This is a genomic window from Calditerrivibrio sp. (assembly GCF_049968475.1).
In the GTDB taxonomy this organism is placed as follows: domain Bacteria; phylum Chrysiogenota; class Deferribacteres; order Deferribacterales; family Calditerrivibrionaceae; genus Calditerrivibrio; species Calditerrivibrio nitroreducens_A.
Genome location: NZ_JBMFQS010000001.1, coordinates 253,502 through 305,504, shown reverse-complemented (window position 1 = coordinate 305,504; position 52,003 = coordinate 253,502). Strand labels below are relative to the sequence as shown.

The following is a 52,003-nucleotide window of genomic DNA, read 5'->3' as shown; positions in this document are numbered from 1 at the left end:
AAACCAGGACCACTTGTTGCTGTCAATGCCTTAACACCACCAATTGAAGCACCAATAACAGAAGCCATTGCAGCAATTTCATCTTCCATCTGTATAAACCTTCCACCCACCTGAGGAAGCCTTTCTGCCATCCTTTCAGCAACTTCAGAAGATGGTGTAATCGGATAACCGCCAAAAAAACGGCATCCAGCATAAAGGGCACCTTCTGCTAATGCATGGTTACCCATCATAAATTCTACTTTTTTAGCCACTTATTGCCTCCTGAATTATTCTTTTTCTTTCTTGTAAACTATGATTGCAAAATCTGGACATCTAAGTTCACATTGCATACATGCAGTACACTTTTCAAGGTCTTTTATAGCCACCTTGAAATCTCTCATTTCAATAGCACCGGTGGGGCAAAACTCCACACAAATCTCGCAGCCCTTACACCATTTCTCAATAATTTCTATCTTTTCAGCTTTAGCCATTAAAAAACTCCTTTTTCGAATTTATTGGAAACTCAACATATACTAATTTTTCGAAAATTTCAATATAATTTTAAAAAATTTAGGAGGGTTAAACCCTCCTTATAGTATTATTGATTCTATTTAGCTCAAAAAGCCAAGTCTTTTCATATCATCCACAAGGCCTTTTACTGCATTTACAGAAACATCCATCATCTTCTGCTCTTCTTCATTTAGCTTAAGTTCAATGATCTTCTCTACACCGTTGGCACCCAAAACTACAGGTACGCCAACGTAAAGATTTTTAACGCCATATTCACCGTTTAGAAGTGCGCATACTGGAAGCACTCTCTTTTCATCTTTGATGATCGCCTCAGCCATCTGGATAGCTGCTGATGCTGGAGAATAGAAAGCAGAACCGGTTTTAAGAAGAGCCACAACTTCCCCACCAGCATTTCTAGTTCTTTTAACCATTTCTTCCATAACCTCTTTTGCTTTTTCAGTACCGTATTTCTGCTCAAGAAGCTCCATAACAGGGCAACCATTAACGTTGGCATATCTTACAAGCGGTACCATAGTATCACCATGTCCGCCAAGAACAAGCGCATTAACATCTTTTACAGATACCCCAAGCTCCCATGCTATAAATGTAGCAAATCTTGATGAATCAAGTATACCTGCCTGACCAAAAACTCTATTTGCAGGAAAACCTGTAACCTCTTTCATCAATGTAACCATAGCATCAAGCGGATTTGAAATTACGATAACAAAAGAATCTGGTGCATATTTTTTAATACCTTCTGCAACTTGTTTTATAATATTAGCATTAGTTGTAAGCAGATCATCCCTACTCATACCAGGTTTTCTAGGAAGACCAGCTGTTACAATACAGATATCAGCCCCTGCTATACCTTCATAAGTATTTGTACCACTGAGCTTCACATCAAAGCCATCGATTCTTGCAGCTTCAGCAATATCAAGAGTTTTACCTTGTGGCATATCCTGAACTATATCAAACATTACAACATCACCGAGTTCTCTTAATGCACAAAGCTGAGCAAGAACTCCACCGATTTGTCCACCACCTATCAACGCAATTTTTGGTCTTTTAAAAGCCATATAATCCTCCTTATTATATTGTCAACCATCTAAATGGTATATACTTATGTATACAGTATACAATACCACATTTCCATGTCAATTGTCAAGAACAATTGACATCTAAAATAACAAAAAATTTTATAATACCGTTTATAAATTCCAACATCATCACATAAAATATTCAAACAAAAAAATAAACCTAACAAAAACAATATTCATCGACAGATAGTTACAACATAATTCAATACTGCTATTAAAATAATAAAATTATTTCATTTCAACACATACCTTTGAAGATAATTTGAAAACTCCATATACAAAATTAATCTGTACATATTTTTCAAGAATTTATATATAAATCTATAATTATAATCTATAACTAATATTGACTATAACTATCATATTTACCATTAGGTTACATAAAATCCTGTGATATCTTAGATCTAAAATCCATAAATAAAAAAGAATTATATTATATAAACATAGTTTTATTATGGTAAAAAGATTTTTATTCAAGGCTACAATTATCTTGACAAATGAACCAAACCAATCTATACATTGTATACTGTATACAAAGATTTCAATAATAATATATAAGGAGAAACAGCTATGTCAGCAAAAAAAATTATCTGGACAAAAATTGATGAAGCACCAGCATTAGCTACCTATTCTTTTCTACCTATAGTCAAAGCATTCTTTAAAGGAACAGGAATCGAGGTGGAAGAGAAGGATATCTCCCTTTCCGGAAGAATATTAGCTAACTTCCCAGATTTTCTTAAGCCTGAGCAAAAAATCCCCGATTATCTGGCAGAATTGGGTGAACTTGTATGGAAACCAGAGGCAAACATCATCAAACTTCCAAACATAAGCGCATCAATTCCTCAATTGAAAGCTGCCATCAAAGAGCTACAGGAAAAAGGTTTTGCTGTACCTGATTACCCTGAAGATCCTCAGACACCTGAAGAAAAAGCAATCCATGCAAGATATGCAAAAGTCTTGGGTAGTGCAGTAAACCCTGTTTTAAGACAGGGTAACTCCGATAGAAGAGCTCCTATCTCAGTAAAAAATTACTCTAAAAAGAATCCTCACAAAATGGCTGCATGGGATCCAAATACCAAGGCTCATGTTGCACACATGACTCAAGGCGATTTTTACGGTTCAGAAAAATCTGTCACCATCGAAAAAGCGACCTCAGTAAGATATGAATTTGTAGATAAAAATGGAAATATCAAAGTATTGAAAGAAAATCTCCCATTGACAGATGGTGAAGTACTTGACTCCTCCGTTATGAATGTTGCTGAATTAAGGAAATTCTATAAGGAACATATTGAAGATGCCAAAAAATCTGGCCTTTTGCTTTCCCTACACCTCAAAGCTACAATGATGAAGGTTTCTGACCCTGTAATGTTTGGTCATGCAGTATCAGTATTTTTTGAAGATGTTTTCAACAAACATGCAGAAACATTTAAACAACTGAAAGTCAACCCAAATAACGGACTTGGGGATCTTTATAAAAAGATAGAAACTCTGCCAGAAGAAAAAAGAAAAGAGATAGAAGCAGATATAATGGCTGTATATGAAAAAAGACCTGATCTTGCTATGGTGGACTCTGATAAAGGGATTACAAACCTGCATCAACCAAATGATATTATAGTAGATGCATCTATGCCTGTTGTAGTTAGAGATGGTGGTAAGATGTGGAACAGGCAGGGCAAACTTCAGGATACAAAAGCGATGATACCTGATAGAAGTTATGCCACAATGTACAAAGAGATAATTGAAGATTGCAAGAAGAATGGGGCATTTGACCCAGCCACAATCGGCTCTGTACCAAACGTTGGTTTAATGGCTATGCAGGCTGAAGAGTATGGTTCACACGATAAAACCTTCATAGCTGAAGATGATGGTGTGATTAGAATAGTTGACAACAACACAAACCAGGTGATAATGGAACAAAAAGTTCAAAAAGGTGATATATTTAGAAGCTGTCAAACCAAAGATATTGCCATCAAAGATTGGGTCAAACTTGCAGTGACAAGAGCACGTTTATCCAATACACCTGCAGTTTTCTGGCTTGACAAAAATAGAGCGCATGATGCACAAATCATTGCTAAGGTGGAAAAATATTTAAAAGAACATAACACCACAGGTCTTGAGTTTCACATATTAGCTCCACAGGAGGCAATGAGATTTACCCTTAAAAGATTCAGGGCTGGACTTGATACAATCTCTGTCACCGGAAATGTTTTAAGAGATTACCTGACAGACCTCTTCCCGATTATTGAGCTTGGTACAAGTGCCAAAATGCTTTCAATAGTGCCATTGATAAATGGTGGTGGCTTATTCGAAACTGGTGCCGGTGGCTCTGCTCCAAAGCACGTACAGCAGTTTTTAGCAGAAGGTTACCTCAGATGGGACTCTCTTGGTGAATTCACAGCCCTTTGTGCATCCCTTGAACATATTGCTAATGTATACAACGACAATAAAGCAAGAGTTCTTTCTGAAACACTTGATAAAGCAGTAGAAAAATTCCTCGACAATAAAAAGTCTCCAGCAAGAAAAGTAGGGGAAATAGACAACAGAGGAAGCCATTTCTACCTTGCGCTATATTGGGCAGAAGCTCTTGCCAATCAAACAAAAGATGCTGAACTTAAAGCAAAATTTGAAAAGATCTATAAACAGTTAAGCGAAAATGAGCAGAAGATAAATGATGAACTTATTGGCGCCCAGGGTAAACCTCAGGATATTGGAGGATATTATAGACCAGATGACGAAAAAGCTTCCATAGCAATGAGGCCAAGTGCCACCCTCAATGCAATAATCGATTCAATATAAAAAAGCGGGGGTATACCCCCGCTTTTTTATTCAAAATTAAAACAAACTTTATTTACCCATCTTAACTGAGACTATTTTAGAAACCCCTGGCTCCTGCATTGTTACACCATAGAGATAATCTGCCACCTCCATTGTTTTCTGATTATGAGTGATAATTACAAATTGTGCTTTACTGGACAGTTCCTGCACAATTTTAGTAAATCTTCCTATATTTGCATCATCAAGAGGTGCATCAATTTCATCAAGAAAACAGAAGGGAGATGGTTTATAAAGGAACATTGCAAATAATAAAACGCAAGCCGTCATGGCCTTCTCACCACCAGAAAGTAACGTCATATTTTGAAGTCTTTTCCCTGGTGGTTGAACAAAAATCTCCACCCCGGTATTCAGTATGTCAGACTCATTAGCAAGTGATATCTCAGCCTTGCCATCACCAAAAAGTATTTTAAATATCTCTTTAAAATACTTTCTCACATCCAGAAAAGTTTCTCTAAATGATTCAATAGTTTTTGCATCAATCTCGTCTATAATCCCATTGATCCCTTCTATAGCATTTTCTATATCCTCCTTCTGCCCCGATAAAAACCTAAATCTCTCTTCGATTTCCAGATACTCCTGTTCAGCTGCCATATTTAATGGACCAATCTCTTCTATACGATTTTCAATGGCTAATAGCTCATTTTTCAGTTCATTGAGATTTATTGTCTCCTTAAAAAATTCTGTGTATTCATCCCTTATGGGAAGGTTAAATTTTTCTAAATATCTATTTTCAAGGTTTTCAATACCTGTTTTTATCTGCGCAATTCTTATCTTGATGTTCTGGAACTCCTGCTCGATTTTTTTGACATGCTTCATTTTATCTTCGAGCTCTGAACTTATTGATTTTAACTGTTCATTTTTATCCAAAATATTCTGTTCCAACAATCTCTTTTCATCTATCATCATCAATCTATTTTTCTCCAACTCATTTAACTTTTCCCGATTTATCTTCAGCAGATTCATCCAATTATTTATGTCAACAGTCATCAATTTGGTCAACCTATCTTTTAGATGATGCATCTTAGTCGTTGCGGAAGTGATCTCTTTGTCTATATGTACCTGTTCCTTCCTTGATGAATTGAGCTTTTCAAGTTGAGTCGAGTATTCCACTTTCAGGTCGGAAAGTTGTTCTTTTGATTCCTCTATTTTATCATCATAGTAATCAATTCTACTTTTTATACCATCATACTCCTCTTCTAACTCTTTCTGTAATTTAGAAAGTTCTTCCAGTTGCTGAGCATCCCTGAATCTACCCTCTTCGATCTTTTTAAGCTCTTCTGTGCAGAAATTTATCTCTTTTTTGATGGTAATCTCTCTTTTGATTAGATTATCTCTTATACCATTGTTGTTTTTTATATGAATATCGATATTAGACATCGATTTATCCAGTTCTTTCAGCTGATTTTCAATATTTTTAATATACTCAATCTTTTCATTTTTAATTTTCTTTATTTCATTCAATTCGCTATCAAATTTTGCAATGTTATTAGAAATCTCTTTAATATCATCCTTAATACCCACAATCTCTTTTTTCATACCGATTATATACTCCGCCTTGTCCAGTGAACCTGATTTATAATAGATTCCATTAATCCTAAGTATATTCTCGTCTATTCGTTCAAACTCAAAGGTAGATACTCTACCATTTAAATAATCCAGCTCCTCTTCGAAAACAAACTTCAAATCTGTTTTTATACCTTTCAGTTTATCCAGGACATCCTTTCTGTTTGAAGTTTTAAAAACCACCACATCACCAAAAAATTTTTTTATATTGTCATCTATTTCATAATCCAGTAGAAGTGAAAGTTCATTTTCATCAAAATATCTGGACAATTCGTCACCATAAGACTGCTTCTTCACCTCTGCCTCAATTAATTTCAACTGCTGCTCCCTGGTAGATTTTGTGACTTTTAGAGCAGAAAGCTTATCCGATAAACTCTTCAGATCCTCATCTATCTTATTGATAATCTCTTTCTCCCTTGTGTAACTATCCTGAATAATCATTTGCTCATTAAAAAAGATATCTTTTTTTATTTTCAAATCAGCAATGAGAGACTCTATTTTGCTAATCTCCCCTAAAATATTGCTCTTTTCATTCTCCAGTCTTGAAATATCTTTATTAAGCCTATTCATCTCAGACTCATGCTTTATTATATTGCTACGAATTTTAGATATCTTTTCCGTAATATCCAGAAATCTACTACGATTGACATCTATCTCCTCTTTATATTCGTTCCTCTGATTTACAAGCTCCTCTATCGTATTTTCAAGCTCTGCTATCTCTGCTCTCTTTGTTTCTACTACCGATTTTATCTCATCCTGAAATTTTACTATGGATTCCCTCATCAAAGAAAGATCTCTTAATCTATTTGTTATGGAATTGATCTCTTCATTCATATGTTGCTTTGCATTTTCTGCGGTGGTTATATTATTCTGCAAAACAGAAACCTCCGAAGTAATCCCCCCAATCTCCTCTGTAATAGAAAGAACTCCATTGTTTTTATCCCTCAATTCAGTTTCAAGTTTTGAAATCTCATCTTTTAGATTCTGTTCCTGCTTTTTCAAATTTTCATATTCATAAATCGATGAAGATAGTTTGATCTGTATCTCATCATTCTTCTTTAAAAGTTCTTGATATTGAATAATAGATGAATGATAATTGTAAGCATATATCGTCTTATCCAGCAGATCTTTTCGGATCTTTAATTCTCTGTAATTTTTTAATTTCTCCACCTGGAGGTACAACGCATCATACTTTTCTTTTACCTCAGATATGATATCTTTAACCCTGTTTAGATTCTCTTTCGCCTGCTCCAACCGTTTTTCAGCATCCTTCTTTTTTTCTTTAAACCTTGTTATACCTGCTGCTTCGTCAAAAAAGACCCTTATCTCTTCTGGGGATGCAGATATGATTTTCTCCACTTTCCCCTGTTCGATAATAGATATACTTCTTGCCCCAAGACCTGTATCAAAAAAAATCTCCCTGATATCCTTGAGTTTACACCTTTTGTTATTGATGAAATACTCCCTTTCACCATCTCTGTAATACTTTCTGGTAATTTCAATTTCGCTGAAAGACCCCCATTTCCCGGCCAATTCTTCACTTATATCGGAAATAACAAGTGTGACAGATGCCACATTGGATTGACTTCTTTTCTCTGAGCCTGCAAATATGATGTCATCCATATCTGATCCCCGCAGCTCTTTTGGATTCTGTTCACCCAGTATCCATCTGATGGCATCCAGTATATTGCTTTTGCCACTGCCGTTTGGACCGACGATACATGTAATACCATCAGGAAAATCTATGACTGTTTTATCTACAAAAGACTTAAACCCCTGGATAATCAACTTTTTAAATTTCATAATAGATTTAAGCTAAAAGGAGCTTATCATCCACAAGTTCTTCCCCTCTCACCCGTGCAAACATCTCAAGCAGATCCTTAACCTGTAAAGTATCCCTTTCTGGAGACCTTACATCAAGGATTATCTCCCCCTCGTGCATCATAATAGTTCGGTTTCCCAGACTCAAAGCCTGCCTCATATTGTGTGTAACCATAAGAACGGTAAGCTTGTATTCATCCACAAAATACTCTGTAAGCTCTATTATTTTAGCCGCTGTTTTTGGATCGAGGGCTGCGGTATGTTCATCCAGTAGTAATATTTCAGGTTTTACCAATGTAGCCATAAGAAGTGTCACCGCCTGTCTCTGCCCACCGGAAAGAAGCCCCACCCGATCCTTAAGTCTGTTCTCGAGACCCAAACCCAATTTCGAAAGTTGCTCTTTAAAAAACTCCCTATCAGTTCGTTTTACACCAAGCCCTAATCCCCTTTTCTTACCTCTTTTCAATGCTATTGCAAGGTTTTCTTCAATGGTAAGGGATGCTGCGGTACCACTTAATGGATCCTGAAATACCTGCCCTATAAAACTTGCCCTGACGTAGACTGGTAGATTTGTGACATTCTTATCATTTATAAATATCTCTCCATACTCTGGTGTAAGGTTTCCGGATATAAGGTTTAGTAAAGTTGACTTACCTGCCCCGTTACTTCCTATTACTGTTATAAAGTCATATTGATCTATCTTCAGAGATAAGCCTTTGATAGCGACATTTTCGTTAATGGTTCCACGATTGAATATCTTGGTTACATTTTTCAACTCGATCATAATCTACTCTTAAAAACTTTTTTTATTCCAGGTGACACCAGTGCTGATGTAACGATAATTGCTGTAATAAGGTTTAAATCCGAGGGATTAAGCTGAAAACTACCCACTCTAAAAGAAAGGGCAACAGCAATTGCAAACCTATAAACAACCGAACCCAATACCACAGCCAAAACACCCCGGAAAACAGTTCTTGCATCTAAGAATGCCTCCCCAAGTATAACGGAGGCAAGACCAGCCACAATTGTACCTATCCCCATATTAACATCTGCTGAACCCTGGCTCTGGGCAACCAATGCTCCAGATAAAGCCACAAGACCATTGGAAAAAGCAAGCCCCAAAAGTACCATAAAATTATGATTGATACCCTGTGCCCTCACCATCTTTGGATTATCACCTGTCCCCCTCATACCCAAACCGATATCGGTGTGGAAAAACCAGGTCATGGCTATCACCAGAAAGATTACTACAACTAAAAAAACCACCGGTGACATCATATATCTTTCAGCACCAAAAAATGCTTCTATGGGGGTAAATATAGTATCGTAGCCCAATAATGAGGTATTAGGCTGCCCCATAATTCTAATATTTACAGAATAAAGTGCTATCATTACCAAAATACCAGATAAAAGATTTAGGATCTTAAGTTTAGTGTTAAGAATTCCGGTGATCACCCCGGCCACCACTCCTGCAAAAAAGGCAATTATTGTGGAAAGATAAGGATTAATATCGTGTACAATAAGTACCGCTGCTACTGATGCACCAAGAGGAAAAGTACCATCAACGGAAAGATCAGGAAAATCCAGAATTCTAAAAGTTATATAAACCCCAAGTGCCATAATTCCGTAAACAAGCCCCTGCTCTATGGCACCTAAAAAAGCATAAAAACTCATCCAAACTCCCGAAATATTATTATTTGATATGATTCAAACAGGTTGCAGCAAAGGATAGACCACTGCAACCTGAAGAAACTATTTAATAACTTTTTTGGCAGATTTCAATAGCTCTGGATCGATTTTAATTCCCAATTTTTGAGCAGTTGACTCATTTATAAAAAGATCTAAATCTTTCAATGTTTCTACAGGTATGTTTGCTGGCTTTTCACCTTTTAATATTCTTGAAACAATTACCCCTGTTTGTAGACCAAGTTTGTAGTAATCCATACCAAGGGAAGCCAGAGCACCCCTCACTACTGAATCTGTATCACCTGTTATTACAGGAATCTTGTTATCGAAAGATACCTGTAATACAGATTCAAGAGCGGATACTACTGTATTGTCTGTGGGTATATATATTCCATCAACTTTACCCACCAGGGATTTTGCAGCCATTAGAACACCACTGCTATTTGTTACGGTAGCTTCCACCACCATAATCCCCCTCTGCTTTGCCACAGCTTTTAATATATTTACAAGTGTTCTGCTATTTGCTTCTCCAGAGTTATAGATTACCCCGATCCTTTTTACAGAGATATTAAGCTTATCAAAAAGAGCAATCTGTTCTTTTACAGGGCTCATATCGGTGGTTCCGGTTATATTTCCACTAGGTTTTTCAAGAGATTTTACAAGTTTGGCCCCAACAGGATCTGTAATGGCGGAAATCACGATGGGAATATTTTTTGTTAGATTTGCCACCGCCTGTGCTGAAGGTGTAGCAATCGCAACTATTAAATCCTTTTTATCACCAACAAATTTTTTAGCAATCTGATTGGCTGTGGCTATATTACCCTGAGCAATCTGGATATCATATTTTACATTTTTCCCTTCTTCATAACCAAGCTCTTTCAGCTTATCGATAATCCCTTTTCTACATGCATCAAGCGCAGGATGTTCCACAATCTGTGTAATACCAATTTGTACAACCTTACCAAAAGATGGTGCAACAAACATTAGAGCAATAAGCATACCAAACAGAATTCTTTTCATATGACCTCCAGAGTTCATTTTTATTTAACATCGAATAATAAATCAAACATCTATTTTTTTCAAGAGTTTTTTATTTACAAAATTATGTTGCTGATCCATTGATATATTCTATGTTTATCTCATTTAAATACTCCACCGCTTTATCCACCACTTCCTTTGTGCCTGTTATATATATAACATCCCCCGATTGAAGTTTCTCTTCGGCTGTGGGGCTCTGAATAACAGTCTCACCCCGCTTGATAGCAATGACGCTTGCTCCAGTGTTTTTCCGTAAATCGATATCTTTGAGGGACTTTGACACAAGTTCACTTTCAGGAAGTATTTTATAAGTAATAACATTTATTAAGATATCTTCCGATTCCTTTGAATAAATCTTTTTTGGCAGGATATCAACAGTCCGAAGAGATTCGTAGTTATTTTCTCTAATTTTATTTACCATTAGATGAATAATATTCACTGGTACATTATACTTCATCAATACACGAGAAAAAATTTCTATGGATGTTTCAAACTCCTCAGGAATTATCTCATCAGCCCCCAATCTTCTAAACATTTCCACTTCAGCCACATACCTTGTTCTAACCAACACACAGATATCTTCCCTTATATTTTTTGTAAGTTTTACTATCCTCTTTGTGGCTTCAGGATCAGATATGGCAATAACCACCACTCTTGCTAATTCGACACCTAATACATGTAAGATCTCCTCTTTAGTGGCATCACCAAATATGATAGGCTCCCCTTTTTTGGACATCTCCCTTACTGTATTTATATTCATCTCACAAATAATATATCTTATATCTGTCTCTTTCAAAACGTGGCTTAAATTTCTTCCATTTAAACCATAACCGATTATTATTACATGATCTTTTAACTCATCTGTATCATACTCTTTAATATTGATACCTCTGGATTTCCCAAAGATTTTATCGTAAATTTTATACCCATATTTGAATCCAAAAGGGGTTAAAATCATAGAAAAAACCGAACCAGCAAGGAAAAGCTGATAAAAATGTTCATCTATTATTTTCAAGCTGTAGGATAAAGCCGCCACCACAAAAGAGAATTCTCCAATTTGAAATAATGAAATAGCAAGCCTAAAAGATACCTTAGGTGACTTTAATATCCCGTTTGAAACGAAAAATATTATCAACCCCTTGATAATAATCAAAGAAATAACAAAAATCAGTATACCTGGAAAGTTTTTAATAATGAAAAATGGATCCGTCAGAAGCCCTATAGATATAAAAAACACCGCCAGAAAACTATCCTTAAAAGGCTGAATATCTGCTATTATCTGATGAGTATATATAGAATCCGCCAGAACAACACCCGCAAGAAATGCCCCCATAGACATAGAAATACCAAGACTACCAGTGATATACGCCATTCCAAGGCTTATCACAATAATAGTCAGAATAAATATTTCCCTCACCCTCAGTTTTACAACTTTTGATAGAATAAAATTAGTCACATATTTTGAAACAAAAAAAACGACGCCCCCTATTAAAAAAGACTTCAACACCTTCAATAGTATATCCACAAAAACTATCTCTTCCGACGCGAATAGAGGCACAATGATCATTATCGGCACCACCATGATATCCTGAAAAAGTAGAATCCCTATACCCATCTTCCCAATAGGTGAATCGATTAACCCTTTTTCTGAAATAAGTTTAAGTACAATTGCAGTGCTACTTAAAGCTGTCAAAATACCAAGGATCACAGATATTTTTAATGAATTAAAGAAAAAATAACCCAACAGGCAAAAAAGAACAAACGTCCCGGTTACCTGATAAAGCCCCCCCACAAACACATATTTTTTCAGCCTCATCAATTTTTCTATGGAAAATTCAAGACCAAGAGTGAAAAGAAGTAAAATTACACCTATTTCTGAGATCGTTTCCACAGTGGAGGAATCACTTACAATCTTAAAACCATTAGGTCCAATAAATGCTCCAGTGACGATAAAACCGATAATTGGATGAATCTTAAGCTTTGTAAGCAAGTAGGTAATAACCACTGATGAACCTAAAAATATTAGTATCATTAAAATCAATTCATTGTGCATACAATAACCATCAGTTATTCTATAAATCTGTCAACAATCTATTTAAAAATTTTACAATTTTATCTACAGATTTAATTTGAAGCCTCTCATCGGGGCTATGGGGGGAATATATATTTGGACCAATAGAGATAATATCTAACTTCTCATTCTTCCCCTTTAAAATACCACATTCGAGCCCTGCATGGATCACCTCCACCTTCGGGGGGATACTGAAAAGCTTTTCGTAAATGTCAACAGTTTCTTTCAATAATAAAGAGTCTCTATCCGGTTTCCAACCAGGATAATCACAGCAGTAATAAAAATTAAAACCATTAAGCTCCTTTTCCAACAGCTTTTTTAAATTATTCATAGCTATCTCTGAGGAGCTTCTGAGACTTTCCACCACTTTTATCTTATCCGCACCTTCAATCACCTCTATTTTAGCCAGGTTTGATGAAGATTCCACTCCATTCCAGAATTGGTCATCCAGTTTTGTGACCACACCATGATTTAGTCGCTTAATAGACGGGATAATTTCCCTCATATCGTAGATAGAATGGATCTTATCTTTATAAATGGTTATTTCAACAAATGGGTTATCTTTGTTATATTTTGAAGTTAAATCATAAAAATGCCCTCTAATTGTATCAATATCTAAATCTGTACAAACTACAGCCTCAGCAAAACGAGGTATTGCATTATGGGCTGTACCCCCTCGTATATTAGAAATATCAAATATTTTGAGTTCACACAACAGTTCAAGCAATACCTTTATAGCATTTCCAAAACCTTTATCTATATCTACACCTGAATGACCTCCAGAAAAACCTGACACAGATATTTTTATGGCTCTTCCCACAAATGAATCAGTTTTTTTACACAGATCCCTTGTAATGATCATATCCGTACCACCAGCACAACCCACAATGACGGTATCATCAGCTTCAGAGTCTAAATTTATAAGATACTCCGCATCCAGAAAAGAAGGGTCAACACCCTTTGCTCCATTTAAACCTGTCTCCTCATCAACGGTAAAAAGTAATGCTATATCATCCCTTTGTGATCTAAAATAATCCATCATATACATAGAAAGAGCCATACCGATGCCATTATCAGCCCCCAGGCTTGTCCCATCTGAATAGATAAACAATCCATCACTTTTTATAGGAATAGGGTCTATTTTGAAATCGTGTAACCAATCATCCCTTTTCTCGCAAACCATATCAACGTGGGATTGAAGAATTATTCTAACTTTATCACCTGAAACCACAAGGGTATTACCCAGATCATCTGTTTTATATCTATATGCCGACGATATAGCCCAATCCTGAATAAATTTAATTATTTTATCTTCATTTTTGGAGCATCTGGGAATACGTGATATCTGATAAAAATAATCCAGAACATTATCAACCATTCTTCACCTTTTTCTCAAAGAATAGACATTCTATCTTTGAATCTTTTTTGACCTCTAAAGAAGGTAGAAGTTTACTTTTGAAACCCAATCTTTTACAGGCATACGGAAAATTTTTATCCCAGGTTATTACAAGATATTGACAATCAAAACAGTTTACTTTTTTTGCCTCACTCATTTGCTGTTTTGAGTATCTCCTTAATAAAATTCATAAAATCAGACTTATCCATGGAATAATCATACCCCACCGAGTGTCTCAATGCCTCTCCGTGACCGGAGGAGATTGCTGTTTTTATGTGTGGAAATTTTTCTTTTATGTAGATATTTACCTCATCCCCTTTCCCATCTGGCAGTTCGTAATCTATTATTGCCAGATCCAATTGTTCCATTTCAATCGTTTTTTTAGCCATCGCCACACTGCCGGCTATAAACAATCCAAAAGAAAACTTTTTGGATAGCATCTCCATCAAAGGATAGAATATCTCTTCGTCTTCCACAAACAGCAGATTCATAATTTTCACCTTTACTTTTATACTATATTGTTTTATAAAAAAATCAACCTATTTTGGAGGTAAGAATTGAAAAAGTTTCTTTTAATTATTATGATACTCTTATTTATTTTTAATATATCCTTTGGAGCAAAAAAAAACATAACCAAGTCAACAACCGTCAATAAGCCCGTTGTGGAACGTCTTAAAAATATTCGCAGAATCACAGCAGATTTTATCCAAACCACCAAAATCAAAAACTTCAATGAGGAAACATACAAAGGAAAATTATACCTGATAGCCGGTGAAAAGGCTCTCTGGGATTACAATTATCCCTATAAACAATATTACCTCTTTGATAAAAAAGGGATGGAATACTATGATAGCTCCACAAACCAGGTAATTGTACAAAATAAAAACTCTTCCCGTGAGGCAAATATCATACTTACTGTTTTATTTAATTTTAAAGAGATCGAAAGTAATTTTGATATCGTCGTAAATGGGAAAAGCCAGATACAGCTAAAACCGAAGCAGGATATAGGATTGAAATATATAATGTTGATTGTGGATAGCAAGAATAACATAAAAGGTATCCACAGCGAAGATATAAATGGAAACATTTCTGAAATAGAATTTAATAATGTTGAGATAAATAAAGATATAAATTTAGACGTTTTTAAAGTAAAACACCCGGCTGACGCACAGATATTTAATTATTAAGCAATTACCTGGAGAGTTTTTTGAATTGGTATCTTATTTATACAAAAGTCAAGAAAGAAGACTACTTAGAACAATTGTTGACGGAAGCTGGACTTGAAGTGCTGAATCCGAAAATAAAAAAAACTAAAACAGTCAGAAACAAAAAGAAGGAAGTCATTGATCCTTTATTTCCATGTTATCTATTTGTAAAGGCTGATTTAAACGTACATCTAAGAATAATAAGTTACACCCAGGGGATAAGGAGATTGGTGGGGGGCAGTAATCCTACTATAGTTCCCATCGAAATAATAGATACAATAAAATTGAGGATGGTGGATGGTTTTATAGATACCAAAAGTGAAGAGTTTAAGAAAGGGGACACCATACTGATCAAAGATGGACCTTTTAAAGATTTCGTAGGTATTTTTCAGGAGGAACTTGATTCTAAAGGCAGAGTTTCGATACTTCTTAAAACATTAGCATTGCAACCCCGTATTACAGTAGATAAAGATATGATAGAAAAACTGCATAATTAAATATTTCCCACTATACTAATCGATTGGGATAAAGAGTGTGACTTTCGTATATACCCCTTCTTCACTTTCCACCCGAATATCCCACCCAAGTCTTCTGGTGGCTTGATAGATTATCGACATCCCCAGCCCTGTCCCCTGAAAACTGTTTTTAACGTTACTACCCCTAAAAAATCTATTGAATATTTTATCCAGCTCATCAGATTTTATTCCAATACCTGAGTCGTATACTTCGAATATTACCTCTTCAGTGTTACTTCTGGCAGAGATGATAATTTCACCATCTATTTTACTATATTTTATTGCATTAGAAATTAAATTTTTTATAAGACTATTAAGTATATTCCTGTCAGCTTTTACTGTCAAATTATCATCGATATCGATCGTCAAATTAAGCCTTTTATCATCAATCTCTTTATCAAATAAACTTACTATATATATTACAAAATCTCTTAAAGATATCTCTTCAAATTCCAGAGCTATATCCGAATACTCAAGCTTTGATAAAATAAGAATTTGATCCAGAGAATTTTTCATTATATTGATATTATTATAGATTACAGATATAGCTCTTTCAATCACCAAAGGGTCAGACATAAATTTTGGATCCTTTAGCATTTCTGAATAGGATAGGATCTTCGTCATCGGCGTTCTAAAGTCGTGGGCCATTGTATCTATAATATCTGTTTTCATTTTATTCAGTGAGAGAAGCTTTTCGTTTTTATTTTTTAACTCTTCATAAGTGGCCACATAGTTGCTGATGGCCTCTTTTAATTTCGCCTTCAACAGATCCTCATTTCTTGCAATTGTATTCACCATCTTATCAAATGCCATAGATAGAGATTCTATCTCATCACCAGTTTTTATTTCTGTCTTCACATTGTAATTGTTTTTAATCACTTCGTTTGAGGCATCCGCAAGGGTCTTTATATGTCTCAAAACAAGGTTATTCACTAGTATGGTCACAGTTAATATGATACTGGTAAACGTTATAAATCCAAACATATAAAACATTTTGTTATTAAGCAAAATTGTATCTTTCAACGAATTTATAGGTATAAATACAGAAATCCCACCCCTAATATCCCCTATCTTATACCCCTGATAGTAATGGCAGCTCATACAAGACTCATTAATATGAAGCGGAGCCATATACCTGAAGACCGTACCAGCATTTGGATATTCGATAATCTCAGAGAATTCTTTTTCCCCTTCCTTAAAATATTTTAAAGCTTTCTTTTCAAATTCATCCGGAGCATTTTCAGGGTTTACCAGAATATCACTCGTAATGTGGAATTTAAAATTAGCCATCTTCTTGGCATATTCTGAAATCTCTTTGGTGGCAACGGCAGGTACAGGCTCAACCCTTCCCCTATTTTCAGCCACCCATTGTCTTGTTATTACGATCATTTTAAAAAGTGTTTCCGCCTGAATCTTCGCCTGATTTAACAGTAGTTCCTTCTGGTAATGCCATATTATCATTATCAGTGGTGAGATGATAAGAATTGTTACAATCGAAAGGTATATGACAAACTTCTTTATCAGCGTCATTCTTCCAGCTTGTATCCCACTCCAGAAACAGTTTTAAGGTATAGATGCCCCTTACTGCTTTTCTCGATCTTCTGCCTTATATGTTGAATATGAACATCTATACTTCTTGACCATTTATATAGATTATCTTTCCCCCATAACTCTTTGATCATTTTGTCTCTTGATACAATTTTCCCTTTATTTTTCACCAGATAAAGGAATATTTCAAACTCTTTTGGTGTAAAATTAATTACCTCATCATCCCTTTTGACGATCATATTTTCTATATCTATGATAAAATTTTTATAACACAGGATGTTGGTATTCTCTTCATCAGTACCAAGATTGCATGCACAACGCCTCAATATAGCTTTAATCCTGGCAATAAGCTCTATATTCTGGAAAGGTTTGGTGATATAGTCATCCGCACCATACTCAAGACACAAAACTTTATTGGTAACGCTCTCTTTAGCGGAAAGTATCAGTATAGGAAGTTCACTATTTTTTCTGATGACCTTACACACCTGTTCACCGGCTATATCCGGAAGGTTTAGATCCAGTAATATTAGATCATAAGAATTTTTATTTAATTTTTCAAGCCCGGTAAATCCATTGGAAGCGGTATCCACCTCATAACCTTCCACTTCCAGCAGAATCTTCAGCATATCAAGTATTTCATAGTCGTCATCAATTATCAGAAATTTACAAGCCATAATATAATAATAGATAATAAAAGACGATATTTCAAGAAAAATTTACTCTATTTCGCTTCTCAACTTAGGCTTTTTAGGAAGTGGTATAGCTTTGCCATCTTCATCGATTCTCACAAACGTTATTTTTGTGGCAAAAACCTCAATCTCACAATCAGCCCCCGGTTCATCAGCAAACACTTCCACTTTATACGTTGCTGAGCTATTCCCTATCTTAAATGGTTTTATATCAAATCGAAGTATAGCACCATTTTTGACCCTACGTTTAAATTCAATATCATCCATCGCCACCGTAACCATCGTGCAATGGGGAAAATCAAGGGATGCAGTCATCCATGCAAACTCATCCACCCATTTCAAAAGGATACCACCGAATAGATAACCATGATGGTTCAAATGCTCCGTTCTTACATTTACATAGTTCCTCACAGCACCACCTGAAATACCATAGAATTATTCCAGATAAACTATACCCTCCCTATATATCCCTGTCAATACCTTATCAGAAGATAGATTTTTTACAGAAACCCTCCCACCTTTATATGCATCATCCATCAAAACAGCTTCAAATTCGAGAACAATCGTTCCATTATTGTAAATCACTTTTACCTTTTCCCCTTTCAATTTTTCCGGCATATGTCTTAACATTTTTAATGTTATCACCCTATTTTTAGGGATGGGCTGAGTTGCTATGGCATCAAAATCATTTAAAAATAGTTCATCCTTCAAATTCGTTATTTCCACCTGAGCCTCTTTGACCTTTCCGTTAACCTTCTCCCCTTTGTCTATCTTAGATTCAGAAATATATCCCTTAGAGAAAACTTTTATATAGGCATATACTTTATAGCTTTTAATACCGTTAGATAGATCCACATATACCGTACCAAAAGGTTTATCCGGAAAACTAATACGAATATCCCCAAGGGCGGATGCTGTTATACTGGTTCCGGTACTTACCTTTACGATCTCAAAAGTTAAATTAGGGAATTTTTTTCCCAGGTAAGATAGAAAGAGATCTTTTAGATCATCTTCCCCCACCAAAACCCCTTTCCTTTTTACGACTATAAATGATGATGTGGAAAACTTCCCCCACTCTTCTTTGTTTATGTAATTTTTTATAACCTGAGTTGAGATCTTTCTTTCATCCCCAAAGTTTAAATTACAAAGTATATTCTTATCCGGATATGATACGTTTATATCTCTTAAATTAAAACACTCCTTATCAATCTCATAATATATCTGCCCATATGCAACACCACAGACGAGGAGAAAAAGTATCGATATAATTTTTATCATACTAAGTTACCTTTTCAGATTGTTTACCACCTGCAGCATCTCATCACTCGTCTGTATCGCCTTTGAATTAAGCTCATACGCTCTTTGACCTGTTATCATATTCACCATCTCTTCAGCCACATTTACATTACTCATCTCTAAAACCCCCTGCGCCACAGTTCCAAATGCATCGGTACCCGGGGCACCTGTGACAGGCTCACCACTTGCCGCAGTGGGCTGATAAAGATTTCTTCCAATATTTTTTAATCCAGATGGATTTATAAATCTTGCAAGCTCTATAGCACCTAATTCCGTTGGGTTAGTATCCCCAGGGATTGTAACAGATACAGTACCATCCTGACCTATGATAATAGAAGTGGCATTCTCAGGCACTGCTATTGCTGGCTCCAAAAGATACCCTTCCGCCGTCACAATATTACCATTTGAATCCAATTTAAATGATCCATTTCTCGTATAACCTATCGTGCCATCCGGCATTGTCACCTGAAAAAAACCATCCCCTTCGATCGCAATATCTAATTGATTACCGGTTTGTTGAAAATTCCCCTGTCCAAATATCTTTTCTGTTGCCACAACCTTGGTACCAAGACCTATCTGAATACCTGTTGGATGGTTGATCCCGGCGGCGGTGGGACCACCCGCAGGTCTCATCTCCTGATAAAGTAGATCCTCAAAATGGATCCTCGACTTTTTAAAACCTATGTTATTAACATTTGCAAGATTGTTTGAAATATTATCGATATTCATCTGTTGTGCGGTCATCCCGCTTGCAGCTGTCCACATCGCTCTAAACATAAACTACCCCCTATGCTATTCTTCCAAGTTCGTTGGAAGCTTTTTCATTTAATTGGTCTATTGTTTGGATCACCTTTTGATAGGTTTCAAAACCTCTATTGGCTTCTATCATCTTTACCATCTCCTGCACGGCATTAACGTTGCTACCTTCTATATAACCCTGCATGATATTCGGATTTTCCATCTCCACAGGTAGAATATCTACTGCAGCAAAAAGGTTTCTTCCCACCTTCTGAAGCCTCGTGTTATCTTCAAAAGTAGCTATGTTTATCTGATCCACCTGTACCCCATTTACCATAACCTCACCAGTTGGTAAAAATACAACATCATCCCCGTTTATCACTATCGGCTGATTATTTCTGGATAGTACTCTATAACCATTGCTATTAACAAGCTCATTATTACTATTTATACTAAATGCACCATCCCTTGTAAATCTTATACCCCATGGTGTATCAACCACGAAAAAACCATTTTCACCCCCTATTGCCAGATCAAATTTATTCCCAGTCTGATGAATAGCCCCTTCAGAAAGATCAAGATAGTTTCTGTCGAGCTTCACCGTTCTATTTATCGTCTGGTTGTAAAGGGAGTTTCTTATAATATCCTCCGGAAACTCCTTAGGTTTTGCGATATAATTTTGAAAAGTAAACCCATCTTTTTTGTATCCATTTGTATTCACATTGGCAAGGTTATTGGCAATATTACTCACCACTCTTTCCTGCATCATCATTCCAGAAGCTGCCACATACAATCCATTTAACATATCATCCCTCCATAAAGATCTTTGAAAATGAGTTTTCCAGAAGGTATCCCAAACCTTTGACTGTAAGATACTTAACCGGCTTTGCAGTTTTAGAGGGGAAATAGAAGAAATTTTCATCTGAGCTGGAAACAGCAGTCACCTTTGTCCACATAATTGGTCTATTATCCTTTGCCAATATAGATATTTCAATTTCTGAGCTATTTTCACCATAGCGTTTTTCATAAGATTCGCTAAGTTTTGTAAGAACTATAAAATCTGCTTTTTCAGGTTTATCCACAATTACGCCAAATTTATTTACTATAATGACCCTCTCTATTATCTTCTTAATATTTTCATCGTAAGATATCTCCCCCAATCTTGTTATCTTTTCAGGCATAACGTAATACTTAAAATTATCGTATATTAGATGATTACCGTAGTCAGCATAGACATAATTTTTATATTTTGCATCAGTTTTATCGAATATTAGCGATGAAAAATTTGAATTCATCTCCACAAGAGCTGCGGTAAGGATATAACCATAGGAAGGATTTAATACATTTATACTATTTTTTGATATAGTTTTTGCATTATCCACCGGCTTACCCGTAATGGAACAATTGAGCATAAAAAATGTAAGTAAAAGTAACATATACCTCATTGCTTACCTCCTGTCTGTAGATAAGCAATGAGTATGCCAAAATTAAGGATAAATTTTACCGTATATCGGTACGAATTATATTTTCATCTTTATCATAGGTAATTTTTATAAATAGATAGCCGTTCTTCTGTTTGGAGCTTTCTATAGGTGTTCCGGCAATCTCCCATATGCCAATGGTGGCTACATCAAGAAGTCCATGCATAACTGCCCTGGAGGTGGCACCGGTATCAATGGCAAATCTGTATTCCTCCGTCATTGTACCATCAGAATGTTTTGTGCTGCTAATCACTTTAGGCCCCATCAACAAAACACATGTGCGATTGTTGCATTTGGCGAGATTCTTTTGAAACTCCAGAGGCTTCATCCCTTCACTTTTAGAAGCCATATAGACAGAACAACCATAAAAAAAATATAAAATCCAAAAAACCAAGAAGATCCTTTTCATACCGTTATTATACAGCAACAAATTTTTTTGTCAAATAATGATTATATTACTATCTAACTTTTTCTTTCAATAAATATTGTATTTAAATCTTATTGGAGAGCATCTTCTCAAGTTTTATGATTTCTTCTGTAGTAGTCATAACAATAAGTTTGTCATCTTTTGATAAAATGTAAAAGGGATAAATAATCTTTCTAAAATCTATGCATCATTCAACCTTAAAATATTTTTAAATCACAAAATCAACCAATAGTGGGGTATCTTTTATGAGATACCCCTTCAATCTACAATCTGATGGAGAATCAAAAAAAACTGATTTTTTTAACCCTCACATGTTTCCGGTGCTTTACTATCGAGGGAGTGCTCTATCAGGTATTGATGGATATTATTAAGTTCTTCCACAGACAGTTTTGATTTTTCAAGCTCATTATTTTTATGAACTTTTTTAAGTTTTTCCATATTATTTGTAAAATAAGAATCCCATTTAGCAGCCGTATAGCTGGAAGGGATAATACCATCTTTTTTGTGACACATCTGATAGCAATTTTTCCTGAATTTTCTTCTTCCATCCCTCGTATTGGCCGCAAAAAGTGATGTTACAAAAACAACAAGCATTAGAATTGATACAAAATAAACAAGCTTTTTCATACTCCCTCCATTTTCGACGTAATAAAAGCTATCACTACTTAATACATTTTCTAATTCAAATCAACATTTTTTATTCGCTTTCTTTGCATTTGTTTTCTTGACAATAGAAGTTATTTTGATAGTATTGATTTAGATTAGAGGTGTTTTATGCATATGAGTGATGCTTTAATATCTGTACCTACAGGTGTCACATTTTGGACAATTTCTATAGGTACAATGGCCTATTCTGTCAAAAAGCTGAGAAAAGAGGAAAAAGAGAAAACAATCCCTCTTATGGGTGTAATGGCAGCATTTGTATTTGCACTTCAAATGGTAAATTTTTCTATACCGGGTACGGGCTCCAGTGGCCATTTTGCTGGAGGATTTTTGCTGGCAATCATTCTTGGCCCATATCTTGCTTTTCTTTCGATGGCCTCTGTACTGATAGTTCAGGCCTTATTTTTTGCAGATGGTGGAATATTGGCATTGGGTTGTAATATTTTTAATATGGGATTTGTACCATCATTTATAGTTTATCCTCTAATTAATTCATTATTTAAAAATAGCTTGACAAATTTTGCCATCTGGCTCGGCGCTGCTTCATCTTTACTCATAGGTGCAACATCCGTGGCATTGCAAACAGCTGTTTCAGGTATAGCTGAGTTGCCATTTTCCAAATTGCTTTATCTTATGATTTTCATCCATTTATTAATATCGATAGTAGAAGGTTTAATTACGGTTGGATCATACAATATTATCCATAAAATATACTCTTCAGAGAATTATAGTGGTGCTAAATTAAAACCTTTTTTATCAATTTTTATCCTAACAATCATCATAGCATCAATATTTTCTCTTTTTGCATCAGAACAACCTGATGGTCTTGAGTGGAGCGTATTTAAAATAATCGGTGAAGAAAAAGAACCCACAAGCTTAATCGCCACCGTACACCACTTTTTAGGTAAGATTCAGGAAAAAATATCTTTTCTACCAGATTATAACTTTCACAATAACCAATCAAAATTAGGTACATCTATATCAGGTATCATCGGTTCAATTATTACGATAATTTTTGCTGCGATACTTGGGATACTAACAAATAGAAAAACGAATAGATGAACACACAAAAAACGTTACAATTTCTTATAGATATTGAAGAAATGCCATCAAAAGGGGGATTGCTGACCGAGGTATCCCCCTTTTTCAAGATTTTAGTTTTCATTTTTTTTTCAGCTATAAATGTATCTATAAACAAATACGATATTGTTAAATCGTTATTTCTCACTACCTATTGCGTATATATCTTTTTCATATCACCCATTACCTTTCGTTACCTTTCAAAAATAATTCTCTACTCATCTTTTTTCATATTATTTATAGCCATCTTAAACCCTCTATTTGATAAAAATATCTACAATTTATCAGGATATGCAATAAATGCAGGAATTATATCCGCTTTGAATATATATATAAAATTTTTAAATATTGTAATAATAACATCCTCAATGATTTCATCAACAAAATTTTCGGATATTCTAAATTCATTAAAAATCTTAAAACTACCCCATGAGATAGCACTGTCAATGACGATAATGTATCGATTTCTTTTTTTATTCCTTTCTGACATAATTCAAACAACTGAAGCCATAAATAGCAGAAAAAAAAGCTACAATAAGCTTAATTATAAATATATGAAAAATATCATTTCCAGTATGTTTCAAAGAGCCATATACAGATCAGAATCGATTTATGAGGCGATACTTGCTAAAGGTGGTCTAAATTTGAGAGTTAAAAAACAGCTTAATTTCAATTTAAAAGACCTTGCTTTTCTCACTATTTCTATGACATATATTACGTTCATAAGGGTATTATAAGTGAGTCACCACTATATACAGGTCACAGATCTCAGCTATACCTATCCAGATGGTACAAAGGTTTTAAAAAATATCACTTTTAGAGTGAATCATGGTGATTCTGTAGCTGTTTTAGGGGAAAATGGATCCGGAAAAACAACACTTTTAAAACACTTAAATGGTACAATTCTACCGATGGAGGGAGAAATCGATATAGGCGGGATATTTATTTCTAAAAAAACGTTGACTCACATAAGATCCAAGGTGGGTATGGTATTTCAGAATACAGATAATCAGCTTTTTATGCCAACGGTAGAGGAGAATATCGTTTTTGGTTTATCCGAATTGGGCTTATCCGATGCGAATATAAAAAATATTTTAAAATCTATCGCCGAGGAATTAAAAATATCCCACCTTTTAAATAAACATCCGTTTAAGCTTTCAGGTGGGGAAAAGAGGAAAATATGTATTGCATCTGTTTTGGCATCATCCCCCGAAATACTTGTACTCGATGAACCAACATCAGAGCTTGACCCTAAAAGTAGCTACGAGATTATCCAGATATTATCCAATTTCCAACATACCAAAATAATAGCAACCCACAACTTAGATTTAGCCCAAAGAATATGCAACAGATCAATTTTAATCAAAAATGGTGAGTTAATGTATTATGGTGATACCGATCAATTATTTAGGGATGAATCGATATTAAGAGAAGCAAATTTAATATTCTGAAAAATCATAAAAATCATATTTTTTATGATTTAATACTTGACAAATTGTTCCATCTGATCTATAAATAAATAAGGAGATTATATGCAGACCACAGCCCAATCGATATATGCCATTTATGCTCTTGTTTATATAAGCTATAAAAATAAACCTGTTAATCCTGCTGAAATTTCTAATAGCTCCTCTATACCAAAACGATTTTTAGAAATAATTCTAAATAAATTAAAACACCACGGCATTTTAAAATCTAAAAAAGGTCCCTCTGGCGGTTTTATCCTTTCAAAACCACCACAAGAGATTACACTTTACGATATCCTTTCCGCCACAGAGGGCAATTTATCACTATTTGACTGCGGAAAATATCTCCCCGAGGGGTGCCACTTTAAACAATTTCTCGAATCCATAAACATTAAGCATCTAAACTTACTTAAATCGATAACTCTCGAAGATATAAGCAAACAGGAGTCTCAATATTTTTTAGACTTCATAATATAAAAAAGGAGGCAATTTTATGAAAAACCCAGAATCAATTCTACTCCATTACGGATATGAACCGGATGGAACCGGTGCCAGAGCAGTACCAATCTATCAGACATCATCCTACATCTTTAAATCCACTGATCATGCAGCCAACCTATTTGCCCTCAAAGAATTTGGCAATATCTACACAAGATTGATGAATCCTACCCAGGACGTTTTGGAAAAAAGGCTTGCCGCCCTTCATGGGGGTACCTCAGCTATAGCTGTATCTTCCGGTCAGGCGGCAATTACATACTCAATACTCAACATTACATCTCCAGGTGACAATATAGTAAGCACTTCCTTCCTTTATGGTGGAACATACAACCTTTTTAAATACACCATGAAAAAGCTATGCAGAGAGGTAAGGTTTGTGGATTCATCAAAACCTGAAAATTTTACAAATGCAATAGATGAAAATACAAAAGCCATCTACATCGAATCCATTGGCAACCCTAAAAATAACGTAAATGATTATAAAGCAATAGCAGATATCGCCCACAAACATGGAATCCCCCTAATCGTTGACAATACAGTATCACCATATATACTAAACCCATTTGAATATGGTGCAGATATAGTGGTTTACTCTCTGACAAAATTTGCCAGCGGCAACGGTACAAGTCTTGGTGGTGCAATAGTGGAAAAAGGTGACTTTCCATGGAATAATGGTAAATTTAATGAAATGACAGAGCCTGATAACTCATATCATGGTCTAGTATACTGGGATGCTTTTGGCTGGCATGATAAAGCTGTTGCCAAAGGGTGTATCTTTACACTAAAAATAAGGCTACAGCTCTTAAGAGATATGGGGGCATGCATCAGCCCATTTAATGCATTTATGATAATAGAAGGGCTTGAAACCCTCCCTCTCAGAATGAAGAAGCATTGTGATAATGCCCAGAAGGTGGCGGAATTTTTGGAAAAACATCCCAAGGTGGGATGGGTTAACTATCCTGGACTTCCTTCACACCCGGATCACGAAAATGCCAAAAAATATCTAAAAGGTAACTATGGAGCGATAATTGGTTTTGGGGTAAAAGGTGGTTATGATGCAGGAAAAAGATTTATCAATTCATTAAAAATGATTTCTCATTTGGCAAATATAGGGGATGCCAGATCGCTCGTGATACATCCGGCAAGTACCACTCATCAGCAACTTTCCCCTGAAGACAGAATAAAATCCGGTGTAACCGATGATTTTATTAGATTGTCTGTTGGGATCGAAAATATAGAAGACATTATTGAAGATCTAGATAATGCATTAAATTAATGAGGTTTATATGAACAACTACTACGAAAGCTATTTTAAAACCATTGGGAATACCCCCCTTGTGAGGCTTTCAAGAATAGATAAGGGTTTAAAGGGTAAACTATTTGCAAAGCTTGAAAGCAGAAATCCAGCCTTTTCGGTAAAAGACAGAATTGCTTATGCCATGATTTTAGATGCCATTAAAAAAGGTCTTCTAAGAGATGGTATGGAGATTGTTGAACCCACCAGTGGAAATACAGGTATAGCCCTTTCAATGATGGCTGCTTCCTTCGGGTTTAAAATTAAGATTACCATGCCTGAATCGATGAGTATTGAAAGAAGGGCTTTGATGAAGCAGTTCGGAGCAGAGCTTATACTTACCCCTGCTGATAAAGGGATGAAAGGGGCTATAGATAAAGCAAATGAACTGATAAATGAACAACCAGAAAAGTTTTTCATGCCGGGGCAATTTGATAATCCTGCAAATCCTAAGATACATGAAGCCACCACTGGCCCCGAAATCTTCAGGGATTTAAAAGGTGAAGTGGATTATTTTGTAGCCGGAGTAGGTACTGGTGGTACGATCACTGGAACTTCAAGATTTTTAAAAAGAGTTAGTTTCAATAAAGTGTTATCTATAGCCGTGGAGCCCTCAAAATCCCCAGCAATAACAAAATACTTAAAAAATGAACAATTTACCCCAACACCTCACAAAATTCAGGGGATAGGTGCCGGTTTTATACCTAAAAATTTAGAAATATCGGTAGTTGATGAAGTTTTACAGATAGAAGATGAAGAAGCAATAGAAACTGCCAGACGATTATTTCTGGAAGAGGGGATAATGGCCGGAATATCCTCAGGTGCAAATTTAGCGGCTGCATTAAAAATAGCTTCAAGGGATGAAGCAAAAGGTAAAAATATAGTTTTTATCGTATGTGATACTGGTGAAAGGTATTTAAGCACTCAGTTATTTCAATAAACAATAAAAAAGGCGGGTTTCCCCGCCTTTTTATTTATCTAAGCTTAAATCTATTAATCATCGACTGTAAATCGGATGCAAGCCTTGAGAGCTGCTCCACTGCCTGAGCAGATTCTTTTGAAGCAATAGAGTTTTCTGAAGCCACTTTAGATATGTTTTCTACACTCTGTGCCATTAATTCTGTAGCTTTTGTTTGCTCATCGGTAGCCCTTGCGATTTGAGATACTTCATAGGATACTGTCTCAACACTCTCTTTAATTTCATCCAGAGCAACTGTTGCTTCTTCGGCTTTTCTCTTACCATCTTCAACCTGTTCAACACCTTCATGCATACTTGCCACAGCTCCACCTGTATCAGCTTGAATATTTTGAATCATTTCGGCAATCTCTTTTGTGGCTTTCACAGTTTTTTCTGCAAGTTTTCTCACTTCATCTGCCACCACGGCAAATCCCCTACCATGTTCACCCGCTCTGGCTGCCTCTATTGCAGCATTGAGGGCCAACAGATTTGTCTGATCGGCTATATCATCGATGACCTGAATAATCTGGCCTATCTGCTCACTCGATTCTCCCAGAGCTCTTACTGTATTTGCAGAATGAGATACTGTTTCAGCAATCTTTTCCATCATCTCTTTTGTTTCAGATACTATAGAATGCCCCTTCAAAACCTGCTCTTTCGCTTTATTTGCACTGGCAGCCACATTTGCCGCATTTTGGGCCACCTCCACAACTGTAGCATTCACCTCTTCCACAGCAGAAGCAGTGGTGGATGCCTGCTCCGCCTGCTCGATTGCACCCGCAGCAATCATTTCAGCATTTGAAGAAAGCTCTGCTGCTGTAGTGGCAAGCTGATCAACGGAGCTTGATACAATATCAAGAGAGTCTTTAATATCCCTCACCATTTTATTGAGATCTCTTACAACAGAACCTATTTCATCATTTGATTTTATATCAAGTTGGATAGTAAAGTCCCCCGCTGCCACTCTATTTATTGCAGATGAAACTTCCTGAAGAGGCTTAATAACAAATCTTTTATTAAAATAGTATATGAAATATGTGATAAGTATTATTATGATGACAAGAAATATAAAGTCTCTTAAAAGATTTTTATTTATAGTAGCCATAATGGGTGCAAGAGGTGTAAATATCTCAAATGCACCATGAATCTCACCGGCTTTCCACCCCTCCATCTTCACACCAGTAGGATCAAGCCCCTGATCATTCCCCCAATACTCCCTGGAAAGCTTTGGATCACCGTGACACCATTCACATTCTTTTGTCAATCTCACTGCTTTAAAATATCTAATAAATCCAGATTTTTTATCTATTTCATAGTGCTCTGGAGTAGGGCCACTGCCAGTATCCTTTTTGGTAAGCATCTCCAAAACCCTCTGCTCCAGCTCATCTGGAGTATTTATAGGATTGCGGGGCTGAATTTTTGGAGCTTTAAATTTTACCCCCATCTCATCAGCTTTTGCCTGAATTATCTTCATGGAGCTCACCACCGGAACTATCAATAAAAACTTATTAACATCTTTTTTGGCTTCCTCCATATTGTAAATATTGGCCTCAAGCTTTTTAGCCATAAACTCCCTGACACCCTCAGCCACCACAACAATTGCCTTAGAATTGTTAACAGCAGCAATAATTGCAGTATCTTTTGATAACTTGGCGCTTACAAAAAAAACGATACCAAAAAACACAAGTAATACAATAGCAATTATACCATTGATCTTCGTACTTAGCTTCATTATTTCCTCCTATTTTACCTCTCTGTTATTGATTTTACAAAAAGTATAATAATTTTTCAAGATTTTTATCGGATAATTCCAAAAAAAGTTTAAGTCTATTTCTATTTACTTTTTATGTAAAACATGTATAATTTTAGTATGGAATTTTTGAAGAGTACTAAAACTCAAGTATTTGATGATCTTCATGGTAGTTATGTAATATCTTCGTTTGATCTTGCATACAATATTTCAAAGATAATAGATTTGGTAAATCCAGAATTATCAAATCACCACCACAGGGTGGCATACATATCCGCAGCAATAGCCTCCAGCTATGGTCTAAACAGTGAAAGAATCTCAAATACAGTAATCGCTGCCCTTATTCATGATATTGGGGTGATGCTTGAGTCAGAATTTAACGAGTTGTCAAAATTTGAAATCTCCGAAAACACCAAATTAAACCACAGTAACGTTGGAGCATTTTTAATCGATAAAGTTGATAATTTCAAACATCTTTCCAATATCATAAGCAAACATCATCTTCAATATAATAAATTCCCAGACACAGAAGATGAAGCCCTCATAATCCATCTGGCAGATAGAATAGATATCCTTTTAAAGAGAGGTGTACCTGCCTACTACCAAAGAAATAATATAAAAGAAATGATATCCTCACAAACTGGTAAGTACTTTAAACCAGATCATGTGGATGCATTTATGTCTCTTTATGATAAAGAATTTTTCTGGTTGGATATCGAAGCTCCTGACAAAGATAAATTACTAAAAAAATATCTAAACTTTGAAACACTTGTAATGGATAAAAACGATATCCTTGCTTTTACAAATTTTCTCAGTCATATCATCGATTTCAGATGTTCATTTACCGCCACCCATTCGGCAGGTGTGGCATCAGTGGCTTCAAAAATCGGAGAATTGTTTAAACTTCCTGATTACATGGTAACAAACCTTAAAATTGCTGGCTATCTACATGATATGGGTAAGCTTGCCATAAATCCATACATCATAAACAAAAATGGGCAACTTTCCGTAGATGAAAGAATAGAAATAAAGAAACACACCTATTACACCTTTTACGCCCTCAATTCAATGGATATATTTGAAAATATAAAAGAATGGGCAGCTTTTCACCATGAATATTTAGATGGCTCCGGGTACCCTTTCCACCTAACAGCGGATAGACTTGACTTAGGCAGCCGAATAATGACTATAGCGGATATATACACAGCTATTTCTGAAGATAGACCATACAGAAAAGGACTGGATAAAAGTAAAATAATAGAAACACTTCTGAGTATGGCAAGATCTGGCAAAATAGATGGAGAAGTCGTCAACATAGTGATAAAAAACATAGAAGAAATAGAAAATGTGAGAAAACTCAGTCAATTGGTAACATCCCAAAAATATCATGAGTTTAAAAACATACTGTTTATAAGCAGTAATAATCTTAAAACTGACGCAAATGACAGCTATTTAACATATGACAATATGAAAAGTAAAATCGGGGATGTCTTAAACATAATCCATTTTGAAGAGATTATAAATAGCATTGATGATTTGATTTTAATATTAAATAAAGAAAGAAGAATTGTTTTTGCAAATTCTAAGGTATTAACTTATTTCAACAAACCTTTACAGCAGATAATAAACAGGAAAGTAGGTGAACTTTTTGATTGTATAAATGGCACAGAAGATCAATGTGGCACAACCGAATTCTGTAAAAACTGCTTTGCAAATAATTCCATAAAGCAATCTCTATTAGGGATGCATGCTCTAACGCAATGTACTATAGAACAACAGAATCTCCAAATAAAACAATTTAACATCTCAACCATTCCATTACAAACAGACAAAGGGGATTTCGTATTGTTCATTTTAAAAGATATTGACAAAGTGGATAAGTATATTATAAACAATAATTTTTACAGTGACGTAATAAATATAGTGGGCAACACATACTCCATACTGGAAGCTTACAAAAGTAATAGTATAGCACTGGATACAGATCTGCTGGAAATTTTAAGTAACAACATAAGTTTAATCTATCAAGAGGTTGAAACCCAAAGATTTATTTCACTAGTGGAACAAAATAATTTACACACCCACTTCGAAAAATTCCCTGTAAGTTTTATAGAAAAGAATTTAAAAAATATTTTTTCCACAGCGAAAGATGTAAGCTTTCAATTTGTAAAAGAGATTGACGAAATCTTTGCAGATAAAATTATTTTAAATAGGATCATTATCAATCTGGTAAAAAATGCAATTGAAGCCGGAGATGAACCCAGAAAGATAAAAATAAAATTCTGTGGTGATGGTAAAAATTATAGGATCTCAGTTCATAATCCCGAATACATCCCTGAGGAGATACAGAAAAAGATTTTTAAAACTATTTTCACCACAAAAAAAAATGGAAACGGCCTTGGGACATATTGTATCAAGTTGCTAACGGAAAGATACTTGGGTGGAAAAGTTTCCTTTATATCCAATGAACAGTTTGGCACGTCATTTTTTGTAGAATTTCCTGATATTGCAAATATGCTATAATCATCAAAGCTGCTTTTTAATTATAAGTAAACTTATATCATCTGTCTGGATATAATTTTTAGTAAAGTTTGCCACTGAGGTCATTACAGCATTTTTAATCTTTTCCGGCTCCATATAAGCATGATCTTTTAACACTTTAAAAAATCTCTCTTTACCAAAGAATTCATTATTTTCATTTTCTGCTTCTATCACTCCATCAGTATATAAAACTAAAAGATCGTTATCCAGTACTTGAAAATTTTCCTCTTCGTAATTATAATTTTCTATTACACCCAACAAAATTTCTCCCACCTTAAGCTCAATAATCTCACCATTCCTGATGATTACAGGTGGATAATGTCCAGCATTTGTGGCAGTTAGCGAACCACTTTTCAAATTTAGCCTCATATAAAGCATAGTAATTATAAAATTATACTTATTGATCTGTTCAAATATCTGCTTTGATATAAGATTTACCATAAAACCAGGCGTAATACTCTTATCAATCTGTAAAGTGGTATGTATAATACTCCTGATCTGGGACATAATAAGTGCCGAAGATATACTATGGCCAGAAACATCAGCAATAACAATATCCACATTATCATTGTCCACCTTCACTATATCATAATAATCCCCCCCAACATATTCTGAAGGGGAATAGGATGATACCACTTCAAGACCTTCTAAATTTACGGTATCCACGGAAACGAGGGATGATTGGATAAGTTTTGCAATCTCGAGCTCTTTTGAGACCTCTTTTATTTTTATCAGCTCTTCTGTTTTATTATGATTATTTATCAGAAAAGCAAGCTGATTGGCAATACTTTCCAGAATATTCACAAATTCTTCGCTGAATATATTCTTGTAAGTTTTAGAAAACATTGAAAGAACCCCCTCAAGATTGTTGTCAATAACAAGGGGGATATGGCAGAACGATTTAATACCTCTATTTTTTAGCTCTAAGATATTTTCAAATTGCTCTACCTTATCAATATCATCTATATAGTAAGCTCTTGAATAAATTACAGTTTTGCCAATGTAAGTTTTTTCCGGATCTATCTTTCTAATGTGTGATATCATTTTAAAAGAGTTTATATCACCAGCGTAAGTGATTGTTTCAAGACCATCTTCTGTTTTTTTTCTGATAACAACTAAATCGAATTTGAGGTTGTTTTTTAAAACATTCAACGTATACTGAAGCTTTCCCACAAGATCCGTGGTGGAGGTAAACTGCCTTGATATTTCAAGCAATATGTTAAGCTCTGTAATTCTATGAATCAGAGTATCCCTTGATTCCCCCACCCCAAGACTTACAAGGTCTTTAAATATATTCAGCACATTTCTACCACTTCTACCAGACATTTCTAGGTAAGAATTTATTATAATCTCTGCAGCACTGGGTCCTACCGCAAGAGAAAGCTGTTTTTTTACATCTTTTACTAAGTTTTCTATATCTTCATTATTCAATTCCCGTTTATCTTTTTTTATGGACTTTAAATAACCATTGATAAATCTATTTGCGTAATCAGCACCAAAAAAGTTTGTCAGAATGTTTGTCACTTCCAGGATACTTAATCTTCTTGAAACCTCATCTTTACCTAAAAGGAAATGAAATTTTAAGCTTTCCACACACAATGCAGCAGTCTCTTTCTCCTCCTCATCCTGTTCCCGATGCATAGATAAAACAACCATAAACAGTATATTGAAAAACATACTCCAGAAGAGGGTATGACTCCATTGATTTAATCCGGAAAGTCCAAAAAGCTCGGTAGGTTTAAGCAAAGATATGCCAAACGGCCCCTCAGTAAGAATCGATTGGGGTAGCAAACCAGATTTTACAGTATAAGGTATCAACAAAGTCCAGAACCATACTATCATCCCCGCTAAAATTCCAAAAAACACACCACAGCGATTTATCCTTCTGATGAAAAGTCCTAAAATCAAACTGGGTGCAATTTGGGAGATGGCAGCAAACGACACAAGCCCCAGATCCACCAGTTGAAAAGATTCACCAACAAAATGAAAGAAAAAATATGCAAGTAGTATAATCAAAACTACACTTACCCTCTTGATAAATGTTATGTACCTGCCAAACTGAATAATCATAAGTTTTTTGATAAATATCTGCACTAAAATGTTATTTACCAGCATATTTGCCAGGTTTACCGAAGATACAATTATCATCCCGGTGGCAGCAGCAAACCCCCCAAGATATACGAGAATCATCATAAGATTTTCGTTGTTCATTTTTAGAAGATATAAAATCGTGTAGTCAGAATTGTAATTTCCATTAAGCATCATCTTTCCCGCTAAAGCAATAGGAATAACAAAGATATTTATAAGTAGTAGATAAAGAGGAAAGAGATACATCGCTTCTTTTATATACTTCGGAGAGTCGTTTTCCACCACCGCCATTTGAAATTGTCTTGGGAGGAAAATCACGGCAAACATACTCATAATAGCCATAGCAAACCATTTTCCATAGCTATTATCATTGCTATCAAGGATCATAAGCTTTGCCAGATCTTCCCTATGGCTATTCTGTTGCAAGAAATTGAAGATATTTTCAAAACCACCGGATAGTTTCACAATATAAAAACCAGCAACCAATAAAATAACAAGCTTTACAATCGATTCAAAAGCAATAACTCCCACAAGTCCGGGATGCTTCCTCCCCTCTTCCAGATGTCTAACACCAAAAATAGATGCCAGTACACCTATAAAAAGTGAAACATAAAAAGATGTATCCAGATAAAAAGGTAGCATAGAGTTAAGATGGCCATCTGACAATATGGCTATCGATTCATTAATCGATTTCAACTGAAGTGAAATATAAGGCGTAATGCCGAATAAACAGACCGCAGCAACAATCAATCCAATCCTTTTGGATCTACCGAACCTGAAGCTGGCAAAGTCCGCAATATTATTAATATTGTGTCTCTCAGTTATAGTTACAATTTTCCTCAATAAAAACCACCATGAAAATACCATAAGTGTGGGGGCAATATATATTGCAAGAAATTCGATTCCATTCGTACTAGCCCTCCCAACAGACCCATAATATGTCCAGGCTGTACAGTATACACCAAGTGTTAAGGAATATACATAGGGATTATATATGATATTTCTACGCTTACTGCTAAAATATCCAGAAAGCATTGCCACGATAAAAAGTAAAAATATATAAATGAGACTAACAATTAAAATAGTATCAATCTTCATTTCTTAAAAAAATTCTTCTAAAAATATAGACAACTATTATTGACCCTACCCAACCGAGAAAGAAGTAAAAATATATTAAAGGGATCTTGAATATGAATATCTTTTTGTCAAAAATTTTTATAAATGGATAATTTATAAACACCAAACCGCAACAGAAGAATGTCATCCAGACCCATAAACCTTTAGATCTCATAAACTCTCAAGATACTTTCACCAGATAACGCCCTTTAGCTTTCCCTTTTAAGATATTATTAACAGCTTCAGGAATATCAAAAAGTGTTATCTCCGTGACAAACCTATCAAGATGCCCTACCTTATATACATCCGCAATCTTATTTATTATATCGTGCTTTTTTATCTCAACAGAATCAACCCCTAACAATGAAACACCCCTTAAAATAAAAGGGAACACTGTCATACTTATATTTGGAGAAAAAGCCATACCACAGGCGGCCACCGCACCACCATAATTTATCGATTTGATAACATTTACCAGCACCTCACCACCTAAAGTATCAATAGCAGCAGCAAATTGTGGTTTGTGTAAAGCTTTCGGTGATGGTTGTTCAAAATCACTTCTGGGTATCACCTCATTTGCCCCAAAAGATTTGAGGTACTCAGTTTCAGAAATTTTTCCAGTAACAGCTGATACTATAAAACCGAGCTTGTGCAAAATTGCCACTGAAAAAATTCCCACCCCACCGGTTGCTCCAGTCACAGCTATTTTCCCATTTTCCTTTGATATACCATAAGAAACAAGTTTATCCACGCACAAAGCAGCGGTGACACCTGCAGTACCATATATCATAGATTCCTTTAAAGTAAGGTTTTCAGGTCTTTTCACCACCCAGCTGGCAGGCACACGGATATACTCCGCAAATCCACCTGAGGTATTCATACCAAGGTCAAAACCGATTACAATGACCTCATCACCCTTTTTGAAATCTTCACAGTTAGATTCCTCCACAACACCAGCCGCATCTATCCCCGGTGTATGCGGATAATTTTTTGTAACTCCCTTGTTGCCAGAGCATGACAATGCATCTTTGTAATTTATAGAAGAGTAATAAACCTTTATCAGCAAATCACCCTGTGGCAAACTGTCTAAATCTCTATCTTTTACTGTGATGTTGTACTTATTTTCTTTTTCTTCAACAACAACCGCCTTAAAAAGTTTACCCATATAAACCTCCAGCTCTACACATTAATTATATCATAATCATTACCTGTGATGCTTATACCACCTTTAGCCGTTACTAAAAATGTATTTTCGATACCTACCATCCCCACATTTTCTATCCCTTTTTTAGGCTCAATCGCCATTACCATATTCTCTTCTAATGGATCGTCAAAACCTTTTGCAATGACGGGGTATTCATCGATCACAAGACCTATTCCATGACCTATAAAACTTCACTTTATTCGGCCCAAACCCCATAAAATTTATATCAAAATCTTTATCCACCTTAGATATTATATCATCATATATCTTAGATGGTATTTCCCCTGGTCTTAACCTCTCTGCAACCATATTCTGTATCTCCACACATCTCTTATGAAAATCGTAAGCTTCAGGAGGTATCTTACCAAAAGCGTATACAGTGGTCTTATCGGTGTGGTAACCTTCATAGCCACAGCCGATATCAAGCATAATTACTGAATCTTTTTGTAGTTTTTTTCTATGGTTACCCAAAAGAGGTACCGCGGGAGAAACTCCAAATATCCCGGCGGGACCATCAAAAGAGTTGTAATAATTTCCACTATCAGCAAAACATATATTCCCCAGATAAAGCTCCGCATTAAATGTACCCATCCTGGTGAGCCCCTGCCCACCTTTTATAATAATCTCCCTTAAGATTTCCGCCCCCAATTCCGCCTCAGTAATCCCTTCCCTCAATACGTTAGGTACAAACTTTTGCAAAATATATTCATGTATTTCACCACTCTTTTTCATCAGCCCGATCTCATAATCCGATTTTACAGCTCTTGTCTTGGCTATTGCCAGATCAGCAGAACCAATTCTTTTAAAACCAAAAATTTTATTAAACTTTTCAAAAAATCCATATGGCACAACATCTTTTTCAATATGAATTGATTCCCCCTTCAAGTCTGTTACATTAGAAATATCTTTAAAACTCTTAATTGGATATATAAAATCGAGCGGTGACTCTATCTTTGCCCGCTCGTAGCTTTTACGAACGAAGAAAAAGTTCTCGCCTGTTCTTTTTATGATCAAAACGCCATTCTGCATAGTATTGGTAAAATAAAAGGTATTTACCTTTCCAAAAACAGCAACGATCTCCCAATCTTTTTCAAGATTGGTCATATTCTTCTTAAATCTTTCAAAGCGACTTAAAAGCTCCCCTTTTAAATTCATATAACCGTCCCCTTTTCAATTTTTTTATTGTGAAAAAAACTTCTAAGTTTGTTGAGTACTCTTTTTTCAATCTGTCTAATCCTTTCCCTGGTGAGATTTAGTTCCTTCCCCACCTCATCCAGTGTCCTTGATCTTTTACCGTCTAATCCGTATCTAAGAGTTATAATTACCTTTTCCGTTTCATTTAAATGGCCCATCCACTTAGATACTAACTTTTGAATGTTGAGTTCGAAAGCATGGTCAAAAGGGTCTGTGTGGATATTATCCGGTATCAGATTATGCATATTCTCCTGTTCATCTTCCGAAATTGGAGCATCTATGGATACATCGTGTCTCATAGCCTCCACAGCCTTGTAAATATTTGACAAAGTAATACCTGTATAAGTGGATAGCTCAGTATAAGTAGGGTTTCTCCCCAATGATTCTTGAAGTTCGGATTTAGCTTTTAAGATCTTTTTGATATACTCCAAAACATGAACTGGAACCCTTACAATTTTTGTATTTGCTATTATTGCTCGTTCAATCGCCTGTCTGATCCACCAAGTGGCATAGGTACTAAACTTAAAACCTTTTCTGTAATCAAACTTCTCCACAGCCCTTATAAGTCCTATATTACCTTCAGAGACAAGATCCTCCAGAGGAACACCCTTATTTGTATACTTTTTAGCAATAGATACCACAAGTCTCAAATTACAATAGATCATGGTTTCTTTTGCTTTCACATCTCCCTCTTCTATTCTCCTGGCAAGCTCACATTCCTCCTCTTTTGACAACACTGGACATTTGGAGAGCTCATTGAGGTAAAAAACTAAAGTATCAGAGCGTGAACCTTTTGAATCCTCAATCCCCTCTACACTATCTGTTTCTTCCTCCTCCAAAACCTCATTACTTAAAAAATCATCTTCATTAACATTCTCTTCATCGATGACTGCAAGGTAAAAATTGGTCAGATTATCATCTAATATTTCAGAAATTTTATTATCAGAATCTTTTTTTATAGGTTTCATAACACCTTTTTATCGGTTATTTATGATTACTTACTATGATTTTTCAAAAAAAACAAGAGGAATATATAAAAATAATTTCCGAAGATAAGTAGGCTCCATAACTATTTTCTTGCCAATATCAGCACTTTTTTTTCTCTCCAATTCAAATTCTTCTTTACAATTATCACAAAAATAATCTGATAAAGGTCGATTATTCTCAAATTTTAACATTTTTTCCCACAATTAGGGCAGTAACCATGTTGCTTAACCAAGTATTCTGTAATACGCGTATTTTCTGGGGCTACTCCTATAGTTTTCAGCGATATTCGTATTAAGATTGATATTCATATTCAAAATACAAATATCAGATTCAAAATAACTTTGACAGGCTTAAGGTTTTTTGAATACAAAAAATTTTATGGTGCCATACATTTTTTCGTTGATATTTTTTTTCTGTTGTGTTATATTTACAAATTATGAAAAAGTTTAGTAAGTACTTCGGTGGAATTTATATGCCTTACTGGTATGGGGCTTTTGTGGTAGTGATAGCTTTGATGCTCTTTTCTTACATTAACGTTGCATCCGTTGATAAGTTTGCTCTGAAGATTTTTGATGCAAACGGCAATCTTGTTAAAGAGGAAACTGTAACTAAAAAAGATCTTGAAAGGATCGATGCCCCGTTGCCTATTTCAAAGGCTTTTCACCCCATAAAAAAATTTTAGAGATCATAAATGAATGAAAACGAGATAATTGAAAAAGTCATTAAAGATATTGATAAGTTATTTCCTAAAAAATGCTCCTGCTGTGGCATTCTGTTTGAAAACTTCTTAGATTTTATTGAAAAAACCGAAATCCCTGCCCATGCATTTGATTCAAATTTTATGGTGATGCATCTTCACAATATTTACGATATCCTTGCATTGAGGAATTGTAAATGTAAAACCACGATTGCTCTACCATGTGCCATCGATCCTGAGTTTAAGAAAGAGATTGTACTATTTTTAGAAAAAGAAGCACAAAAATTAAACATCCCCACCGAAAAAATGGCCGGATTATTGCGGGATAAGATTATTAAAAGTGTACATAATAGGTCAAAATAGCCCCAACTATTCGATATATAGTTTATACATAGTTTGAACTTCTTTTAAAATAAAGATGGGTATTCCAATAGACAGCAATAATCATTCCAAGGATAAAAATAGCAATATCTTCATTTAAAAGTATAAAAAACCACATCAAATTGTAAATCATCGAAGATATCAGCCCCCTAACTTCAACAACAGTGTTAATCTTCCATATTTTATAAAGTAACCTGCCATTACCTATAAAAATCATAACACAAATAAGAGCTACCAATATAAAAGTAATTATAATAGCAGCATTTTTCTCCCCAATTGCCATGAGTATTGAAAGGATAATGATAAAAAACGACAGTGTAATCTGCAAAGAGATACTCACGACATTCTTTACAAATGTATTAAAAGCAACACTAAAGGGGTTCAAATCATGAGATTCTGTAAAGGTATAAATCTTACAGAAAAAAAGGATAAATAAAAAAATTAATGTTGAGATAAGATCGATCTCCCTGAAAATTGCAAAAACGATTACAAACCAGATCGGTATAGATGAAAATAGTAGTGATATGGTCAACAAAGGTTTGTCCATAAGGTATAAAAAATCCTCTCTACGCATCGAGCTTCTCCCTAATTCGGTAGAATAGCTCCAGAGCATCTTTTGGAGATAACTCGTCAGGGTTTATACTTTTTAATTCGGTGATGATGGGGTGTTCCTCAAAAAGTAGCATCGGCTGTATCACTGTTCTTTCGTAGGATTTCTTCCTTTTCGTCATCATAAATGAACCATCTATGGATATCTCATGCTTTTCAAGTATTGACAGGACCTCTTCTGCTCTGCTAACAATGACTTCCGGTAATCCAGCAAGTTTTGCAACATATATACCATAACTTCTATCAGCCACCCCTTCGGCTATCTTCCGCATGAAAATAATCTCATTTTTCCATTCTTTGACAAGAGCTGTATAGTTTTTAACGCCCGATACCATCGACTCAAGCTCCGTAAGCTCATGATAATGAGTGGCAAAAAGTGTCTTTGCCTTTATCCTTTCGGCGATATACTCCGCCACAGACCATGCAATTGATAAACCATCAAAGGTGGATGTCCCCCTACCAATCTCATCTAATATAATAAGAGATTTTGAGGTGGCATTCTTTAGTATATTCGCCGTTTCCAACATCTCCACCATAAATGTTGATTCCCCCCGAGCAAGATTATCCCTTGCCCCAACCCTCGTAAAGATCCTATCCACAAAACCGATTTTAGCCTCTCTCGCCGGTACAAACAAACCACAATGCGCCATAAGGGTTATGACTGCAGCAGTTCTTAAATATGTGCTTTTACCAGACATATTTGGTCCGGTAATAATCATCAATCTATTTTTTATTCCATCAAGTAATATATCATTTGGCACAAATCCTTCCCTCACCCTTCTTTCGATTACAGGATGTCTGCCATCTATGATTTTAATCTCCTCAAAATCCCCCACTTCAGGCCTTACATAATTATATTTTATTGCGCAAAAGGCAGCTGAAATGAAGAAATCGATTTCCGCCACCATCTGGGCAACATACCTTATCCGAGACGAATTTGATGATACGTCATCTCTAATCTGGCAGAAGATTTCATATTCGAGTTCCTGTAAGCGTTCTTCAGCGGTAAGGATCTTCTCCTCGAGTTTTTTCAATTCTGGAGTAATAAATCTTTCAGCATTCACAAGGGTTTGTCTTCTTTCATAATAATCAGGCACCTTACCCGCCTGACCTTTGGAAATCTCTATGTAGTATCCAAATACTTTGTTGTACCTTACTTTTAATGTGGAGATCCCTGTTTTTTCCTTTTCCTCATTTTCTATCTTCAGTAACAATGACTGACTGTTTTTTCTTATTCCCCTTAATTCATCAACTTCCGATGAATACCCATCTTTGATCACGCCACAATCTTTGATATTCAATGGTGGGTCATCACTTATAGCATTATCAATTAATTGATAAATATCTTTTAAATCATCAAAATTATCAATAAAGTCCTGCAAAATCGGAGATATATACCCTTTTAAGATCTTTTTTATCTGGGGCAGTTGCTTTAATGAGTTTTTTAAACCAACTAAATCCCTTGGGGAACCTTTTTTTGCAGAAATCCTCGTAATTATCCTTTCTATATCGTTTATCTCCGATAAAACTTTTGATAAACTATCTATCAAATCGCTATTATTCACAAAAAAAGTGATCCATTCCTGCCTTCTCAGTATTTCAAATTTTAGTCTTGTTGGGGTCAGCAGATAAAATTTTAAAAGCCTCTCCCCCATAGCCGTTTTACAAAAGTTTAGCACATCAAATAACGAAGTTTTCCCGGACGGATCTGAGGACTCCACCACCTCCAGAGTCTTTATGGCAACCGCATCCATATACAATGTATCGTCAAAAGTAAAAAACTCAGGAAATTTCAATTTAACATCCAGTAGATTATCATCTATATACTTAATAAGGTTAAAGAGAGCCTTCACTATACTCTCTTCCCTGATACCGATAGCTATTGTGGAAGTAATTTCATAATAATCTGCCACTCTATCAAGCATATATTCGTAGTTATATCGATATCTGAGGATAGTGGCATTCCTCACCGTTGGATTATTCATGGTGGTAATAATCTCTTTTGGGCTCCACTGTGTTATGATATCTTCAATTGAAGCAGATTTTGTAACAAATGTATCACCTGTGGAGGTATCGGATACAACAGCATAAAAGATATCACCATCCTTTTCAAATGAAAGTATAAAGTTAAAATCATTACCCGCCAATATATCATCTTCAATCAGTGTACCAGGGGTCACCACCCTCACCACTCCTCTTTTTACAATCCCTTTTGCATTTTTGGGATCTTCCAGTTGCTCACATATCGCCACTTTGTACCCAGCATCCACAAGCTTTTTTAAATAGGGGATATAGGAATGATAGGGTATACCACACATTGGAATAGGATTTTCTTCATTCTTATTTCTGGCAGTCAACGCTATATTCAGGATTTTTGAAGCGATTTTAGCATCTTCCCCAAACATCTCATAAAAATCCCCCATACGGAAAAAAAGTATGGCATCAGGGTAATTCTTTTTCTCCTGGAGAAACTGGCTGTACATTGGGGTGATTTTGATGTTATCTTCCATAGGTGTTAAAGGGCAATGATAGTGTCTACATATCTGCAGGATGGACAAATACTAAAAAAATTAATAAATTTAGCCTTGCAGTTATCACATTGGTAAAGATGTTCATTCATAAATATATTCGATAAAAACTGATCCCCTAGGAGCTTCGCATAATGCTTTAGGATCACTCTTGGTATATTATAATTATTTGAATATGTTACCAAAATATCTTTCCCTTTTTCCACATCCCCATTGGATAAAGCCTCTTCTGATAAGTATATATAGTAAAATGGATTGCTACTATTTTCGTTTACCCTTTTGTCAAGCAATCTTTCAAATTGTAAAAGATCCGCATAAGTTTTAAACTTATCCCTGATGTAATAAAGATCATCAATCGATTTTATAAGATCCCCATACATCACCTCAATCAGAAGATCCAGTCCTTTCCCATTTTTGCCATTCTGAAAATAGTATCCCGCAAGTTCGAATCTTACACTTCTGAGACTGTTATTGTATTTTAGAGATTTCAAAAGGTAGGCACTAAACTCAGAATCATTACCACCCAATTTTAATGCCTTCTGGTAGTAGCAGTAGGAAACCATTACGGAGTTATCCATCTTTTTAAAGTGTTCCGCCGCCGTCTCGAAATCTTCTATCGTATAGAGTAAATAAGGTAAAATTTCTTTAAGCTTTGGGTCATCTTCTTTTTTCAGAAAATCTGATATAAAATTCACAGCCTCTTTATCTTTACCAAGTGCAATCAGATTTGCCACCAATTCCTGCGCCACTATATTATTTGGATATATCTTATCGGCAGTAAAAAGATTTTTTTGAATTTGTAAGGCACCTTCAAAATCGTTCATCTTCCTTAAGATTCCACCCATAAGGAAATAATAATCATCGGGGATATCCTTCCCTTCGTAACTCTTTTTTAATAAATCAAGTGCCGCAGCATATTCACCATTTATCAAGTGATAAAATACTCTTGAGTTACCAGTTTCTTTAGTCCTGTCAAAAAATCGTATCATTTCACATCCTTATTAAGAGGGGAGGATTTGATCCTGTTTAGCTCATTTTTGGTTTTATTGAGTTCGGATCTAAGACTTCTAATTTCGATAAACTTTTTAAAGCTATTTTTAAGAGAGAAAAGCCAATAGACGAAAACACCGAGGAGAAATGAAATGATAATAACGATAAATAAAGGGATCTGCATGGGTGTTTGCCCAATCATGTAGTGTATCTCTACATTCTGGATATTCATTGCAGAGAATATTATCAAAAATAGAATAATGATCAGCTTTAAAATATTAACGATAATCTTCATAACATTACCTCTATCCCCTTTAAAATTTTATTGTATGTCTGCTCAATATGTTCGGAAATGACCTTCACCTCACCGATAACAGGCATAAAATTAGTATCTCCATTCCATCTGGGGACTATGTGAAAATGTAAATGGTCTACAATACCAGCACCAGCAGTCCTTCCAAGGTTGTACCCAAGATTGAATCCATCAGGATTCATAGTCATCTTAATGGCTTTTATGATAATAGAGGTGACTAAATGTATATCGATCACTTCATCTCTCGTAAGCTCCTCAAATATCGCAGTATGTCTATAAGGGGCTACCATAGTATGCCCATTCGTATATGGAAAAAGATTTAACATCGCAAAAGAGAATCGACCCCTATATACGATAAGATTCTCCATATCATTGTCTTCTTTTGGTTTATTGCAGAAAATACAACCTTCATCTTTGTGAGATCCATCTATATATCTCATCCGCCAGGGTGCCCAGATCTTTTCCATGCTTTACCTCTCTTGTTTAACTTCTTTATAATACAACATCTCATTTATTTTTTCAATAAAATATTGACCATAAGATTTATTTTCATATAATTGTATTCATGAGGATATTAATAGCACCTGATTCTTTCAAAGAGTCCCTATCCGCAAAAGAGGTCATAAACACTATATCAAATGCCTTTATTTTAGAAATGCCAGATCTTACAATAATTAAAGTCCCTATGGCAGATGGAGGAGAAGGGACAGCAGAAACATTAATCGAAGCAACAAACGGATATTTTGTGGAAAAAGATGTTTTTGATCCCCTTTGCAGAAAGATTAAATCGAAATATGGTATCACGGGTGACGGTAAAAGATGTATCATCGAAATGGCATCCTGCTGCGGCTTATCTCTATTAAAACCTGAAGAGAGAAATCCATCCATTACCACAACATTTGGGCTGGGGGAACTTATCAGAGATGCATTAAACAAAGGGATAAAGGAATTCATAATTGGTATTGGTGGAAGTGCCACAAATGATGCTGGTGCCGGTATGCTACAGGCCCTTGGCTTTGGATTAAAAGATAAAGATGGAAAAGAGATTGGATTTGGTGGCTACGAGCTCGAAAGGGTAGAATCGATAGATCTAACAAATGTAGATTATAACCTCAAAGATACAAAATTTCTCATCGCCTGTGATGTGGATAACCCTATGGTTGGAGAAAATGGCGCTTCCTATGTTTATGGACCCCAAAAAGGTGCCGATATGCAAATGGTGGAAAAGCTTGATAAAGCTCTGGTAAAATTTTCAAAAGTGATAAAAAAAGTCACAGGCATGGATATATACAATATACCAGGCACTGGTGCTGCCGGCGGAATTGGTGCAGCTTTTCTATCATTTTTAAACGCTAAACTGATGCCAGGATTTGAAATTGTATCGGAATTTCATAATTTGGAAGAAAAGATAAAAGAATCAGATTTAGTGATTACCGGCGAGGGGAAAACTGATCATCAAACAAAATTTGGCAAGGTCGTCTCCGGAGTTTCAAAAATAGCCAAACGACACAATAAACCTGTCATATGCATATCGGGATCCTACACAGAAGATGCCACCACCCTTTACGATTATGGGATAACAGCAATATTTAGCTCTATACATACACCGGATAATCTAGAAAATATAATGAAAAATGCTAACAAGAATCTCCACTTCACAGCCCTAAATGTGGCAAGAATGATAAAATTTTTGAATAAAAAAAGGGGGGGAGCCCCCCAGAATCTCTATTAACTACTTTGAAAGATTTTGAACAATCTTATCAGACACTGATAAAGGATCAAGCCCCATAAGTTTTAATACGTCAGCTGGTTTACCCGAATATGGATAATAATCAGCCCCGAATGCGACAACTTTAACTCCAGCTCCTTCCTCACATAACTTCTGGGATAAGATTGCACCAAGCCCGGTATATCTATTATGATCTTCGTATACAAAAACAACACCTTTACCGGAATATCTCTTCAAAAGCTCCATATCTGGAGCAAGAGGTGTGGAAAATACCAAAACTGCCATATCGATCTTACCTGAAAGAAGCTCCCTCACTTTTAGCGCATAAGGTGTCATGGCACCATAGGTTATAAGAGGAATAGCTCCATCCCTTAAAATATCCCCTTTTCCATATTCAAATTTGTAATTTTCTCCATAAAATGGCTTACCATTTTCATCGGATAGTACAGGCGTCTTGGATCTACCCATTGCTATAAGAAAATTCCCATACTCTTTGACAGCAAAACGTACAGCCTTGTCTGTCTGATTTGGATCTGCAGGGACGATAACTTTAAACCCATAGAGATTTCGCATAGCCCCCACGTAGTCAAGACATTGATGGGTTCTACCATCTTCACCCACATCGATCCCTACATGTGTTGTCACTACTTTTAAATTAGTATGGTTTATATCGTTTAACCTTTGTTGATTGTATGTTTCATCCACACCGAAAACGCCAAAATCTGCAAACACACCAACCACGCCATTCACCGAAGCGGCCCCTGCCATCGTGGCGGTATGATGCTCCTGGATTCCAGACTGGAAAAAGTTTTTTGGAAATTCCTTCTCCACCTTGTCCGTTTTAACTGATGATGCAAGATCGCAATCAAAAACAGCAATTTTATCTTCATTCAACTGAACTATATCTGTGATCGCATTCCCAAAGGCTGTCCTATTGTCAAGAGATGCATCGATATTATAGATCTTGGACATTCCGGTATCTATATTAAAATCATCTCTGTGAAAGGTATGTTTTGAAACATCAGCCACAAACTTACTTCTAATATCTTTATAGTATTGTAGATTATTTTCAATACCAAGTTCTTTTAGAGCTTCATCCAATTGAACTTCTGTCAGAGGTTTACCGTGATAGTCTGCAATATTCTCCATAAAGCTTACATTTTTACCCATCGTAGTTCTGGCAAGAACCATTGTGGGTCGATCTATACTTTTACTCATTTTTATGGCATTTAATATTTCATCAAAATTATGCCCATCAATTTCAAGCACCACCCAGCCATCAGCAACATATTCATCTTTTATATTCTGGGGCATTACTCTTGAAATATCACCACTTATCTGTAATTTATTGTAATCAATAAAAACAGTTATATTTTTAAGATTATATTTCACCGCAAATCTTCTTGCTTCTGAGATCTGCCCCTTTTGATGCTCACCATCCCCCATTATTACAAATATATCGTAGTCTATCTGTTTTACTCTACCAGCCACAGCCATCCCACATGCAGCAGAAAGCCCCTGCCCCAAGTTACCTGTAGTCCATTCAACTCCTGGTACAGATCTTTCTATATGCCCCTCAAAAATACTACCTGCAAGCCTGAAGGTGGCGATAGCCTCATCTATATCGAAAAAGCCCAAATTTCCAAGTGTGCTATACACGGCAGGTGAGATATGCCCATTGGATACCACCACCCTATCCCTGTCTGCTTTATAAGGGTTTTTTGGATCAATATCGGCTACCAAATACAAAGTGTAAAGCATATCGATTGTAGAAAGGGAGCCACCAGGATGGCCACTCTTGGCTAATGTGGTCATCTTTAGTATGTCACCTCTACACTTATTCGTGGCAGAGATCAATTCTTTTTTATTTGACAAAATCTTTTCAATTTTATTTATTTCCACAAACTCTTCTCCTAAAAATTTTTTGTTAAAACTATCCTAAATCACACAAAAGTTCAACATTTTTTTACTGCTTACCCTAATATAAAAAAACCATAAAAGTAATAAAAAACTATTGACTTTTATTTAAATAAATATAAAAATTAAAAAAAATCTTAGGAGGACTGCTCTATGAAAAAAGGTTTTACTTTAATTGAGCTTGTAATAGTTATCGTAATTCTTGGTATTTTAGCCGCCGTTGCCATACCAAAGTTTGCTGATCTGCAAAAGGATGCAAAGGTTTCAGCTGTAAAAGGTTTGGGTGGTTCTATTTCTGCTGCCAAGGATATTGTAAGAGCAAAATGGTTGGCTCAGGATAACGTCTCATCAGACAATGTTACAATAGAAGGTAAAACTGTAAAAGTATACGCCAATGACACTACTAACTCTTATAGAAATGGCTATCCTATAGCTTCCAACGATGGCATACTCAATGCAATAAGCTACGATAATAAAACTTATGAAATAGATAACACTACTACCAACAAACTAACTTTTTATTATAAAGGTTTCAAGGGTGCTACAAACAATAAATGCTATGCTGAATATGATGCTACAAGCAACACAGAATCACCTAAAGTAGTAATTGAAACAACTGATTGTCAGTAGAAGTAAAAAAAGGGGGTATCTCCTCCCCCTTTTTTTTATTATGTTGTTTTTACAGATTAGCTTTTTTTTAAAAAGTTAAGTTGTAATTTTTCATCTTTCTTACTATAACTTATTATGAGGTTTAATTATAAAGGAACAAATAAAAAAGGTGAGCTAATAAAAGGGATCATAGATGCACCAAATATTGAGGAAGCTTCAATAATTCTATATTCTCAAGGGATCATCCCTCAAATCATCAGAGAGTCTTCCTCTCTCGATCTTTTGACTCACAAAATAGAAAAATTCCTAAGCAAGTATGAAAAGGTTAAACTCGAAGAGCTTATAGTATTCACCAGACAATTTGCAAGTCTTTTTACCGCAGGGATTCCGATACTTACGATTCTAAGGCGTCTTGAAACCCAAAACTATTCAAAAAAAATGAAGGAAACAATATCTACAATCATCAGAGACATAGAAGCAGGTACCCCCCTCAGCATAGCTTTTAGAAAACATAAAGATATTTTTTCAGATCTCTATATCAATATGCTTAGAGTAGGTGAAGAGGGTGGTGTCTTGGATATAGTTTTACAAAGATTGGCACTGATATTAGAAACAGATTTAGATACAAGAAATAAAATAAAAAATGCCACCAGATACCCAAAGCTGGTCATCTCGGCAATAGTAATAGCCTTTATCATACTTATGACATTTGTAATCCCCAAGTTTGCAAGTCTCTTCTCAAAATTTGATGCTGCATTACCTCTACCTACAAGAATGCTTATTTTCTTAAACGATTTTTTTCACAATTTTTGGTGGCTCATACTTTTGATAGTTTTACTAATTTTTATAATCTACAGCAAATATAAAAAAACACCACAAGGGAAGAAAAAGATCGATGAGTATACCCTTAAAATACCCATCATAGGCCCTCTCACTCATAAAATTTACCTTTCGAGAATTGCGCGGATACTTGGTCTTCTATATAAAAGTGGTATCTCCATTATTACGAGCTTTGAGATTGTCAGTGAAGTTACTGGCAATGATGTAATAAAAGATGAGCTACTCATCATTAAAGAAAAAATTACTCGAGGGGCAACAATTCATGGATCATTTGAAGCATCAAAATATTTCCCTCCTGTGGTAAGTGATATGATTTCAGCTGGTGAAGATACAGGACAGTTGGATGAGATGCTATTTAAGATTGCAGACTATTATGATGGTGAGGTGGACTATTCCATTAAAACCCTCTCCCAAGCTATTGAACCGATATTGCTTTTGATGATAGCAGCAATGGTGCTTATCTTAGCTCTGGGTGTATTCTTACCTATGTGGGATATGGTAAAAGTGTTTAAACAGTAAAATGAAGTCTTTGAAAGGATACTCCACACTTGAGACATTGATTGTGCTGATAATAATCTCAATCTTCATTAGTATTTTATACTCAAGATACAAAAAAATAGAGCATGAAGCCAAACTGTCCATAAGAGGTCGAGAAATATATACCCTAAACCTCATGATTGAGCTATACAAAAGCAAAAAAGGTAGATATCCAGATAATCTATCAACACTATTTTTAGAAGGGGTAATCGACAATAAAACTATCGAATTCTTAAATCCCTCAAAACGTCTAAAAAATGGTAAATTTTACGATCCATTAGGGGAAGAATATCTTTATGATAACAATACTGGAAAAATAATAAATTAAATTTGAAAAAATTTCTAAAAAATATTATAATAATATTATACCGCCACAATGGAGGTAAATTATGCCATATACCATAAAGGAAGAGAACTATTTATATAAAGACTACATCCATTGGCTAAATGATGATCTATATGGAATTATTGATAGACAAGCTTACAACACGACATATTCACCAAGCAGAAAATATCAGAAGATTTCCCAAAACTTTTTTTCTCAATTTAAGAATAGGAGACTTGACATCAATTCACCTCTGTAAAATAACTTTGTAATAGATATTTTAAATATAGATTGATGTTTTGGAGGAATAAAATGAAAAGAATTATTTTAGTTCTTTTGCTACTTTTTTCCATTATAACTCAGAGTTTTGGGGCTGATCGCTATGTCGGAGGATGTGGATCTCCATACTATAACACAATTAGTGCCGCTATCACTGCTGCATCCGATGGTGATACCATCAAAATCTGTGATGGCATTTATAACGAGGCTATAACAATAAACAAAGGACTTACCATTACAAGCGCAAGCGGCGATAGAACAAAGGTAACTATCAGAAGCAACAATAATTCTTCAACTGCAATTATTACCACTTATGCTTCTATTACCATTTCAAATATAAAAATAGAAAACAGTGGTAATGGCAATACAATAAGATTAAACACCGATCCATCTAACCCAGTAACATTTGATAATTTGGAGTTAAATAGTAATGGTCAATCAATCTACGTTGCATCTAATATAAACAGTAGCATAACGATAAAAAATAGTATAATAACCTCAAATATGAGTAATGGTATCTACTTTAATAACATATTAAATAACGGTATCATAATAGATAATGTAAGTATAACATCATATGATAATGGTATATATTTTAACAACACCATAAATAATGGAGTTACAATAAAAAACAGCAAAATAACATCACTGAATAACCAAGGTATATATTTTAGATCAGAAATAAACGGCGAAGCATATTTTGACAATATAACAGTTGATAATGGTATATATTTTAACAACACCATAAATAATGGAGTTACAATAAAAAACAGCAAAATAACATCACTGAATAACCAAGGTATATATTTTAGATCAGAAATAAACGGCGAAGCATATTTTGACAATATAACAGTATCGTCAAAAAACAGAGCTATAAATCTAAATATTGTCAACGGAAAAGCCATCATCAAAAATGTAAGTGCAAAAACTACTACAAGTAATGCAACCAATAATGAGGCTCTTTATGTTTCTGGAACTCTCAATAATGGAATTACTATCAATAACAGTATCTTCAAATCATCAAATGGCAAAGCTGCGGTATTTACAAATGATATTTGGGGCAACGGGCTCTCCATCGACAGCAGTCAATTTATTGCATACCAAGCAGCTCTTGAACTGGCAAGCTCTAGAAATTATAATCCAGTTATTACAAACTCATACTTTGAAAGCAAAACGGACACAGCATTAAATGCAAATTTGGCAAATTGGACAAAGTTTTATGTAAATAACAGCTGCTTTAAAACATCATCTACAAACATCAATAAATATGGATTAAATCTATCAATATCTAATTCCAATGATGTCCATATAAACAACAATTGTTTTTATGCACCAACTACAAAACAATTAGCTATATCAACCACAGCAGGTTACGACTGGAGTGGGAACTATTGGGAAAATAATATTGGTGTATACAATCAAAATAAAGTGTATGATGGCACCCCTTTATCATCCTGTCAGTCAGGTTGTAGTAGACCAAAACCGATTGTTGAATACAGAATGGATGAATGCAGT

The 52,003-nt window shown here is 35.2% G+C and carries 50 protein-coding genes and 1 pseudogene; 18 read left to right on the top strand and 33 right to left on the bottom strand.

The annotated features are described in order from the left end of the window. The 3 genes and pseudogenes from ACP5Q2_RS01565 to mdh form a co-directional block, all read right to left on the bottom strand. Window positions 1-251 (bottom strand): annotated as a pseudogene (locus ACP5Q2_RS01565) (2-oxoacid:acceptor oxidoreductase subunit alpha); the annotation flags it as partial. Window positions 252-266: 15 nt separating this feature from the next. Next, the gene (locus ACP5Q2_RS01560; protein ID WP_424604805.1) at window positions 267-470 is read right to left on the bottom strand and encodes a 4Fe-4S dicluster domain-containing protein; all 204 of its coding nucleotides are present in this window, start codon (window positions 468-470) and stop codon (window positions 267-269) included. 120 nt (window positions 471-590) lie between these two features. Continuing rightward, on the bottom strand, window positions 591-1,565 hold the full coding sequence (gene mdh / locus ACP5Q2_RS01555; RefSeq protein ID WP_428096503.1) for a malate dehydrogenase: 975 nt from the start codon (window positions 1,563-1,565) through the stop codon (window positions 591-593). A 591-nt stretch (window positions 1,566-2,156) separates the two neighbouring features. Here mdh and ACP5Q2_RS01550 point away from each other — a divergent pair. Further along, the gene (locus tag ACP5Q2_RS01550) at window positions 2,157-4,382 is read left to right on the top strand and encodes an NADP-dependent isocitrate dehydrogenase (protein ID WP_428096500.1); all 2,226 of its coding nucleotides are present in this window, start codon (window positions 2,157-2,159) and stop codon (window positions 4,380-4,382) included. Between the two features lie 48 nt (window positions 4,383-4,430). Here the strand turns inward: ACP5Q2_RS01550 and ACP5Q2_RS01545 are convergent, their stop codons facing one another. The 8 genes from ACP5Q2_RS01545 to ACP5Q2_RS01510 form a co-directional block, all read right to left on the bottom strand. After that, entirely contained in the window at window positions 4,431-7,787 is a 3,357-nt protein-coding gene (locus ACP5Q2_RS01545; RefSeq protein WP_428096496.1) for a chromosome segregation SMC family protein, read from the bottom strand. Window positions 7,788-7,794: 7 nt separating this feature from the next. Continuing rightward, a complete protein-coding gene (locus tag ACP5Q2_RS01540) occupies window positions 7,795-8,589 on the bottom strand; it encodes an ABC transporter ATP-binding protein (protein WP_424604801.1) in 795 nt (264 codons plus the stop codon). After that, window positions 8,586-9,479 (bottom strand): ABC transporter permease, encoded by an 894-nt coding sequence (locus ACP5Q2_RS01535; protein WP_428096492.1) that lies wholly within the window; start codon window positions 9,477-9,479, stop codon window positions 8,586-8,588. Before ACP5Q2_RS01535 ends, ACP5Q2_RS01540 begins: the two co-directional genes overlap by 4 nt. A 78-nt stretch (window positions 9,480-9,557) precedes the next feature. Next, complete coding sequence (locus ACP5Q2_RS01530; RefSeq protein WP_428096489.1) at window positions 9,558-10,511, bottom strand: ABC transporter substrate-binding protein; 954 nt, start codon at window positions 10,509-10,511, stop codon at window positions 9,558-9,560. Window positions 10,512-10,593: 82 nt separating this feature from the next. Further along, the gene (locus ACP5Q2_RS01525; protein WP_428096487.1) at window positions 10,594-12,582 is read right to left on the bottom strand and encodes a cation:proton antiporter; all 1,989 of its coding nucleotides are present in this window, start codon (window positions 12,580-12,582) and stop codon (window positions 10,594-10,596) included. Window positions 12,583-12,601: 19 nt separating this feature from the next. Continuing rightward, entirely contained in the window at window positions 12,602-13,978 is a 1,377-nt protein-coding gene (pepD, locus tag ACP5Q2_RS01520; RefSeq protein ID WP_428096484.1) for a beta-Ala-His dipeptidase, read from the bottom strand. Then, a complete protein-coding gene (locus ACP5Q2_RS01515; RefSeq protein WP_424604796.1) occupies window positions 13,971-14,153 on the bottom strand; it encodes a uracil-DNA glycosylase in 183 nt (60 codons plus the stop codon). Before ACP5Q2_RS01515 ends, pepD begins: the two co-directional genes overlap by 8 nt. Further along, complete coding sequence (locus ACP5Q2_RS01510) at window positions 14,146-14,487, bottom strand: hypothetical protein (protein WP_428096480.1); 342 nt, start codon at window positions 14,485-14,487, stop codon at window positions 14,146-14,148. The genes ACP5Q2_RS01515 and ACP5Q2_RS01510 overlap by 8 nt, the downstream gene beginning before the upstream one ends. Window positions 14,488-14,553: 66 nt before the next feature. Between ACP5Q2_RS01510 and ACP5Q2_RS01505 the strand changes: the two genes are divergently transcribed. After that, window positions 14,554-15,183 carry a LolA family protein gene (locus tag ACP5Q2_RS01505; RefSeq protein ID WP_428096477.1) on the top strand — a complete coding sequence of 210 codons (630 nt, stop codon included), beginning with the start codon at window positions 14,554-14,556 and terminating at the stop codon, window positions 15,181-15,183. Between the two features lie 20 nt (window positions 15,184-15,203). Next, entirely contained in the window at window positions 15,204-15,698 is a 495-nt protein-coding gene (nusG, locus tag ACP5Q2_RS01500) for a transcription termination/antitermination protein NusG (protein WP_428096475.1), read from the top strand. A gap of 15 nt (window positions 15,699-15,713) precedes the next feature. On the opposite strand, the gene ACP5Q2_RS01495 is transcribed toward nusG, so the two are convergent. The 9 genes from ACP5Q2_RS01495 to ACP5Q2_RS01455 form a co-directional block, all read right to left on the bottom strand. Beyond that, entirely contained in the window at window positions 15,714-17,246 is a 1,533-nt protein-coding gene (locus ACP5Q2_RS01495) for a c-type heme family protein (protein WP_428096472.1), read from the bottom strand. Further along, the gene (locus ACP5Q2_RS01490) at window positions 17,243-17,938 is read right to left on the bottom strand and encodes a response regulator transcription factor (RefSeq protein ID WP_428096469.1); all 696 of its coding nucleotides are present in this window, start codon (window positions 17,936-17,938) and stop codon (window positions 17,243-17,245) included. The genes ACP5Q2_RS01495 and ACP5Q2_RS01490 overlap by 4 nt, the downstream gene beginning before the upstream one ends. Window positions 17,939-17,980: 42 nt before the next feature. Next, window positions 17,981-18,364 carry an acyl-CoA thioesterase gene (locus tag ACP5Q2_RS01485; RefSeq protein WP_428096467.1) on the bottom strand — a complete coding sequence of 128 codons (384 nt, stop codon included), beginning with the start codon at window positions 18,362-18,364 and terminating at the stop codon, window positions 17,981-17,983. Between the two features lie 24 nt (window positions 18,365-18,388). After that, entirely contained in the window at window positions 18,389-19,231 is an 843-nt protein-coding gene (locus ACP5Q2_RS01480) for a flagella basal body P-ring formation protein FlgA (RefSeq protein WP_428096464.1), read from the bottom strand. Window positions 19,232-19,237: 6 nt separating this feature from the next. Beyond that, on the bottom strand, window positions 19,238-20,026 hold the full coding sequence (gene flgG, locus ACP5Q2_RS01475; RefSeq protein ID WP_424604788.1) for a flagellar basal-body rod protein FlgG: 789 nt from the start codon (window positions 20,024-20,026) through the stop codon (window positions 19,238-19,240). Between the two features lie 10 nt (window positions 20,027-20,036). Continuing rightward, a complete protein-coding gene (flgF, locus tag ACP5Q2_RS01470) occupies window positions 20,037-20,792 on the bottom strand; it encodes a flagellar basal-body rod protein FlgF (RefSeq protein WP_424604787.1) in 756 nt (251 codons plus the stop codon). Between the two features lies 1 nt (window position 20,793). Further along, window positions 20,794-21,432, bottom strand: coding sequence for a hypothetical protein (locus ACP5Q2_RS01465; protein WP_424604786.1), 639 nt, complete (start codon window positions 21,430-21,432; stop codon window positions 20,794-20,796). A gap of 55 nt (window positions 21,433-21,487) precedes the next feature. Further along, window positions 21,488-21,817: a hypothetical protein gene (locus tag ACP5Q2_RS01460; protein ID WP_424604785.1), complete on the bottom strand. Its 330-nt coding sequence runs from the start codon at window positions 21,815-21,817 to the stop codon at window positions 21,488-21,490. Window positions 21,818-22,195: 378 nt separating this feature from the next. Beyond that, window positions 22,196-22,522: a cytochrome c gene (locus tag ACP5Q2_RS01455; protein ID WP_428096460.1), complete on the bottom strand. Its 327-nt coding sequence runs from the start codon at window positions 22,520-22,522 to the stop codon at window positions 22,196-22,198. 153 nt (window positions 22,523-22,675) lie between these two features. On the opposite strand from ACP5Q2_RS01455, the gene ACP5Q2_RS01450 reads away from it, so the two are divergent. The 6 genes from ACP5Q2_RS01450 (at window position 22,676) to cysK (ending at window position 27,836) form a co-directional block, all read left to right on the top strand. Next, on the top strand, window positions 22,676-23,620 hold the full coding sequence (locus ACP5Q2_RS01450) for an energy-coupling factor ABC transporter permease (RefSeq protein ID WP_428096457.1): 945 nt from the start codon (window positions 22,676-22,678) through the stop codon (window positions 23,618-23,620). After that, window positions 23,617-24,375 (top strand): energy-coupling factor transporter transmembrane component T family protein, encoded by a 759-nt coding sequence (locus ACP5Q2_RS01445; RefSeq protein ID WP_428096454.1) that lies wholly within the window; start codon window positions 23,617-23,619, stop codon window positions 24,373-24,375. Before ACP5Q2_RS01450 ends, ACP5Q2_RS01445 begins: the two co-directional genes overlap by 4 nt. Next, on the top strand, window positions 24,376-25,089 hold the full coding sequence (locus ACP5Q2_RS01440) for an energy-coupling factor ABC transporter ATP-binding protein (RefSeq protein ID WP_428096452.1): 714 nt from the start codon (window positions 24,376-24,378) through the stop codon (window positions 25,087-25,089). Between the two features lie 81 nt (window positions 25,090-25,170). Next, window positions 25,171-25,581 carry an RrF2 family transcriptional regulator gene (locus ACP5Q2_RS01435; protein WP_428096448.1) on the top strand — a complete coding sequence of 137 codons (411 nt, stop codon included), beginning with the start codon at window positions 25,171-25,173 and terminating at the stop codon, window positions 25,579-25,581. A gap of 16 nt (window positions 25,582-25,597) precedes the next feature. Further along, complete coding sequence (locus ACP5Q2_RS01430; protein ID WP_428096445.1) at window positions 25,598-26,878, top strand: O-acetylhomoserine aminocarboxypropyltransferase/cysteine synthase family protein; 1,281 nt, start codon at window positions 25,598-25,600, stop codon at window positions 26,876-26,878. 10 nt (window positions 26,879-26,888) lie between these two features. Next, entirely contained in the window at window positions 26,889-27,836 is a 948-nt protein-coding gene (cysK, locus tag ACP5Q2_RS01425) for a PLP-dependent cysteine synthase family protein (protein WP_428096442.1), read from the top strand. A 34-nt stretch (window positions 27,837-27,870) separates the two neighbouring features. Here the strand turns inward: cysK and ACP5Q2_RS01420 are convergent, their stop codons facing one another. After that, the gene (locus ACP5Q2_RS01420) at window positions 27,871-29,586 is read right to left on the bottom strand and encodes a methyl-accepting chemotaxis protein (RefSeq protein ID WP_428096440.1); all 1,716 of its coding nucleotides are present in this window, start codon (window positions 29,584-29,586) and stop codon (window positions 27,871-27,873) included. A gap of 138 nt (window positions 29,587-29,724) precedes the next feature. Between ACP5Q2_RS01420 and ACP5Q2_RS01415 the strand changes: the two genes are divergently transcribed. Continuing rightward, complete coding sequence (locus ACP5Q2_RS01415; protein WP_428096437.1) at window positions 29,725-32,127, top strand: HD domain-containing phosphohydrolase; 2,403 nt, start codon at window positions 29,725-29,727, stop codon at window positions 32,125-32,127. Between the two features lie 3 nt (window positions 32,128-32,130). Here the strand turns inward: ACP5Q2_RS01415 and ACP5Q2_RS01410 are convergent, their stop codons facing one another. The 6 genes from ACP5Q2_RS01410 to ACP5Q2_RS01385 all read right to left on the bottom strand — a co-directional run bounded on the left by ACP5Q2_RS01410 (window position 32,131) and on the right by ACP5Q2_RS01385 (window position 38,925). Beyond that, window positions 32,131-35,331, bottom strand: a complete 3,201-nt coding sequence (locus ACP5Q2_RS01410; RefSeq protein WP_428096434.1) for a SpoIIE family protein phosphatase — start codon at window positions 35,329-35,331, stop codon at window positions 32,131-32,133. Window positions 35,332-35,530: 199 nt separating this feature from the next. Then, a complete protein-coding gene (locus tag ACP5Q2_RS01405; RefSeq protein WP_424604775.1) occupies window positions 35,531-36,514 on the bottom strand; it encodes a YhdH/YhfP family quinone oxidoreductase in 984 nt (327 codons plus the stop codon). Between the two features lie 14 nt (window positions 36,515-36,528). After that, window positions 36,529-36,717: a M24 family metallopeptidase gene (locus tag ACP5Q2_RS01400; RefSeq protein ID WP_428096431.1), complete on the bottom strand. Its 189-nt coding sequence runs from the start codon at window positions 36,715-36,717 to the stop codon at window positions 36,529-36,531. After that, window positions 36,707-37,708, bottom strand: coding sequence for a M24 family metallopeptidase (locus ACP5Q2_RS01395; protein WP_428096428.1), 1,002 nt, complete (start codon window positions 37,706-37,708; stop codon window positions 36,707-36,709). Before ACP5Q2_RS01395 ends, ACP5Q2_RS01400 begins: the two co-directional genes overlap by 11 nt. Continuing rightward, window positions 37,705-38,715, bottom strand: coding sequence for a sigma-70 family RNA polymerase sigma factor (locus tag ACP5Q2_RS01390; protein ID WP_428096425.1), 1,011 nt, complete (start codon window positions 38,713-38,715; stop codon window positions 37,705-37,707). The genes ACP5Q2_RS01395 and ACP5Q2_RS01390 overlap by 4 nt, the downstream gene beginning before the upstream one ends. Before the next feature lie 33 nt (window positions 38,716-38,748). Then, window positions 38,749-38,925, bottom strand: a complete 177-nt coding sequence (locus ACP5Q2_RS01385) for a DpnI domain-containing protein (protein ID WP_428096421.1) — start codon at window positions 38,923-38,925, stop codon at window positions 38,749-38,751. 245 nt (window positions 38,926-39,170) lie between these two features. Between ACP5Q2_RS01385 and ACP5Q2_RS01380 the strand changes: the two genes are divergently transcribed. Together ACP5Q2_RS01380 and ACP5Q2_RS01375 are read left to right on the top strand one after the other, a co-directional pair. Continuing rightward, window positions 39,171-39,416 (top strand): hypothetical protein, encoded by a 246-nt coding sequence (locus ACP5Q2_RS01380; RefSeq protein ID WP_424604771.1) that lies wholly within the window; start codon window positions 39,171-39,173, stop codon window positions 39,414-39,416. Window positions 39,417-39,425: 9 nt separating this feature from the next. Beyond that, window positions 39,426-39,794 (top strand): hypothetical protein, encoded by a 369-nt coding sequence (locus ACP5Q2_RS01375; RefSeq protein WP_424604770.1) that lies wholly within the window; start codon window positions 39,426-39,428, stop codon window positions 39,792-39,794. 22 nt (window positions 39,795-39,816) lie between these two features. Here ACP5Q2_RS01375 and ACP5Q2_RS01370 read toward each other — a convergent pair whose 3' ends face one another. Genes ACP5Q2_RS01370 through ACP5Q2_RS01350 form a run of 5 tightly spaced genes read right to left on the bottom strand, consistent with a single transcriptional unit; the run spans window position 39,817 to window position 44,719 of the window. Beyond that, entirely contained in the window at window positions 39,817-40,386 is a 570-nt protein-coding gene (locus ACP5Q2_RS01370; protein WP_428096418.1) for a hypothetical protein, read from the bottom strand. Then, on the bottom strand, window positions 40,379-42,931 hold the full coding sequence (mutS, locus tag ACP5Q2_RS01365) for a DNA mismatch repair protein MutS (protein WP_428096415.1): 2,553 nt from the start codon (window positions 42,929-42,931) through the stop codon (window positions 40,379-40,381). The genes ACP5Q2_RS01370 and mutS overlap by 8 nt, the downstream gene beginning before the upstream one ends. 5 nt (window positions 42,932-42,936) lie before the next feature. Continuing rightward, a complete protein-coding gene (locus ACP5Q2_RS01360; protein ID WP_424604767.1) occupies window positions 42,937-43,938 on the bottom strand; it encodes a tetratricopeptide repeat protein in 1,002 nt (333 codons plus the stop codon). After that, window positions 43,935-44,234: a LapA family protein gene (locus tag ACP5Q2_RS01355; RefSeq protein WP_428096413.1), complete on the bottom strand. Its 300-nt coding sequence runs from the start codon at window positions 44,232-44,234 to the stop codon at window positions 43,935-43,937. Before ACP5Q2_RS01355 ends, ACP5Q2_RS01360 begins: the two co-directional genes overlap by 4 nt. Continuing rightward, on the bottom strand, window positions 44,231-44,719 hold the full coding sequence (locus ACP5Q2_RS01350) for an HIT family protein (protein WP_424604765.1): 489 nt from the start codon (window positions 44,717-44,719) through the stop codon (window positions 44,231-44,233). The genes ACP5Q2_RS01355 and ACP5Q2_RS01350 overlap by 4 nt, the downstream gene beginning before the upstream one ends. A 98-nt stretch (window positions 44,720-44,817) precedes the next feature. Between ACP5Q2_RS01350 and ACP5Q2_RS01345 the strand changes: the two genes are divergently transcribed. Then, window positions 44,818-45,984 (top strand): glycerate kinase family protein, encoded by a 1,167-nt coding sequence (locus tag ACP5Q2_RS01345; RefSeq protein ID WP_428096410.1) that lies wholly within the window; start codon window positions 44,818-44,820, stop codon window positions 45,982-45,984. Here the strand turns inward: ACP5Q2_RS01345 and ACP5Q2_RS01340 are convergent, their stop codons facing one another. Next, window positions 45,985-47,883 carry a transketolase family protein gene (locus tag ACP5Q2_RS01340; protein WP_428096407.1) on the bottom strand — a complete coding sequence of 633 codons (1,899 nt, stop codon included), beginning with the start codon at window positions 47,881-47,883 and terminating at the stop codon, window positions 45,985-45,987. It abuts the gene before it with no gap. 168 nt (window positions 47,884-48,051) lie between these two features. Between ACP5Q2_RS01340 and ACP5Q2_RS01335 the strand changes: the two genes are divergently transcribed. The 5 genes from ACP5Q2_RS01335 to ACP5Q2_RS01315 all read left to right on the top strand — a co-directional run. Further along, on the top strand, window positions 48,052-48,528 hold the full coding sequence (locus ACP5Q2_RS01335; protein WP_428096405.1) for a type IV pilin protein: 477 nt from the start codon (window positions 48,052-48,054) through the stop codon (window positions 48,526-48,528). A gap of 114 nt (window positions 48,529-48,642) precedes the next feature. Next, on the top strand, window positions 48,643-49,866 hold the full coding sequence (locus tag ACP5Q2_RS01330; protein ID WP_428096402.1) for a type II secretion system F family protein: 1,224 nt from the start codon (window positions 48,643-48,645) through the stop codon (window positions 49,864-49,866). Window position 49,867: 1 nt separating this feature from the next. Next, a complete protein-coding gene (locus ACP5Q2_RS01325; protein ID WP_428096399.1) occupies window positions 49,868-50,212 on the top strand; it encodes a hypothetical protein in 345 nt (114 codons plus the stop codon). 61 nt (window positions 50,213-50,273) lie between these two features. Next, window positions 50,274-50,468, top strand: coding sequence for a hypothetical protein (locus ACP5Q2_RS01320; RefSeq protein ID WP_428096396.1), 195 nt, complete (start codon window positions 50,274-50,276; stop codon window positions 50,466-50,468). Between the two features lie 53 nt (window positions 50,469-50,521). Beyond that, window positions 50,522-52,003, top strand: a 1,482-nt coding sequence (locus ACP5Q2_RS01315) for a hypothetical protein (protein ID WP_428096394.1), incomplete at its 3' end; no start/stop codon positions are given.

Excerpts from the sequence above, each read along its gene's own strand:
- ACP5Q2_RS01560 (WP_424604805.1), bottom strand. The coding sequence starts at position 470 with ATGGCTAAAGCTGAAAAGATAGAAATTATTGAGAAATGGTGTAAGGGC.
- mdh (WP_428096503.1), bottom strand. The coding sequence starts at position 1,565 with ATGGCTTTTAAAAGACCAAAAATTGCGTTGATAGGTGGTGGACAAATC.
- ACP5Q2_RS01550 (WP_428096500.1), top strand. The coding sequence starts at position 2,157 with ATGTCAGCAAAAAAAATTATCTGGACAAAAATTGATGAAGCACCAGCA.
- ACP5Q2_RS01545 (WP_428096496.1), bottom strand. The coding sequence starts at position 7,787 with ATGAAATTTAAAAAGTTGATTATCCAGGGGTTTAAGTCTTTTGTAGAT.
- ACP5Q2_RS01540 (WP_424604801.1), bottom strand. The coding sequence starts at position 8,589 with ATGATCGAGTTGAAAAATGTAACCAAGATATTCAATCGTGGAACCATT.
- ACP5Q2_RS01535 (WP_428096492.1), bottom strand. The coding sequence starts at position 9,479 with ATGAGTTTTTATGCTTTTTTAGGTGCCATAGAGCAGGGGCTTGTTTAC.
- ACP5Q2_RS01530 (WP_428096489.1), bottom strand. The coding sequence starts at position 10,511 with ATGAAAAGAATTCTGTTTGGTATGCTTATTGCTCTAATGTTTGTTGCA.
- ACP5Q2_RS01525 (WP_428096487.1), bottom strand. The coding sequence starts at position 12,582 with ATGCACAATGAATTGATTTTAATGATACTAATATTTTTAGGTTCATCA.
- pepD (WP_428096484.1), bottom strand. The coding sequence starts at position 13,978 with ATGGTTGATAATGTTCTGGATTATTTTTATCAGATATCACGTATTCCC.
- ACP5Q2_RS01515 (WP_424604796.1), bottom strand. The coding sequence starts at position 14,153 with ATGAGTGAGGCAAAAAAAGTAAACTGTTTTGATTGTCAATATCTTGTA.
- ACP5Q2_RS01510 (WP_428096480.1), bottom strand. The coding sequence starts at position 14,487 with ATGAATCTGCTGTTTGTGGAAGACGAAGAGATATTCTATCCTTTGATG.
- ACP5Q2_RS01495 (WP_428096472.1), bottom strand. The coding sequence starts at position 17,246 with ATGACGCTGATAAAGAAGTTTGTCATATACCTTTCGATTGTAACAATT.
- ACP5Q2_RS01490 (WP_428096469.1), bottom strand. The coding sequence starts at position 17,938 with ATGGCTTGTAAATTTCTGATAATTGATGACGACTATGAAATACTTGAT.
- ACP5Q2_RS01480 (WP_428096464.1), bottom strand. The coding sequence starts at position 19,231 with ATGATAAAAATTATATCGATACTTTTTCTCCTCGTCTGTGGTGTTGCA.
- flgG (WP_424604788.1), bottom strand. The coding sequence starts at position 20,026 with ATGTTTAGAGCGATGTGGACAGCTGCAAGCGGGATGACCGCACAACAG.
- flgF (WP_424604787.1), bottom strand. The coding sequence starts at position 20,792 with ATGTTAAATGGATTGTATGTGGCAGCTTCTGGAATGATGATGCAGGAA.
- ACP5Q2_RS01465 (WP_424604786.1), bottom strand. The coding sequence starts at position 21,432 with ATGAGGTATATGTTACTTTTACTTACATTTTTTATGCTCAATTGTTCC.
- ACP5Q2_RS01460 (WP_424604785.1), bottom strand. The coding sequence starts at position 21,817 with ATGGCTTCTAAAAGTGAAGGGATGAAGCCTCTGGAGTTTCAAAAGAAT.
- ACP5Q2_RS01455 (WP_428096460.1), bottom strand. The coding sequence starts at position 22,522 with ATGAAAAAGCTTGTTTATTTTGTATCAATTCTAATGCTTGTTGTTTTT.
- ACP5Q2_RS01450 (WP_428096457.1), top strand. The coding sequence starts at position 22,676 with ATGAGTGATGCTTTAATATCTGTACCTACAGGTGTCACATTTTGGACA.
- ACP5Q2_RS01445 (WP_428096454.1), top strand. The coding sequence starts at position 23,617 with ATGAACACACAAAAAACGTTACAATTTCTTATAGATATTGAAGAAATG.
- ACP5Q2_RS01435 (WP_428096448.1), top strand. The coding sequence starts at position 25,171 with ATGCAGACCACAGCCCAATCGATATATGCCATTTATGCTCTTGTTTAT.
- ACP5Q2_RS01430 (WP_428096445.1), top strand. The coding sequence starts at position 25,598 with ATGAAAAACCCAGAATCAATTCTACTCCATTACGGATATGAACCGGAT.
- cysK (WP_428096442.1), top strand. The coding sequence starts at position 26,889 with ATGAACAACTACTACGAAAGCTATTTTAAAACCATTGGGAATACCCCC.
- ACP5Q2_RS01420 (WP_428096440.1), bottom strand. The coding sequence starts at position 29,586 with ATGAAGCTAAGTACGAAGATCAATGGTATAATTGCTATTGTATTACTT.
- ACP5Q2_RS01415 (WP_428096437.1), top strand. The coding sequence starts at position 29,725 with ATGGAATTTTTGAAGAGTACTAAAACTCAAGTATTTGATGATCTTCAT.
- ACP5Q2_RS01410 (WP_428096434.1), bottom strand. The coding sequence starts at position 35,331 with ATGAAGATTGATACTATTTTAATTGTTAGTCTCATTTATATATTTTTA.
- ACP5Q2_RS01405 (WP_424604775.1), bottom strand. The coding sequence starts at position 36,514 with ATGGGTAAACTTTTTAAGGCGGTTGTTGTTGAAGAAAAAGAAAATAAG.
- ACP5Q2_RS01395 (WP_428096428.1), bottom strand. The coding sequence starts at position 37,708 with ATGAATTTAAAAGGGGAGCTTTTAAGTCGCTTTGAAAGATTTAAGAAG.
- ACP5Q2_RS01390 (WP_428096425.1), bottom strand. The coding sequence starts at position 38,715 with ATGAAACCTATAAAAAAAGATTCTGATAATAAAATTTCTGAAATATTA.
- ACP5Q2_RS01385 (WP_428096421.1), bottom strand. The coding sequence starts at position 38,925 with ATGTTAAAATTTGAGAATAATCGACCTTTATCAGATTATTTTTGTGAT.
- ACP5Q2_RS01380 (WP_424604771.1), top strand. The coding sequence starts at position 39,171 with ATGAAAAAGTTTAGTAAGTACTTCGGTGGAATTTATATGCCTTACTGG.
- ACP5Q2_RS01375 (WP_424604770.1), top strand. The coding sequence starts at position 39,426 with ATGAATGAAAACGAGATAATTGAAAAAGTCATTAAAGATATTGATAAG.
- ACP5Q2_RS01370 (WP_428096418.1), bottom strand. The coding sequence starts at position 40,386 with ATGCGTAGAGAGGATTTTTTATACCTTATGGACAAACCTTTGTTGACC.
- mutS (WP_428096415.1), bottom strand. The coding sequence starts at position 42,931 with ATGGAAGATAACATCAAAATCACCCCAATGTACAGCCAGTTTCTCCAG.
- ACP5Q2_RS01360 (WP_424604767.1), bottom strand. The coding sequence starts at position 43,938 with ATGATACGATTTTTTGACAGGACTAAAGAAACTGGTAACTCAAGAGTA.
- ACP5Q2_RS01355 (WP_428096413.1), bottom strand. The coding sequence starts at position 44,234 with ATGAAGATTATCGTTAATATTTTAAAGCTGATCATTATTCTATTTTTG.
- ACP5Q2_RS01350 (WP_424604765.1), bottom strand. The coding sequence starts at position 44,719 with ATGGAAAAGATCTGGGCACCCTGGCGGATGAGATATATAGATGGATCT.
- ACP5Q2_RS01345 (WP_428096410.1), top strand. The coding sequence starts at position 44,818 with ATGAGGATATTAATAGCACCTGATTCTTTCAAAGAGTCCCTATCCGCA.
- ACP5Q2_RS01335 (WP_428096405.1), top strand. The coding sequence starts at position 48,052 with ATGAAAAAAGGTTTTACTTTAATTGAGCTTGTAATAGTTATCGTAATT.
- ACP5Q2_RS01330 (WP_428096402.1), top strand. The coding sequence starts at position 48,643 with ATGAGGTTTAATTATAAAGGAACAAATAAAAAAGGTGAGCTAATAAAA.
- ACP5Q2_RS01325 (WP_428096399.1), top strand. The coding sequence starts at position 49,868 with ATGAAGTCTTTGAAAGGATACTCCACACTTGAGACATTGATTGTGCTG.
- ACP5Q2_RS01320 (WP_428096396.1), top strand. The coding sequence starts at position 50,274 with ATGCCATATACCATAAAGGAAGAGAACTATTTATATAAAGACTACATC.